The sequence below is a fragment of the Pseudomonas putida genome (genome assembly GCF_002906855.1).
Lineage (GTDB): Bacteria > Pseudomonadota > Gammaproteobacteria > Pseudomonadales > Pseudomonadaceae > Aquipseudomonas > Aquipseudomonas putida_N.
Genome location: NZ_MINI01000038.1, coordinates 1,471,500 through 1,528,214, shown reverse-complemented (window position 1 = coordinate 1,528,214; position 56,715 = coordinate 1,471,500). Strand labels below are relative to the sequence as shown.

50 protein-coding genes (2 of these 50 running past the window's edge) are annotated in these 56,715 nt (G+C 62.6%); 24 read left to right on the top strand and 26 right to left on the bottom strand.

All coding sequences use genetic code 11. The features are described 5' to 3' along the window. On the bottom strand, nt 1-1,035 hold the 5' portion of the coding sequence (locus tag BGP85_RS19700) for an ATP-binding protein (protein WP_103449484.1). Its footprint begins 567 nt before the window's first position; the window shows 1,035 of its 1,602 coding nt (coding positions 1-1,035); its start codon is at nt 1,033-1,035; its stop codon lies beyond the left edge, outside the window. After that, nucleotides 1,032-1,730 (bottom strand): response regulator transcription factor, encoded by a 699-nt coding sequence (locus BGP85_RS19695; RefSeq protein WP_103449483.1) that lies wholly within the window; start codon nt 1,728-1,730, stop codon nt 1,032-1,034. The genes BGP85_RS19700 and BGP85_RS19695 overlap by 4 nt, the downstream gene beginning before the upstream one ends. A gap of 658 nt (nt 1,731-2,388) precedes the next feature. Between BGP85_RS19695 and BGP85_RS19690 the strand changes: the two genes are divergently transcribed. The 3 genes from BGP85_RS19690 to BGP85_RS29640 all read left to right on the top strand — a co-directional run bounded on the left by BGP85_RS19690 (nt 2,389) and on the right by BGP85_RS29640 (nt 7,638). Then, nucleotides 2,389-5,268: a ribonucleoside-diphosphate reductase subunit alpha gene (locus BGP85_RS19690; RefSeq protein WP_103449482.1), complete on the top strand. Its 2,880-nt coding sequence runs from the start codon at nt 2,389-2,391 to the stop codon at nt 5,266-5,268. A 677-nt stretch (nt 5,269-5,945) separates the two neighbouring features. Then, nucleotides 5,946-7,196: a ribonucleotide-diphosphate reductase subunit beta gene (locus tag BGP85_RS19685; RefSeq protein ID WP_027918055.1), complete on the top strand. Its 1,251-nt coding sequence runs from the start codon at nt 5,946-5,948 to the stop codon at nt 7,194-7,196. Nucleotides 7,197-7,383: 187 nt separating this feature from the next. Continuing rightward, nucleotides 7,384-7,638, top strand: coding sequence for a hypothetical protein (locus tag BGP85_RS29640; protein WP_146048992.1), 255 nt, complete (start codon nt 7,384-7,386; stop codon nt 7,636-7,638). Between the two features lie 232 nt (nt 7,639-7,870). Here the strand turns inward: BGP85_RS29640 and BGP85_RS19680 are convergent, their stop codons facing one another. The 3 genes from BGP85_RS19680 to BGP85_RS19670 form a co-directional block, all read right to left on the bottom strand. Beyond that, the gene (locus tag BGP85_RS19680) at nt 7,871-8,125 is read right to left on the bottom strand and encodes a type II toxin-antitoxin system RelE family toxin (RefSeq protein WP_103449481.1); all 255 of its coding nucleotides are present in this window, start codon (nt 8,123-8,125) and stop codon (nt 7,871-7,873) included. Further along, nucleotides 8,115-8,354, bottom strand: coding sequence for a type II toxin-antitoxin system RelB/DinJ family antitoxin (locus BGP85_RS19675; protein ID WP_103449480.1), 240 nt, complete (start codon nt 8,352-8,354; stop codon nt 8,115-8,117). Before BGP85_RS19675 ends, BGP85_RS19680 begins: the two co-directional genes overlap by 11 nt. Nucleotides 8,355-8,795: 441 nt before the next feature. Continuing rightward, the gene (locus BGP85_RS19670; RefSeq protein WP_103449479.1) at nt 8,796-11,177 is read right to left on the bottom strand and encodes a glucose/quinate/shikimate family membrane-bound PQQ-dependent dehydrogenase; all 2,382 of its coding nucleotides are present in this window, start codon (nt 11,175-11,177) and stop codon (nt 8,796-8,798) included. Between the two features lie 311 nt (nt 11,178-11,488). On the opposite strand from BGP85_RS19670, the gene BGP85_RS19665 reads away from it, so the two are divergent. From BGP85_RS19665 to BGP85_RS19630, 8 genes are all read left to right on the top strand, one after another. Next, entirely contained in the window at nt 11,489-12,733 is a 1,245-nt protein-coding gene (locus tag BGP85_RS19665; protein ID WP_103449478.1) for an OprD family porin, read from the top strand. Nucleotides 12,734-12,852: 119 nt separating this feature from the next. After that, nucleotides 12,853-13,659, top strand: a complete 807-nt coding sequence (locus BGP85_RS19660; protein ID WP_103449477.1) for an NAD-dependent epimerase/dehydratase family protein — start codon at nt 12,853-12,855, stop codon at nt 13,657-13,659. A 25-nt stretch (nt 13,660-13,684) separates the two neighbouring features. After that, nucleotides 13,685-14,560: a glucurono-1,5-lactonase gene (locus BGP85_RS19655; RefSeq protein ID WP_103449476.1), complete on the top strand. Its 876-nt coding sequence runs from the start codon at nt 13,685-13,687 to the stop codon at nt 14,558-14,560. Between the two features lie 74 nt (nt 14,561-14,634). Continuing rightward, nucleotides 14,635-15,606 carry a TRAP transporter substrate-binding protein gene (locus tag BGP85_RS19650; RefSeq protein WP_103449475.1) on the top strand — a complete coding sequence of 324 codons (972 nt, stop codon included), beginning with the start codon at nt 14,635-14,637 and terminating at the stop codon, nt 15,604-15,606. A gap of 67 nt (nt 15,607-15,673) precedes the next feature. Next, nucleotides 15,674-16,201 (top strand): TRAP transporter small permease, encoded by a 528-nt coding sequence (locus BGP85_RS19645; protein ID WP_103449474.1) that lies wholly within the window; start codon nt 15,674-15,676, stop codon nt 16,199-16,201. Continuing rightward, a complete protein-coding gene (locus BGP85_RS19640; RefSeq protein WP_103449473.1) occupies nt 16,202-17,482 on the top strand; it encodes a TRAP transporter large permease in 1,281 nt (426 codons plus the stop codon). Between the two features lie 160 nt (nt 17,483-17,642). Next, nucleotides 17,643-18,563, top strand: a complete 921-nt coding sequence (locus tag BGP85_RS19635; protein WP_103449472.1) for an EamA family transporter — start codon at nt 17,643-17,645, stop codon at nt 18,561-18,563. Continuing rightward, on the top strand, nt 18,563-19,432 hold the full coding sequence (locus tag BGP85_RS19630) for an aldose 1-epimerase (RefSeq protein ID WP_103449471.1): 870 nt from the start codon (nt 18,563-18,565) through the stop codon (nt 19,430-19,432). Before BGP85_RS19635 ends, BGP85_RS19630 begins: the two co-directional genes overlap by 1 nt. Here BGP85_RS19630 and BGP85_RS19625 read toward each other — a convergent pair. From BGP85_RS19625 to BGP85_RS19600, 6 genes are all read right to left on the bottom strand, one after another. Beyond that, complete coding sequence (locus tag BGP85_RS19625) at nt 19,407-20,708, bottom strand: MFS transporter (protein WP_103449470.1); 1,302 nt, start codon at nt 20,706-20,708, stop codon at nt 19,407-19,409. The two genes, BGP85_RS19630 and BGP85_RS19625, sit on opposite strands and share 26 nt — an antisense overlap. 195 nt (nt 20,709-20,903) lie before the next feature. After that, nucleotides 20,904-21,800 (bottom strand): LysR family transcriptional regulator, encoded by an 897-nt coding sequence (locus BGP85_RS19620; RefSeq protein WP_103449469.1) that lies wholly within the window; start codon nt 21,798-21,800, stop codon nt 20,904-20,906. A gap of 61 nt (nt 21,801-21,861) precedes the next feature. Next, a complete protein-coding gene (locus tag BGP85_RS19615) occupies nt 21,862-23,877 on the bottom strand; it encodes a pyridoxamine 5'-phosphate oxidase family protein (protein WP_103449468.1) in 2,016 nt (671 codons plus the stop codon). 28 nt (nt 23,878-23,905) lie between these two features. Next, nucleotides 23,906-24,577, bottom strand: a complete 672-nt coding sequence (locus tag BGP85_RS19610) for a glutathione S-transferase family protein (protein WP_103449467.1) — start codon at nt 24,575-24,577, stop codon at nt 23,906-23,908. A 76-nt stretch (nt 24,578-24,653) separates the two neighbouring features. Then, entirely contained in the window at nt 24,654-25,208 is a 555-nt protein-coding gene (locus BGP85_RS19605; protein ID WP_103449466.1) for a UPF0149 family protein, read from the bottom strand. Between the two features lie 126 nt (nt 25,209-25,334). Further along, nucleotides 25,335-26,978: an acetolactate synthase large subunit gene (locus BGP85_RS19600; protein ID WP_103449465.1), complete on the bottom strand. Its 1,644-nt coding sequence runs from the start codon at nt 26,976-26,978 to the stop codon at nt 25,335-25,337. Nucleotides 26,979-27,672: 694 nt separating this feature from the next. Here BGP85_RS19600 and BGP85_RS19595 point away from each other — a divergent pair. Beyond that, a complete protein-coding gene (locus tag BGP85_RS19595) occupies nt 27,673-28,554 on the top strand; it encodes a formate/nitrite transporter family protein (RefSeq protein ID WP_103449464.1) in 882 nt (293 codons plus the stop codon). Nucleotides 28,555-28,556: 2 nt separating this feature from the next. Here BGP85_RS19595 and BGP85_RS19590 read toward each other — a convergent pair whose 3' ends face one another. Continuing rightward, the gene (locus BGP85_RS19590) at nt 28,557-29,651 is read right to left on the bottom strand and encodes an MBL fold metallo-hydrolase (RefSeq protein WP_103449463.1); all 1,095 of its coding nucleotides are present in this window, start codon (nt 29,649-29,651) and stop codon (nt 28,557-28,559) included. A 130-nt stretch (nt 29,652-29,781) separates the two neighbouring features. On the opposite strand from BGP85_RS19590, the gene BGP85_RS19585 reads away from it, so the two are divergent. Next, a complete protein-coding gene (locus BGP85_RS19585; RefSeq protein WP_103449888.1) occupies nt 29,782-30,855 on the top strand; it encodes a diguanylate cyclase in 1,074 nt (357 codons plus the stop codon). Nucleotides 30,856-30,910: 55 nt separating this feature from the next. Next, nucleotides 30,911-33,499, top strand: coding sequence for a bifunctional diguanylate cyclase/phosphodiesterase (locus BGP85_RS19580; RefSeq protein ID WP_103449462.1), 2,589 nt, complete (start codon nt 30,911-30,913; stop codon nt 33,497-33,499). Here the strand turns inward: BGP85_RS19580 and BGP85_RS19575 are convergent. Both BGP85_RS19575 and BGP85_RS19570 read right to left on the bottom strand, forming a co-directional pair. Then, nucleotides 33,488-33,808 carry a DUF2025 family protein gene (locus BGP85_RS19575; protein WP_103449461.1) on the bottom strand — a complete coding sequence of 107 codons (321 nt, stop codon included), beginning with the start codon at nt 33,806-33,808 and terminating at the stop codon, nt 33,488-33,490. The genes BGP85_RS19580 and BGP85_RS19575 overlap by 12 nt on opposite strands. A gap of 87 nt (nt 33,809-33,895) precedes the next feature. Further along, the gene (locus BGP85_RS19570; RefSeq protein ID WP_103449460.1) at nt 33,896-34,852 is read right to left on the bottom strand and encodes a LysR family transcriptional regulator; all 957 of its coding nucleotides are present in this window, start codon (nt 34,850-34,852) and stop codon (nt 33,896-33,898) included. Between the two features lie 112 nt (nt 34,853-34,964). Between BGP85_RS19570 and BGP85_RS19565 the strand changes: the two genes are divergently transcribed. Beyond that, on the top strand, nt 34,965-35,723 hold the full coding sequence (locus BGP85_RS19565) for an SDR family NAD(P)-dependent oxidoreductase (protein WP_103449459.1): 759 nt from the start codon (nt 34,965-34,967) through the stop codon (nt 35,721-35,723). 39 nt (nt 35,724-35,762) lie between these two features. On the opposite strand, the gene BGP85_RS19560 is transcribed toward BGP85_RS19565, so the two are convergent. The 7 genes from BGP85_RS19560 to BGP85_RS19540 all read right to left on the bottom strand — a co-directional run bounded on the left by BGP85_RS19560 (nt 35,763) and on the right by BGP85_RS19540 (nt 40,614). Then, entirely contained in the window at nt 35,763-36,632 is an 870-nt protein-coding gene (locus tag BGP85_RS19560; protein WP_103449458.1) for an efflux RND transporter periplasmic adaptor subunit, read from the bottom strand. 11 nt (nt 36,633-36,643) lie between these two features. After that, complete coding sequence (locus tag BGP85_RS19555; RefSeq protein WP_103449457.1) at nt 36,644-36,850, bottom strand: DUF1656 domain-containing protein; 207 nt, start codon at nt 36,848-36,850, stop codon at nt 36,644-36,646. Beyond that, nucleotides 36,837-38,825 (bottom strand): FUSC family protein, encoded by a 1,989-nt coding sequence (locus tag BGP85_RS19550; protein WP_103449456.1) that lies wholly within the window; start codon nt 38,823-38,825, stop codon nt 36,837-36,839. The genes BGP85_RS19555 and BGP85_RS19550 overlap by 14 nt, the downstream gene beginning before the upstream one ends. Nucleotides 38,826-38,994: 169 nt before the next feature. Continuing rightward, the gene (gene ccoM / locus BGP85_RS29460) at nt 38,995-39,111 is read right to left on the bottom strand and encodes a cytochrome c oxidase subunit CcoM (protein ID WP_275898203.1); all 117 of its coding nucleotides are present in this window, start codon (nt 39,109-39,111) and stop codon (nt 38,995-38,997) included. 135 nt (nt 39,112-39,246) lie between these two features. Next, on the bottom strand, nt 39,247-39,408 hold the full coding sequence (locus tag BGP85_RS28945; RefSeq protein WP_181004542.1) for a hypothetical protein: 162 nt from the start codon (nt 39,406-39,408) through the stop codon (nt 39,247-39,249). Nucleotides 39,409-39,475: 67 nt separating this feature from the next. Beyond that, entirely contained in the window at nt 39,476-39,808 is a 333-nt protein-coding gene (locus tag BGP85_RS19545; RefSeq protein ID WP_103449455.1) for an aspartate-semialdehyde dehydrogenase, read from the bottom strand. Nucleotides 39,809-39,915: 107 nt separating this feature from the next. Continuing rightward, nucleotides 39,916-40,614 carry a M949_RS01915 family surface polysaccharide biosynthesis protein gene (locus BGP85_RS19540; RefSeq protein ID WP_103449454.1) on the bottom strand — a complete coding sequence of 233 codons (699 nt, stop codon included), beginning with the start codon at nt 40,612-40,614 and terminating at the stop codon, nt 39,916-39,918. 134 nt (nt 40,615-40,748) lie between these two features. Here BGP85_RS19540 and rapA point away from each other — a divergent pair, with 134 nt between their 5' ends. After that, nucleotides 40,749-43,595, top strand: coding sequence for an RNA polymerase-associated protein RapA (gene rapA / locus BGP85_RS19535; protein ID WP_103449453.1), 2,847 nt, complete (start codon nt 40,749-40,751; stop codon nt 43,593-43,595). A gap of 198 nt (nt 43,596-43,793) precedes the next feature. Continuing rightward, nucleotides 43,794-46,058 (top strand): putative bifunctional diguanylate cyclase/phosphodiesterase, encoded by a 2,265-nt coding sequence (locus tag BGP85_RS19530; RefSeq protein WP_103449452.1) that lies wholly within the window; start codon nt 43,794-43,796, stop codon nt 46,056-46,058. Here the strand turns inward: BGP85_RS19530 and BGP85_RS19525 are convergent. After that, on the bottom strand, nt 45,958-46,845 hold the full coding sequence (locus BGP85_RS19525) for an NAD(P)-dependent oxidoreductase (RefSeq protein ID WP_103449451.1): 888 nt from the start codon (nt 46,843-46,845) through the stop codon (nt 45,958-45,960). The two genes, BGP85_RS19530 and BGP85_RS19525, sit on opposite strands and share 101 nt — an antisense overlap. A 254-nt stretch (nt 46,846-47,099) precedes the next feature. After that, nucleotides 47,100-47,405: a DUF2288 domain-containing protein gene (locus BGP85_RS19520; RefSeq protein ID WP_103449450.1), complete on the bottom strand. Its 306-nt coding sequence runs from the start codon at nt 47,403-47,405 to the stop codon at nt 47,100-47,102. A 360-nt stretch (nt 47,406-47,765) separates the two neighbouring features. Here BGP85_RS19520 and BGP85_RS19510 point away from each other — a divergent pair, with 360 nt between their 5' ends. The 7 genes from BGP85_RS19510 to BGP85_RS19480 all read left to right on the top strand — a co-directional run bounded on the left by BGP85_RS19510 (nt 47,766) and on the right by BGP85_RS19480 (nt 55,184). Continuing rightward, on the top strand, nt 47,766-48,881 hold the full coding sequence (locus tag BGP85_RS19510) for a branched-chain amino acid ABC transporter substrate-binding protein (RefSeq protein WP_103449448.1): 1,116 nt from the start codon (nt 47,766-47,768) through the stop codon (nt 48,879-48,881). Between the two features lie 186 nt (nt 48,882-49,067). Further along, nucleotides 49,068-49,991 (top strand): high-affinity branched-chain amino acid ABC transporter permease LivH, encoded by a 924-nt coding sequence (gene livH, locus BGP85_RS19505; RefSeq protein ID WP_054886946.1) that lies wholly within the window; start codon nt 49,068-49,070, stop codon nt 49,989-49,991. Beyond that, entirely contained in the window at nt 49,988-51,244 is a 1,257-nt protein-coding gene (locus tag BGP85_RS19500; RefSeq protein WP_103449447.1) for a high-affinity branched-chain amino acid ABC transporter permease LivM, read from the top strand. Before livH ends, BGP85_RS19500 begins: the two co-directional genes overlap by 4 nt. Next, nucleotides 51,241-52,008 carry a high-affinity branched-chain amino acid ABC transporter ATP-binding protein LivG gene (gene livG, locus BGP85_RS19495; protein WP_008097486.1) on the top strand — a complete coding sequence of 256 codons (768 nt, stop codon included), beginning with the start codon at nt 51,241-51,243 and terminating at the stop codon, nt 52,006-52,008. Before BGP85_RS19500 ends, livG begins: the two co-directional genes overlap by 4 nt. Next, nucleotides 52,009-52,710: an ABC transporter ATP-binding protein gene (locus BGP85_RS19490; RefSeq protein WP_003254879.1), complete on the top strand. Its 702-nt coding sequence runs from the start codon at nt 52,009-52,011 to the stop codon at nt 52,708-52,710. Between the two features lie 88 nt (nt 52,711-52,798). After that, a complete protein-coding gene (locus tag BGP85_RS19485) occupies nt 52,799-53,473 on the top strand; it encodes a COG3650 family protein (RefSeq protein ID WP_103449446.1) in 675 nt (224 codons plus the stop codon). Between the two features lie 103 nt (nt 53,474-53,576). After that, nucleotides 53,577-55,184, top strand: a complete 1,608-nt coding sequence (locus BGP85_RS19480) for an NAD(P)/FAD-dependent oxidoreductase (RefSeq protein WP_103449445.1) — start codon at nt 53,577-53,579, stop codon at nt 55,182-55,184. An 87-nt stretch (nt 55,185-55,271) separates the two neighbouring features. Here the strand turns inward: BGP85_RS19480 and BGP85_RS19475 are convergent, their stop codons facing one another. The 3 genes from BGP85_RS19475 to BGP85_RS19465 form a co-directional block, all read right to left on the bottom strand. Then, nucleotides 55,272-55,736 (bottom strand): outer membrane lipoprotein, encoded by a 465-nt coding sequence (locus BGP85_RS19475; protein ID WP_054885828.1) that lies wholly within the window; start codon nt 55,734-55,736, stop codon nt 55,272-55,274. Nucleotides 55,737-55,958: 222 nt separating this feature from the next. Continuing rightward, the gene (gene pdxH / locus BGP85_RS19470; RefSeq protein WP_103449444.1) at nt 55,959-56,606 is read right to left on the bottom strand and encodes a pyridoxamine 5'-phosphate oxidase; all 648 of its coding nucleotides are present in this window, start codon (nt 56,604-56,606) and stop codon (nt 55,959-55,961) included. A gap of 19 nt (nt 56,607-56,625) precedes the next feature. Beyond that, nucleotides 56,626-56,715, bottom strand: the end of a protein-coding gene (locus tag BGP85_RS19465; RefSeq protein ID WP_103449443.1) for an OmpA family protein. Its footprint extends 888 nt past the window's final position; the window shows 90 of its 978 coding nt (coding positions 889-978); the start codon falls outside the window, past its right edge — the gene reads right to left on this strand; the stop codon is at nt 56,626-56,628.

Here is a 56,715-nt window from a genome sequence, read left to right as displayed (position 1 = left end):
CTTGGCGCGTGCCTGCTCGGTGGGCGCGCTTTCGATCATCTCCAGGCCAAAGCGCAAGCGTGCCACTGGCGTGCGCAGTTCGTGGGACACCGCGCGCACCAGCTCGCGTTGCATGTTAAGCGAACGCTGCAGGTGCTCGGCCATGCCATTGAACGCAGCGGCCAGGCGCCCCACCGAATCGGCATCACCGGCCGGCACGCGGGTGTCCAGGCTGCCCTGGGCGATGCGCGTGGCGGCGATTTCCATGCCTGACACGCGCCGTTCCAGCTGGCGCACCAGCAGATACACCACCAGGCCGATCAGGCACAGGCCAAGGAAGGCGATCAGGATCAACAACTGTGGCGGATAAGGGTTGAGCTGATACAGCGGGCCGATCTCCAGCACCAGTGGAGAGCCTGGCAGGCCGGCGAACACGCGGATGGAATCGCCATCGCGGCCCAGCGCCATCACCGTGTCCCCCTCCTCCACCCGGCGCCGCTGATCATCGTCCAGGCCGACCCGCTCGATGCGTTGCAAGGCGACGCCAAAGCCGAAGCCCTTGCTTTGGTTGATTTCTGCCAGGCGCTGTTGCTGCTCGGTCACCGGGTAGCGCACCAGCTCATCGGCCAGCAGGTAAAGCGTGGCACGCGCCAGCTGCTCGCTGACCTGCTTGACCTGGGCCACCAGCAACAAGTCCTCCTGGCCGACCTTGCGCAGCACCTGGGCAGCGTGCGGCCCGGTCTTCTCCACCACCACCAGGCCACGGTACAGGCGGGCGCGCTGGCCACCATCCAAAGTGCGCGCCGTCATCGGCTGCAGTTCGAGTGGCACGCCCAGCAACCGCCCCCACATCAGCAGCGAGCGCTTGCGCTCGGTTTCATTCTGCTGCGCCAGGTTGTCGGCCATCAGGCTGAACGTACCCTGGGCCAACCGCTCGCGGTGCTGGGCCGCGCGCACTTCGTTGACCAGATGCAGGCTGAGCACGCCGAGCAACGCCACCAGCACCAGCACCGCAAGCATCCCGCCGTAGATGCGCAGGAAGATCGAACGGTTCATGGGGCATCGCCGACGAACAGGTAACCCTTGCTGCGCAGCGTCTTGATCAGCCGCGGGTGGATCGGGTCGTCGCCGATCTTGGGGCGAATCCTGGAAATGCGCACATCGATGGAGCGGTCCTGGCCGTCGTAGCCGACCCCGCGCAAGGCAGTGAAGATCTGCTCGCGCGTCAGCACCCGCCCGGCGTTGCTGGCCAGCAGCCAGAGCAGGTCGAATTCAGCACCGGTGAGGTCGATCTGCTGCGCGTCGAGCCAGGCTTCACGCAGGCGGTTGTCGATGCGCAGCGGCCCGAAGGCCAGGTCGTGGCGTTTGTTGTCGGGGCCTTCGCTGCGCCGCAGCAGGGCCTGGATCCGCGCCAGCAGCAAGCGCGGCCGCACCGGCTTGCACACATAGTCGTCGGCCCCAAGGTCCAGGCCCTGGACCTGATCGAGTTCGTCGCTACGGGCCGTCAGCATCAGAATCGGGCCGGGATACTGGCCACGCACGCGGCGGCAGATGCTCAGGCCGTCTTCACCGGGGAGCATCAGATCGAGAATCACCAGGTCCGGCTGGCTGTCGACAATGCGGCGCGCGGCGCGGGCGCCATCGCCCTCCACGGCGACCTCGTAGCCGTTGGCCTGCAAGTATTCGGCAGTGAGCTCGGCCAGGCGCTGGTCGTCTTCGACGATGAGGATGCGGTTGCTGGGTTGGTCCATGGCCCCTGCCTTTGAATTGTTGTTTTACTGTCGGTACCGGCCTTTAACCAAAAGGCAACATCACCCCCGGATACTACGTGCCGCCCGTCGGCACTGCCAACCCGCCCGACGGCAGCCTCGACTGAACCGATTTTTGTGGTAGGGTTCGCGCCCGAAAAATTCTGCCTGGGGGCAGCGACCGAGAGAAAAATAGTGCACGCCACTTGGCACTAGGCCTACAGCGATTACCCACTATTCACTCACAAAGTACGCACAAGTTATCCACAGGCGGTCGCCTTGCAAAGACCCCTGTACCGCATTATCTTGTATCCCCAGCACAGCAAACCACTAGATGTTGGGTTTCAGTCACCATCGCCAAGCATGAGTCAGCAGAAAAATTCAAGCGGTTTTTCTGGCAGAACTCGTCGTGGTTTCATCGATCCAACCGCTCCTAGCGGATACTGAACAGCCTGCTCTGGCTCACCCCAGGGCATTTGACTTCGGCCAGGGAGCGGCAAGGTTCTTGCCCCCATTTCCTGATCTGTCCCGAAGTCGGTACGCCCGAGCGGGTGGATGCGCGTGCATGACGCATCCTCGCCAAGGCCATCGAGCAAGTGGACGGAACGGTGGGCGCCCCAAAGGCGCCTGAACACTATAGAAACTGTGGAGACACCCACCCATGCAAACCGACACAACTCGCGAGAACCCGCAGGCCAAGGCGCCGCAGGCCGCCGATTCCAACCAGGATCTGGCCGCCACCGCCCCAGGCCAACTGCGCGTGATCAAGCGCAACGGCACTGTCGTCCCCTACACCGACGACAAGATCACCGTGGCCATCACCAAGGCGTTCCTCGCAGTTGAAGGCGGCACCGCCGCTGCCTCGTCGCGCATCCACGACACCGTCGCGCGCCTGACCGAGCAGGTCACTGCCACGTTCAAGCGTCGCATGCCATCGGGTGGCACCATCCACATCGAAGAAATCCAGGACCAGGTCGAACTGGCCCTGATGCGTGCCGGCGAGCAGAAAGTCGCCCGTGACTACGTGATCTACCGCGACCAGCGCGCCAAGGAGCGTGCCACCCGCGCCCACACCGACGCCGTGGTCGAGCCGCACCCAAGCATCCGCATCACCCTGGCCGACGGCAGCCTGGCGCCGCTGGACATGGCGCGCCTGAACACCATCATCAGCGAAGCCTGCGAAGGCCTGGCCGAAGTCGATGGCGACCTGATCCAGCGCGAAACCCTGAAGAACCTGTACGACGGCGTGGCCATCAAGGACGTCAACACCGCCCTGGTGATGACCGCCCGTACCCTGGTCGAGCGTGAGCCGAACTACTCGTTCGTCACCGCCCGCCTGCTGATGGACACCCTGCGTGCCGAAGGCCTGGGCTTCCTCAACGTCGCCGACAGCGCCACCCACCACGAGATGGCCGACCTGTACGCCAAGGCCCTGCCGGCCTATGTCGCCAAAGGTATCGAGTTCGAGCTGCTGAACCCGGCACTGGCCGACTTCGACCTGGAAAAACTGGGCAAGGCGATCAACCACGAGCGCGACCAGCAGTTCACCTACCTGGGCCTGCAGACCCTGTACGACCGCTACTTCATCCACAAGGATGGCGTGCGCTTCGAGCTGCCACAGGTGTTCTTCATGCGTGTGGCTATGGGCCTGGCGCTGGAAGAAAAAGACAAAGAAGCCCGTGCGATCGAGTTCTACAACCTGCTCTCGTCGTTCGACTACATGGCTTCGACTCCGACTCTGTTCAACGCCGGTACCCTGCGTCCACAGCTGTCGAGCTGCTACCTGACCACCGTACCGGACGACCTGTCGGGCATCTACCACGCGATCCACGACAACGCCATGCTGTCGAAATTCGCCGGTGGCCTGGGCAACGACTGGACCCCTGTGCGTGCACTGGGCTCCTACATCAAGGGCACCAACGGTAAATCCCAGGGCGTCGTGCCGTTCCTGAAAGTGGTCAACGACACCGCCGTCGCCGTGAACCAGGGTGGCAAGCGCAAAGGCGCCGTGTGTGCCTACCTGGAAACCTGGCACCTGGACATCGAAGAATTCATCGAGCTGCGCAAGAACACCGGTGATGACCGTCGTCGTACCCACGACATGAACACCGCCAACTGGATCCCTGACCTGTTCATGAAGCGCGTCTTCGATGACGGCAAGTGGACCCTGTTCTCGCCATCGGAAGTGCCTGATCTGCACGACCTGACCGGCAAGGCCTTCGAAGAGCGCTACGAGTACTACGAAGCCCTGACCGAGTACAACAAGATCAAGGTGTTCAAGACCATCCAGGCCAAAGACCTGTGGCGCAAGATGCTGTCGATGCTGTTCGAGACCGGCCACCCGTGGCTGACCTTCAAGGACCCGTGCAACCTGCGTTCGCCGCAGCAGCACGTGGGCGTGGTGCACAGCTCGAACCTGTGCACCGAGATCACCCTGAACACCAACAAGGACGAGATCGCGGTCTGCAACCTGGGCTCGATCAACCTGCCGAACCACATCGTCGACGGCAAGCTGGACACCGCCAAGCTGCAACGCACCGTGAACACCGCCGTGCGCATGCTCGACAACGTGATCGACATCAACTACTACTCGGTGCCGCAAGCGCGTAACTCGAACTTCAAGCACCGTCCGGTCGGCCTGGGCATCATGGGCTTCCAGGACGCGCTGTACCTGCAGCACATCCCGTACGGCTCCGACGCTGCCGTCGAGTTCGCCGACAAGTCGATGGAAGCGGTCAGCTACTACGCGATCCAGGCCTCCTGCGACCTGGCCGACGAACGTGGCGCCTACGAGACCTTCCAGGGTTCGCTGTGGTCCAAGGGCATCCTGCCGCTGGATTCGCAACAGATCCTGATCGAGGCCCGTGGCCAGAAGTACATCGACGTCAACCTGGAAGAGTCGCTGGACTGGGCGCCGGTCCGTGCCCGCGTGCAGAAAGGCATTCGTAACTCGAACATCATGGCCATCGCGCCAACCGCGACCATCGCCAACATCACCGGCGTGTCGCAGTCGATCGAGCCGACCTACCAGAACCTGTACGTGAAATCGAACCTGTCGGGCGAGTTCACCGTGATCAACCCGTACCTGGTCCGCGACCTGAAGGCCCGCGGCCTGTGGGACTCGGTCATGATCAACGACCTGAAGTACTACGACGGTTCGGTGCAGCAGATCGAGCGTATCCCGCAAGAACTGAAAGACCTGTACGCCACTGCGTTCGAAGTCGAAACCAAGTGGATCGTCGACGCCGCCTCGCGTCGCCAGAAGTGGATCGACCAGGCTCAGTCGCTGAACCTGTACATCGCCGGCGCCTCGGGCAAGAAGCTGGACGTGACCTACCGCATGGCCTGGTACCGTGGTCTGAAGACCACCTACTACCTCCGTGCCCTGGCCGCGACCAGCACCGAGAAGTCGACCATCAACACCGGCAAGCTCAACGCCGTTTCCAGCGGCGGCGACAGCGCCCCGATCCAGGCAGCCGGCCCAGCGCCAGTGCCAAAGGCCTGCGCGATCGACGAGCCTGACTGCGAAGCCTGCCAGTAAGGCTTGAATGCCGCGAGGGGCGCCCACGGGTGCCCCTTGCGGCATTTTTGTATCCGCGTCCCCGAGAAACCTTGCCCTTTGCCCAGCGCTCGCGCAGCTGGGTAAAAAAACAGGACCTCTCAAAAAAGGACGCAAGCCCATGGCGCGGAAAAAAGTGGCATCTCGCAAGATCGGTCGCAATGCTGAAACCGGCCGTTTCACCACGGTCGAACAAGCGCGCAAGCACCCCAAGACACACATTGTCGAAACACTGCGCTCGACTCGCTAGCTGCGAATTGGCGCGCACCCTCATGAGCGCGCCAACACCACATGATGTATGAAATAAATTAAAAGGCACAATATGTAGTGCCTTTTGCTTTTTACCGCTACACTCCCTCCTCATAGCAAACGATGTAAACCCGGTGAACGGACGCATGCATTTTCGGTCGGAAAAGTTACCTTCGCCCGCAAGACACGCGCCCCGATCCAAGGCGAATTCCGGTATACTTCGCCCCCTCTGAAAAGGGCACCCATTCAAGTCCCTGGCCCCTCCCCGAGGCCTGGCCAGGCACGAACCAGATGTAACGAGAGTCAGCCTCTCGAGCTGTCCATTCGCCGTAACGGCCTTGCGTCAGGCATCACATTCTTAAAATCCAACCGGTTGCCCCAGGGCAACCCTCAAGCAGGAGCCAATCACCATGCTGAGCTGGGACGAATTCGACAAGGAAGACGGCGAAGTAGCCGCCAAAGGCAACACCCCTGCGCAGGCCACTGCCGCCGCCACCCTCGACAAGCTCGACAGCGCCGGCGGTGCCGCCGCCCTGGAAGCCCGTGCTGCCACCGCTGCCGACTCCGACGCAGTGAAGCGCGCCAAGGCCGCCCTCGACGCCCTCGACATCGCCGAAGGCCTGGCCGAGCTGGAAGGCTCCTCGGCCCGTGTCGCCGTTGACGAAAAGCGCATGATCAACTGCCGCGCCGACCTCAACCAACTGGTACCGTTCAAGTACGACTGGGCCTGGCAGAAGTACCTCGACGGCTGCGCCAACCACTGGATGCCGCAAGAGGTCAACATGACCGCCGACATCGCCCTGTGGAAGAGCATGGACGGCCTGACCGAAGACGAGCGCCGCATCGTCATGCGCAACCTCGGCTTCTTCTCCACCGCCGACTCCCTGGTTGCCAACAACCTGGCCCTGGCCGTGTACCGCCTGATCACCAACCCGGAATGCCGCCAGTACATCCTGCGCCAGGCCTTCGAAGAGGCGATCCACACCCACGCCTACCAGTACTGCATCGAGTCGCTGGGCATGGATGAAGGCGAGATCTTCAACATGTACCACGAGATCCCGTCGGTCGCGAAGAAAGCCGCCTGGGGCCTGAAATACACGCGCGCCATCTCCGACCCGGAATTCAACACCGGTACTGTCGAGACCGACAAAGAGCTGCTGCGCAACCTGATCGCCTACTACTGCGTACTGGAAGGCATCTTCTTCTACTGCGGCTTCACCCAGATCCTGTCGATGGGCCGCCGCAACAAGATGACCGGCGTCGCCGAGCAGTTCCAGTACATCCTGCGCGACGAGTCGATGCACCTGAACTTCGGTATCGACGTGATCAACCAGATCAAGATCGAGAACCCGCATCTGTGGGACGCGGCGATGAAGGAAGAAGCGACCCAGATGATCCTGCAAGGGACCCAGCTGGAGATCGAATACGCCCGCGACACCATGCCACGCGGCGTGCTGGGCATGAACGCAGCCATGATGGAGGACTACCTCAAGTTCATCGCCAACCGTCGCCTGACCCAGATTGGCCTGAAGGAAGAGTACCCAGGGACTACCAACCCGTTCCCTTGGATGAGCGAGATCATGGACTTGAAGAAGGAGAAGAACTTCTTCGAGACGCGTGTGATTGAGTATCAGACCGGTGGGGCGCTGAGCTGGGACTGATCTCAATACCGATATAAAATCATCTAACCCCGCAATAGCGGGGTTTTTTAGCAGCGTTAAACTTGAAGTACAGCTAAAGCAATAAGGACCGAGAGCTTCGCAAGTGGTTTGAGAAAGACTTCTCCAATGCGCACTTAAGAAGAATAAGAGTCGTGACTGGAAGCATAAGGGCGTTTCCAATCTCGACATATCAATTGATTTTCCAATTACTGCAATTGCAGGCCGCAACGGCTCAGGAAAATCGACTGTACTCGCCCTGGCTTGTTGCGCATTCCACAATCTAAAAACCGGATTCAAAACATCCAACCGAAAACAAACTTATTACACATATGCTGATTTTTCATTCAGCACATTGAAGAGGTGTCTCCCGAAGGCATCACTATCGGATACGACATTACCCACAACAACTGGAACTTATCAAACGGAAACAAAGAAAAAATAAGAATCGGCCCGCAAGTTCGTCTCAAGACAAGCCGTCCGCGAGGCGCTTTCACAGCTGGTTCAGGCTGGTAAACTGGAGCGGATCGTACGAGGCATATATATGCGGCCGAAGCTGAGCCCATTGCAGGCAAGGTGAGACCGAGCCCCACGACGGTGATGTGCCTGCTTGGATGCGAAAGGTTGTCTGCGAAGCAAGCATCAGACAGGGAGAACAGCACGCCGAATGAAGATCACTAAAGTCGCTGGGCCGCCTTCCGATAAACCTCATCGCGCTCTCGGCGATCAACGGCCACCACAAACTCCAAGCGGTAGCCACTGCTGCGAAGCTTTATCTTGTAGCAATCGGGCAGCGAGCTGAGCCGATTAGCCTCCACCCGCGGGTTCAGCAGAACCTCGGCCAGCTTCTTCTTGAACTGCTGACGAACCGTATCACCGAGCTTCTTCCACTCTTTCATCGCACGTGAATCGAAGTCGAGGCTATAGGTCATCCAGCTGCACCCTCACGCGCTGCGGGGAGGCAAGTCGCTCTCTCACAATCGCGATCAGGTCTTCGTCTTCCTCAGTCATCAGCACGGGTCGAAAAGGTAGCTTGCCTCGTTCGGCCACGTATTGCAGTGCCTGGCGCATGAGCTCGGACGGGGTTACGCCTAGCCGCTCTAGTTCCTGATAGGCGCGGGCTTTGAGTTCGTCATCGACGCGGATATTGATGGACGCCATGGGATGGCCCTCTTGGTAAAGACATTCGTCATTACAATGCGCTTATCTTTGCCATTGCGCAACTGCTGTCCGTCTTTCAGAAATCCACGAATGACGGGACTGCATGGCACCGGCTCCGCCGGTGTTCGCGGGGCAAGCCCGCTCCCACAGGGATCGCGCGCCGTTTTTTAGAAATGAGCAAGACAGAATCTCCCACACTGCTCGGCGCTAGGGCCGAGGTTGTACATGGCTAAAGACAACGAAAAAAGGCGCCATCGGCGCCTTCATCGTAGTAGTGAAACAGATTCGGACACCACTTCGGCTCTCGCCTCGGCCCGCCTTGCGCGAGCACCCTTTGCGACATGACTTGTTGCAATTTGTTCAGCGGTAAACGTGAATGATGCGAAAAGGGCCGCAAAGCGGCCCTTTTCGCGGCGCAAGGCCGCTCCCACAAAAAACGCGTTATTCAGGCAAGGCAAACGCCATCACGTAGTCCCCTTGCTTGGTGCCCAGCGAGCCATGCCCGCCAGCCATCACCAGCACATACTGGCGCCCGTCCTTGCCGGTGTAGGTCATCGGCGTGGTCTGCGCGCCTGCCGGCAGGCGCCCTTCCCAGAGCACCTTGCCGTCGCGCACGTCATAGGCACGCAGGTACTGGTCGAGGGTGCCACTGAGGAACGCCAGGCCACTGGCGGTCATGAAGGTCCCGCCCAGGCTCGGCACACCCATGGTCAGCGGGATCGGGACCGGCGAGCTGTCCCGCACGGTGCCGTTCTTGTGCTTCCAGATCACCTTGTGCGTGGTCAGGTCCACGGCTGCCACGTAGCCCCAGGACGGCGCCTGGCACGGCAGCCCCATCGGCGACAGGAAGGCGCCCATGATCACCCCGTATGGCGCGCCCTTGTTCGGCTGGATACCTTCGGTTTCGCTCTTGCGCGCAGGCTGGCTGGCGATCTTGGAAGCTGGAATCAGCTGGGACTTGAAGGCCATGTAGCTGGGGTTGACGAAGGCGATCTGGCGCACCGGGTCGACGGAAATGCCACCCCAGTCGAACACGCCGAAGTTGCCCGGGTACACCAGCGAGCCCTGCAGCGACGGTGGGGTGAAGATGCCGTCATAACGCATCGAACGGAAGTCGATGCGGCAGAGCATCTGGTCGAACGGCGTCACGCCCCACATGTCGCGCTCGTGCAAGGTCGGCGGCATGAAGTTGAGCTCGGACATCGGCTGGGTCGCAGAGGTATGGTCGCCTTCCACTGCCCCCTGGGGAACGGGCGTTTCGTGGATCGGCACCAGCGGCTGGCCGTTGCTGCGATCGAGCACGTAGATGCTGCCCTGCTTGGTCGAAGCCATGACCGCAGGTTTAACCCCGTCGGCAGTCTTGATGTCGATCAGGCTCGGCTGGCCGCCGACGTCCATGTCCCACAGGTCATGGTGGGTGAACTGGTAGTTCCAGCGCACCTTGCCGGTGGCGATGTCCAAGGCCACCAGGCCGGCACTGAACTTCTCGGCTTCCGGCGTGCGGTTACCCCCCCACTGGTCGGGCATCTGGTTGCCCATGGGCAGGTACAGCAGGCCAAGTTTTTCGTCGGCGCTGATCACCGACCACACATTCGGCGAGTTGCGCGTGTAGAACTGGCCGTCAGCGATCGGCGCGGTGGCATCGGGCTTGCCGCTGTCCCAGTTCCACACCAGCTGGCCGGTGATGGCGTCATAGGCGCGCACCACACCGGACGGCTCGTCGGTGGAGACGTTGTCGGTGACGTGGCCGCCGAGGATCAGCAGGCCCCCGGCCACGGTGGGTGGTGAGGTGGAATAGTAGCCACCGGCGGTAAAGGTGCCGATGTTGCGAGTCAGGTCGACCTGGCCGTTGTCGCCGAAGCCTTCGCACTGCTTGCCGGTATCGGCATCCAGGGCGATCAGGCGGGTGTCGGCGGTGGGCACGTAGACCCGCTTGGCGCAGGCTTGACCTTCGGCAGGGCTCGCTTGCGACTTGGCGGTGTCGAAATAGGCCACGCCGCGACACGTCATGTGCGCCCAGCCCTTGAAGTTGGCTGCGTTCTGGGTGCTGAGCTTGGGATCGAAGCGCCACAGTTCCTTGCCGCTGTCCGGGTCCAAGGCGATCACCTGGCTGTGCGGGGTGCACACGTAGAGCTTGCCGTTGACCTTGAGCGGGGTGTTTTCCGCGGTGGTTTCGCCCGGGTCATTGGGGCCGGGAATGTCGCCGGTGCGGTAGGTCCAGGCCAGCTTGAGCTTGCCGACGTTCTCCGGGGTGATCTGCTTGAGTGGCGAGTAACGGTCGCCGAATTCCGTACGGCCGTAAGACTGCCAGTCACCGTCGGGCATTGTCGGTGCGGTGTTCGTGGTGCCAGCGGTGTCGCGATCGAGATGACCGACGATGGTGTTGGGGTTGGTGAACTGGCTGGCCAGGGCCATCAGCCCCGCCGCCACCACGCCCACGCCCAGCACCCCGGTCCCTAGCGGATACGGCTCACCGAGGGTCAGCGGCCTGCGCAACCAGGGCAACAGCAGCACCAGGCCCAGGACGAACCAGAGGGCCAGGCGCGGCACCAGCTGCCACCAGTCCAGGCCCACTTCCATCAGTGACCACAGGGTGGTCAGCAGCAGCACGATGCCATACACGCTCAACGCCTCGCGGCGCACGGCCAGCAGCAGGCCAGCGGTGATCAGGATGCCGATGCCGGCCAAGAGGTAATACAGCGAGCCGCCGAGGCCCATCAGCTTGATGCCGCCGGCCACCAGGGCCAGGCCCATCAGCAGAAAGAGCACGCCTAGCAGCCTGGGCAGCAAGGGTGAGGGTTGCGAAGCACGGGTAGTGCTCATGGGTGAATTCTCCGTTTCATTGGACTGAATCGATTAGCCATTCAGGAACGAAGAATAGTATTACGAAATGATTCTGCGACTAACCGTCGCAGCAAAATGAGTCCATTGCCGCAAATGTAACAATATTTGCCCACGTCATAGTATGACTCATGTTTTTTCAAGACCTTGATCTAGAGCGCTCGGAGGCGATGTTTCACTTGACGCCTCTGGCTGATTGCGATTTTCAGCGTTGACAGTGTATTTCCCGCTTGATAAAAAACGCCGCAGTTGTACGACAACACATAACAAAAACAACATAGCGGACGAACTCCATGTCGAAAATTTGCCACAAGGCTCTCCCCTTCGCGCTGTTCGGTGCCGGCCTGCTTACCGGTGCACCGGGCGTCAGCCAAGCCGAAGGTTTCGTCGATGACAGCAAGGCCGTACTGGGCCTGCGCAACTTCTACATCAACCGCAATTTCACCAACCCCAGCAACCCGCAGAGCAAGGCCGAAGAGTGGACCCAGAGCTTCATTCTCGATGCCCGCTCCGGCTTCACCCAGGGGCCGGTGGGGTTTGGCGTGGATGTGCTGGGGCTATGGTCGGTGAAACTCGACGGTGGTGGCGGCACCTATGGCACCGCGCTGCTGCCGCGCCATGACGATGGGCGGCCGGCAGATGACTACGGTCGCCTCGCCGTGGCGGGCAAGGCACGTATTTCCAAGACCGAACTGAAGATTGGCGAATGGATGCCGGTGCTGCCGATCCTGCGCTCGGACGATGGCCGCTCGCTGCCGCAGACCTTCCGCGGCGGCCAGGTGACCTCCAACGAAATTGCCGGGCTGACCCTCTACGGTGGCCAGTTCCGTGGCAACAGCCCGCGCAACGACGCAAGCATGGAAGACATGAGTTACGGCGGCGGCGTGTCGGACCGCTTCAACTTTGTCGGCGGCGAATACAAGTTCAACCAGGACCGCACCCTGGTCGGGCTGTGGAACGCGGTGCTCAAGGATGTTTACGAGCAGCAGTACCTGCAACTGAGCCACAGCCAGCCGCTGGGCGACTGGACCCTCGGCGCCAACCTGGGCTACTTCCACGGTGGCGAGGACGGCTCGGAACGCGCCGGCAAGCTGGACAACAAGACCTACTCGGGCATGTTCTCGGCCAAGTACGGCGGCAACACCTTCTGGGTCGGGCTGCAGAAGGTCGATGGCGATACCTGGATGCGGGTCAACGGCACCAGCGGCGGAACCCTGGCCAACGACAGCTACAACTCCAGTTTCGACAATGCCGAAGAGCGCTCGTGGCAGGTGCGCCATGACTTCAACTTCGTGACGCTCGGGGTACCGGGGCTGACCTTGATGAACCGCTATATCAGTGGCCGCGATGTGCATTCCGGGGTGGTGACCGACGGCAAGGAGTGGGTGCGCGAGTCGGAACTGGCCTATGTGATCCAGAGCGGGCCGTTCAAGGATCTGAGCGTGAAGTGGCGCAACTCGACCATTCGCCGCGATTACAGCAGCAACGAGTTCGATGAGAACCGGTTGATCTTCAACTATCCCCTGTCGTTGCTGTAACGCTCCCACAGGGATCGCGCCAGCTTTTAAAAATCGAGCAGCATTGACAACCCCGGAAACCGCTGCCGATAATCAGCAAAGTCATACGACAACTTACAACAATCACAAGTAGAGCCGCCATGACCACCACCCCCTTCAAGCGCCTGCTGCTCACCGGAGCCGCAGGCGGCCTGGGCAAGGTGCTTCGCCAACGCCTCAATGGCTGCGCCGAAGTCCTGCGCCTTTCCGACATCGCGCCGATGGCTCCCGCCACCGGCCCCCATGAAGAAATCATCCCTTGCGACCTGGCCGACAAGGCTGCGGTCCATGCCCTGGTCGAAGGCGTCGACGCCATCGTCCACTTCGGTGGCGTGTCCACCGAGCATTCTTTCGAAGAGATCCTCGGCCCCAACATCTGCGGCGTCTTCCACATCTACGAAGCCGCACGCAAGCACGGGGTAAGGCGCATCATCTTCGCCAGCTCCAACCATGTGATCGGTTTCTACCGCCAGGATCAGACAATCGACGCCCATGCCCTGCGCCGGCCCGACAGCTACTACGGCTTGTCCAAGTGCTATGGCGAGGATGTCGCCAGCTTCTACTTCGACCGCTACGGCATCGAGACCGTCAGCATCCGTATCGGCTCCTCGTTCGACGAGCCACAGAACCCACGCATGCTCAGCACCTGGCTGAGCTACGACGACCTCACCCAGCTGATCGAGCGCGGCCTGTTCACCGCCGATGTCGGCCACACCGTGGTCTACGGCGCTTCCGACAACCGTACCGTCTGGTGGGACAACCGCCATGCCGCGCACCTGGGCTACCAGCCCAAGGACAGTTCGGAAGTATTCCGCGCCGCGGTAGAGGCCAAACCTGCGCCTGCAGCCGACGACCCGAGCATGGTCTACCAGGGTGGCGCCTTCGTCGCTGCCGGCCCATTCAACTGAGACTGCCCTGCCAAGAGGCTCCAGCATGCACTGCGAACTGATCGTCGACGCCCGCAACGGCACCGGTGAAAGCCCGGTGTGGCACCCCAGCGAACAAGCCCTGTACTGGGTCGACATCCCGGCCCGCCAGCTGCACCGCTGGCAGGACGGCGCCCATCAGGTCTGGCAAGGCGACGAGATGCTCGCCTGCATCGCCCGTACCGAGCAGGGTTGGGTCGCCGGCATGCAGAGCGGCATCTTCCAGCTGCAGGCCCAGGCCGACGGCAGCCTCGACAGCCGCCTGTTCGCCGCAGTCGAACACCCGCAACACGGCATGCGCTTCAACGATGGCCGCTGCGACCGCCAGGGCCGTTTCTGGGCCGGCAGCATGCTCATGGACATGCAGCAAGGTGCCCACGTCGGCGCGCTGTACCGGGTCGATGGCGAAGGCCAGTTGCGCCAGCAGCTCAAGGACATGATCGTGCCCAACGGCTTGGCCTTCAGCCCGGACGGCGCACGCATGTACCTGTCCGACTCGCACCCCAACGTGCAGAAGATCTGGACTTTCGATTACGACATCGACAGCGGCACGCCGCACAACCAACGGCTGTTCGTCGACATGCGCGCCTTCCCCGGCCGCCCCGACGGCGCCGCCATCGACGCAGACGGCTGCTACTGGATCTGCGGCAACGACGCCGGGCAGATCCACCGATTCACCCCCGACGGTCGCCTCGACCGCTCGCTCAGCGTGCCGGTGAAGAAGCCGGCGATGTGCGCCTTCGGCGGCGCCAACCTCGACACCTTGTTTGTCACCTCGATCCGCCCTGCAGGCAACGACCTCAGCGATCAGCCCCTGGCCGGTGGTGTGTTCGCCCTGCGCCCCGGCGTCCAGGGCCTGGAGGAACCTGCCTGGCGCGGCTGACCACGGCTCACGCAACATCGCAGCATCCAACACTCACGCGCGAAACCAGATAATAAAAACCACGGAGTTTCACCATGACCTTCAAACGCAAGCTGCTTCTTGCCGCACTCCCGTTCGCTTTCAGCCTGTCGCTGCCGGCCTCGGCACTCGACATCAAGTTTGCCGAGATCCACCCGGCCGGTTACCCGACCGTGGTCGCCGAACAGAACATGGGCAAGAAGCTCGAACAGGCCAGCAATGGCGAAATCACCTTCAAGATGTTCCCTGGCGGCGTGCTCGGCTCGGAGAAGGAAGTGATCGAGCAGGCACAGATCGGTGCGGTGCAGATGACCCGCGTCAGCCTCGGCATCGTCGGCCCGGTGGTGCCGGACGTGAACGTGTTCAACATGCCGTTCGTGTTCCGCGACCATGAGCACATGCGCAAGATCATCGACGGCGATATCGGCCAGGAAATCCTCGACAAGATCACCAATTCCGAATTCAACCTGGTCGCGCTGGCGTGGATGGATGGCGGCTCGCGCAGCCTCTACACCAAGAAACCGGTGCGCAGCCTTGAAGACCTCAAGGGTATGAAGATCCGCGTGCAGGGCAACCCGCTGTTCATCGACATGATGAATGCCATGGGCGGCAACGGCATCGCCATGGACACCGGCGAGATCTTCAGCGCCCTGCAGACCGGAGTGATCGACGGCGCCGAGAACAACCCGCCGACCCTGCTCGAACACAACCACTACCAGAGCGCCAAGTACTTCACCCTGACCAATCACCTGATCTTGCCGGAGCCAGTGGTGATGTCCAAGACCACCTGGAACAAGCTTTCGTCCGAGCAGCAGGCCCTGGTAAAGAAAGTCGCCCGCGAAGCGCAGATGGAAGAACGCGCACTGTGGGACGCCAAGTCCGCCGCCAGCGAAGAGAAGCTCAAGGCAGCCGGAGTCGAGTTCATCACCGTCGACACCAAGCCGTTCTACGACGCCACCGCCCCGGTGCGCGAGAAGTACGGTGCGCAGTACGCCGACCTGATGAAGCGTATCGACGCAGTCCAGTAATCCCGGCCCTCCTCGCAAATGACCTCGGCAGTGCGATACCCGTCGCCCTGCCGCTTTGGTGATGCCTATGAAAATGCTTTTCCTGAGCGTCAACGACACGCTCTACCGCGCCTGCATCTGGGTTGCCGGCCTGTCGGTGCTGAGCATGTCGCTGATCATTCCCTGGGGCATCTTTGCCCGCTACGTGCTCGGCACCGGCGCCAGCTGGCCGGAGCCGGTCGCGATCCTGCTGATGGTGCTGTTCACCTTCATCGGCGCCGCTGCCAGTTACCGCGCCGGCGCGCACATGGCGGTGGCGATGGTCACCGACCGCCTGCCAGCACCGCTGCGCCGCCTGGTGGCGGTGTTCACCCAGCTGTTGATGGTTGGCGTCTGTGTGTTCATGACCTGGTACGGCTTCAAGCTGTGCATTACCACCTGGAACCAGTACATGGCCTCGCTGCCCAGCGTTCGGGTGGGCATGAGCTATGCGCCGATCCCGATCGGCGGCGTGCTGACGCTGATCTTCGTGCTGGAGAAACTCCTGCTAGGCGATCAGAGCCAGCGCAAGGTGGTGCAGTACGACCTGGTGGAAGAAAACGAGGGGGCGGCGTAAATGGATGCGTTCATTCTGTTGGGCAGTTTCGTCGCGCTGATCCTGTTGGGCATGCCGGTGGCGTACGCCTTGGGCCTGTCGGCGCTGATTGGCGCCTGGTACATCGACATCCCGCTGCAGGCGATGATGATCCAGGTAGCAAGTGGGGTTAACAAGTTCTCGCTGCTGGCCATTCCGTTCTTCGTACTGGCCGGCGCGATCATGGCGGAGGGCGGCATGTCGCGGCGCCTGGTGGCATTCGCCGGGGTGCTGGTGGGCTTCGTGCGCGGCGGGCTGTCGCTGGTGAACATCACCGCGTCGACCTTCTTCGGCGCCATCTCCGGCTCGTCGGTGGCCGATACCGCGTCGGTAGGCTCGGTGCTGATCCCGGAAATGGAACGCAAGGGCTACCCGCGCGAGTTCTCCACTGCCGTGACCGTCAGCGGCTCGGTGCAGGCGCTGCTGACCCCGCCCAGCCACAACTCGGTGCTGTACTCGCTGGCAGCGGGTGGCACGGTGTCGATCGCGTCGCTGTTCATGGCCGGGGTGATGCCCGGGCTGCTACTGAGCGCGGTGATGATGGGCCTGTGCCTGATCTTCGCCAAGAAGCGCAACTACCCCAAGGGCGAGGTGATTCCGCTGCGCGAGGCGCTGAAGATCGCCGGTGAAGCGCTGTGGGGCCTGATGGCTATGGTGATCATCCTCGGCGGCATTCTGTCGGGCGTGTTCACGGCGACCGAATCGGCGGCTGTGGCGGTGGTGTGGTCGTTCTTCGTGACCATGTTCATCTACCGCGACTACAAGTGGCGCGACCTGCCCAAGCTGATGCACCGCACGGTACGGACCATCTCGATCGTGATGATCCTGATCGCCTTCGCCGCCAGCTTCGGCTACGTGATGACCCTGATGCAGATCCCGTCGAAGATCACCACCGCCTTCCTGACCCTATCGGACAACCGCTATGTGATCCTGATGTGCATCAACTTCATGCTCCTGCTGCTGGGCACGGTGATGGACATGGCGCCACTGATCCTGATCCTCACGCCGATCCTGCTGCCGGTGATCACCGGTATCGGCGTGGACCCAGTGCATTTCGGCATGATCATGCTGGTCAACCTGGGGATCGGGCTGATCACACCGCCGGTGGGTGCGGTGCTGTTCGTCGGGTCAGCGATTGGCAAGGTCAGCATCGAAGCCACGGTGAAGGCGCTGCTGCCGTTCTACGTGGCGCTGTTCCTGGTGCTGATGGCGGTGACCTACATTCCGGCCATCTCACTATGGCTGCCGAGCGTCGTCCTGTAATTCTGGTATTGGGGCTGCTTTGCAGCCCATTCGCGGGACAAGCCCGCTCCTACAGGCATCACACAAACCTGGGCATTGTGCGATCCCTGTAGGAGCGGGCTTGTACCGCGAATGGGTCGCGAAGCGGCCCCAGGTTCTTCCCTGCAAACGGATCCTGCACATGGCTGCCCCCTCTTCTGCTACAACCCTCTTCCCGCGCAAACTGGCCATTGCCCTGTTGGCCCTGCTGGCCTGCTCGTTCGCCGGCAACCACATCGCCGCACGCATCGCCTTCGACGACGACACCGGCGTGCTGCTGGCCATTCTCTGCCGCTCGGGAATCACGTTCCTGGTGCTGGCCAGCCTGGTGCTGTGGCAGCGCCAACCGCTGCGCCTGCCTTCCGGCACACGGCGCTGGCAGCTGCTACTGGGCCTGCTGATCGCGACCCAGAGCCTGTGCCTGTATTCGGCAGTGGCACGCATTCCGGTGGCCCTGGCGCTGCTGGTGGGCAATACCTTCCCCATGCTCCTGGCGCTGCTGACCTGGGCACTGGGCGGTACCCGCCCGAGCGGGCGCACGGTGTTGTTCATGGGGCTGATCCTGTGCGGCCTGGTGCTGGCGCTGGATGTTCCGGCACGCTTGGCCGACGGTGGCGATGCCAACCCGCACTGGACCTTGGGGGTGGGCCTGGCGTTCTGCGCCGCCTGCGTGTTCGCCTGCGCCCTGTGGATCACCGACCACAAGCTGGCCGCCGTGCGCGGCCCGGTGCGCAGCCTGCTGACCTTGCTGATCGTGTTCACCAGCATGCTGGTCGCCGGCATCAGCGGTGTGATGCCGGCCGGCTTGTCGTTGCCGGGCAGCGCCAGCGGCTGGATAGCGCTGGCCAGCCTGGTGGCATTGTATGGCGTTGCCTTCACCTTGCTATTCGTCTGCGTACCCAAGCTGAACATGGCGCAGAACGCACCGGTAATGAACGTCGAGCCCATCGCTACGTTGCTGCTGGGCTGGGCGTTGCTCGGCCAGCAACTCAGTAGCATGCAATTGATTGGCGGTGCCGTGGTGGTGTGCGGCATCGTCCTGTTGACCTACCGGAGGCCTTGATGAGCGTCCCCCTGTTGCACCTGCAAGACCGACTTACCCGCCTGAGCATCGCCCCCGACCTGGGTGCCAGCCTGGTCAACTGGCAAGCCAGCGCCAATGGGCAAGCGTTGCTGCGCCCCGCCGACGAAGCCGCCCTGGCCAGCGGCAGCCCGCGGCGCCTGGGCTGCTACCCGTTGGCGCCGTGGTCCAACCGCATCGCCGAGGGCGGCTTCCAGCGCCCTGATGGCTGGCTGGCCCTGGCTCCGAACACCGGGCATGACCCCTACCCGATCCACGGCAGTGCCTGGCAGCAACCCTGGCAGGTTGAGCAGCACAGCGAACACCACGCCCGCCTGAGGCTCGACAGCACAATACCGTTTGCCTACCGGGCAACGCTGGATGTGCACCTGCACGAGGGCTGCCTGAGCCTCGACCTGCAGGTGACGCATCTGGATTCGCCGGCCACCTGGTATGGACTGGGGCTGCATCCTTACTTCCCGCGCCATCCCGATACGCGATTGCATGCTCAAGCGCGCACCGTGTGGCTGGCGGAGAATGGCCCGTTGCCGTCACGGCAAGCCGAGATACCTGATCACTGGAATTTCACCTGCGCACGTAGATTGCCAAAAACGGTGGTCGACCATGCCTTCAGCGAATGGCCCGGCAACTGCGTGATCGAGCAACCGGGCGCGGGGTATCGGCTGGTGTGCAGCGCCAGCGGCGCTGAGCATTTTCTATTGTTCTGCCCGCATGAGCAGCCGTTCTTCTGTTTCGAGCCGGTCAGCCACCCGATCAATGCACATCATCTGCCGGGAAGACCGGGCCTGAGACTGTTGCAGAAAGGCGAAGCAACCAGCCTGGGATTCAGGATGCAGTATCAGGCATTGTGACTACCTGATAATGGGGCTGCTTTGCAGCCCCATTCACCTCGCGTGCGACCTTCCACACCAGCACCGCCGCCACGATATCGAACGCCGCCAGCACCACGAACAGCGGGCTGTAGCCAATCTGCGTGACCAGAATGCCAAACACCAGGGTAAACACCGCCGCCCCCAGATAACCACACATGCCGCCCATGCCGGTCGCGGTCGCCACCTGGTCCTTGCTGAAGGAATCCGAGGTGATCGAGTACAGCGCCCCCGATAAAGTCTGGTGGGCAAAGCCGCCTATGCACAGTAGCAGGATCGCCGTGTACGGGCTTTCGACCAGGCCGATGCAGGCCGGGCCGATCATGCAGCTGGCGCCGAACACCAGCACCATCTTGCGCGAGGTGAACAGCGAAACCTTGAAGTAACGATGGAACATCGGGCTCAGGTAACCACCGAGCACGCAGCCGATGTCGGCAGCGAGGAACGGCAACCAGGCGAACATCGCCACTTCCTTGATGTTCATGTGCCGCTCGGTCATCAGGTACAGCGGAATCCAGGCGTTGAAGGTCTGCCAGGCCGGCTCGGAGAGGATGCGTGCCGAAGCGATGGCGTAGAAGTTGCGGGTCTTGAAGATGCGCCTCCAAGCCCCCTTCTCGCGCTTCTCGGCCTTGAAGTGAGCTTCCTGGCCGGACAGGATGTAGTCACGTTCCTCGTTACTCAGGCGCTTCTGATCACGCGGGTGCTTGTACAGCAGCATCCACAGCAAGGTCCACAGCACACCGGACACGCCGACGATGACAAACGCCAGCTGCCAGCCACTGTGCAGGATCGCCCAGACCACCAGCGGTGGCGCCAGCAATGCCCCCAGCGACGAACCGATGTTGAACCAGCCAATGGCGACCGAGCGTTCTTTGGCTGGGAACCATTCAGTGGTGGCCTTGACCCCGGCCGGCAAGCCGGCGGCCTCGGTCATGCCCAGCAACCCGCGCAGGAACGCCATGCTCTGCCAACCGCTGGCCAGGGCGGCCCCCGCACAGGCCAGCGACCAGGCCAGGGCGAACACGGCAAAGCCCAGTTTGGTGCCGACGAAATCAATGAGCCAGCCAGCGATCGGCTGCATGAGCGCATAGCACATCTGCCAGGTCGCGACGATCTTGGCGTATTGCTCGGTGGTGATGGAGAGGTCGGTCATCAGCGTGGGGGCTGCCACCGAGAGGGTGTTGCGGGCGAGGTAGTTGACGACGAGCCCGGCCGTGACAAGGCTGACCATCCACCAACGGATGCCTTTGATCTTCATTGTTCACCTGAATCTTGTTTTTAGAGTGACGGGTGATCTGCCTCACGCGCCGGCAGGGCGAAATGAGACAAATTGTTTCAGGTGAAGAGTGCCATGTCATAGGTCGTCGTACAACAGCAAATGTTATTGGTCAGCAAAATGGGAGGAAATCATTGAGAATGAAGAAAACCCAGTTTTGTTGTACGATCTCAACGATCAATCCAATTGCCGAGCCCGCAGGTCCCGCGCCAGCATGTCGATGAACGATCGCACTTTGGCCGAGCCGTACTTGCTCTCGCGGTGCAAGACATGGATCGGCCAGGGGGCCTCCTCGTATTCGGCAAGAATGACCTGCAACTGGCCGCTGGCCAGTTCATCGACTATCTGATACGACAGCAGCCGGGCGATGCCCAACCCGCTCACTGCCGCAGCGATCGCACCATCGTTGCTGGTGACCGTCAGCCGCGGTTTCATGCGCACCAGGGTCGGTTCGTCGGCCAGGCCGAAGCGCCAGCCGGCGCGCGGCGAGAGGTTGGTGGTGGCGATCACTGCATGGTCCGGCAAGTCCGAAGGATGCTGCGGCTCGCCCACGCGTGCGAGGTAGTCGGGCGATGCGCACAGCATCCGCCGCACCCGGCCCACACGCAGCGCCTTGAGGCCGGAGTCGGGCAGCGGCCCGATGCGCACGGCCACGTCCATGCCCTCCTCGACCATGTTCACCACGCGGTCGAGAAAGTACGCCGACACATCGACCTCGGGGTATTGCTGCAAGTAACGCACGATGCAAGGCATGACGAACTTCTTGCCGAACAGGATCGGCGCGGTGATCGCCAGCTCACCTTTGGGCGTGGCGTTGATACCGGCCGCGGCTTCATTGGCTTCATGGATGCTTGCGAGGATATGCCGGGTGTCTTCCAGGTAGCGGCTGCCCGCCTCGGTCAGGCGCACGCTACGGGTGGTACGCAACAGCAGCTTGACCCCGATCTGCTCTTCGAGGGCGCTGACGGCACGGGTGACAGCGGCAGGTGAGATGTCCAGGCGACGGGCGGCCGCGGCGAAGCTTTCCAGCTCGCCGACAGCGACGAACACCTTCATCAGGTGGATCTGGTCCATGCGGGTTCCTGGGCAATGGGGGTCCGGGGATTATCGGCTATTTGCGTTACCGGTGCCGGCTTCATAGGTCCAGCACCAACGCTTGGGCCGGCACCGCACAACAGATCAGTGCAGTGCCCTCCTCTGGCATCTCGGCAGGTGGATTCGGGTAATGCACCTGCCCACTCACCACCTTGGTCTTGCACGTCCCGCAAGAACCACCCCGGCAGCTGAACTCCGGCGACAGCCCGCGTGCCTCGGCCAGCTCTAGCAAGGTGCCAGCCCCAGGCGCCCAACGCGCCTCCTTGGCAGAGCCGGCAAAGTACACTGGCACCGGCTCGCTGGCAGCCGCTGGCTGTTGCAGCGTGGGCCGGTTGTCGTCGCCATGCCGCCGCAGCGTTGATGGCCCGAAGGCTTCGGCATGAATGCGGGCATCCGGCACATGCACGCTGCGCAGTCCCTCATACAAGTCCTGGGTGAAGCTGGCCGGCCCACACAGGTAGAAGTCGTAATCATCCAGCGCCAGCGTTGCCTTCACCTGCTCGATGCCCAGGCGCCCGCTGTGCTCGTAGTCACGCCCTTGTACGGCTTCGGCCTCAGGCTGGCTCAACGAACGATGCACGCTCAAGGCTGTACCGGCTCGCTGACGCAATTGGGCCAGTTCCTGCTGGAATGGCAGATCATTCAGGCTGCGGGCCCCGTGGAACAGATGGATGCGGCGCCCCTGCCCGTTCGCCAACAACTCGCGCAACATGGCGATGAGCGGTGTAATGCCCACGCCTGCACCGATCAGCACGACAGGCCTGTCGCTGGCGCTATCCAGGGTGAAGCTGCCCATGGGCAGACGCACCTCCAGCCTGTCCCCTGCCCTGACACGCTCATGCAGATAGCGCGACGCCGGGCCCTGTGCCTTGACGCTGATCCGCAGGTAGCCGTCGGACGGCGCGCAGGACAGGCTGTAGGTGCGTATCAGCGGTGCATCGGTACCCAGCGGGATACGCACGGGAATGTGCTGGCCGGGCAAGAACGCCACCGATTGGTCCGCAGCGAAATAGAACGAGCGGATGTCGCGACTCTCCTGCTCCACACGCGCCACCCGCCAGGCGAGCCACTGGCGCTGCCGTTCACGCTGCTGGAGCCGCAGCTGCGCCTCGGCCCAGGTGCCGGTCATCAGGCTGGTTGGCGCATATTCCTGAAAGGCCCAGCGCAAACTCACCGCCGCACGGCGCAGTACCACGTGCTCGATGTCCAGCGTCCACAGCCGCTCGGCGCCCTCGAATGCCGTGATCAGCGGGCTGTCGAGTATCACCTCGGTGCGCCCGGTCACCTGCAGTACATCACCGCTGCTGAAATCGACGAACAACAGCCCGGCTCGCGGATTCTCCAGCAGGTTGCCGAGGGTGTTGAAATGCAGGTTGCCGGCATAGTCGGGAAGGGTCAGGCGATTGCCTTCGACCCTGACGAAGCCGGGGCGCCCGCCACGGTGCGAGACGTCCACCGAACGCATGCCGTCGGGGTGATCGATATAACTGGCGACGAACAACGTGTCCGCGTTCGTGATCATCTGGACGGCCGTGGCATCCAGCCCTTGCGCATCGATTCTACCTTGCGCCGGTTCATCGACGCGCGTGTATTCGCGCAGCTGGATGTACTGCGGGCAATTGCCGAACGACTGCTCCACCTGCACGTCCAGCCGCCCATCAGCGGCCTGAGCGATCAGACCGTTGATGCGGTTGCGCCGGCGTGTGTGCAACTCGATGCCGAGCAGGCCGATGGCCCCGCCAGTTGCCAGCCCAGGCGTTGCCGGGTCATCGCTGGCCGGGTGGATATCGATCAGCAGTTGCCGAGGGTCGGGCGAGCTGACGAAGCCTTCCGGGCCTTCGAGCAGCGTCGCCCACGGCCTGCCGCCCTGATCCACAGCGCCGGCGACGATAAATGGCAACTGCTGGTAGAACGTGCGGTGCTGGTCGGGCATGTGGTCACGAATGACTTTCTGCCCGAACACGTCCATGCGCTCCGACACACCTGCATGCTCCTGCAGGCGCTTCTCGCCGGCATGCCAGGGCGAGGAGGTGCGATGATCGGGGAGTTGCGCCATGGCGGCATTCCTCGCGTGGGATGGCGGCTCAGACGGTGGTCTGCAGGCCGACGGCAGTACGTGGCATGGCGACGAAGCCAGGCAACGCTTCGATCCGCGCCAGCCAGGCACGCACGTTGGGGTAAGGTTCCAGCGAGACATTGCCCTCGGGGGCGTGGGCGATGTACGAGTAGTTGGCGACATCGGCGATGGTCGGTTCAATGCCGACGAGGAACGCCGACTTGGCCAGCTCAGCGTCCATCACCTTGAGCAAGGTGTGCGCGCGAGCGATGACTTCGTCGGTGTTGAACGAAGCGCCGAACACCGTCACCAGGCGAGCCGCTGCAGGGCCGAAGGCCAATGGGCCGGCGGCAACCGACAACCAGCGCTGGACGCGGGCGGCCTTTACCGGGTCATGGGGGAGCCACTTGCCCGCCTTGTCGTAGGTGCTCGCCAGGTAGACGAGAATTGCATTGGAATCGGCGATCACGATGCCGTTGTCATCGATCACCGGTACCTGGCCGAACGGATTGAGGGCGAGGAACTCCGGCTGCTTGTGCGCGCCTTTGGCCAGGTCGACGAATACCAGTTCGGTGGGCAGCTTCAGCAACGACAGCATCAGCTCAATGCGGTGGGCGTGGCCGGACTTGGGAAAGTTGTAGAGTGTGATCACGGGCTGGGCTCCAGGGTTGGCACCGGGGTGGTGCCAGCTGGAGCCCATCCTGCCCTGATTCGGCTGGCAGCAGAATCAGTGCAAGGAACAAACCATAATTTCGACTGGCGAAATAATCGGGTGATCAGTGCCGCGACTGCTTCTGATAGCGATACAGGCCCCGCGCAGCCTCGACCACATGCGGTACACAAGCCTGCAACTCAGCGAAGCTCATGGCATCGAGCAACTCGAAGTTGTCTTCCAGCCCATGCAGTGAAATCGCCTTGAGCAGTTGATCCTGCTCGGGCGGCAACTCGCCCCAAGCCGCTACCTGAGTGCCGCGCATGTAGCCGAAGCACCACTCTTCCATGATGATCGCCGGCCCTTCTTCGGCCTCGCTTTCTTCGAACAGCGGTTGGAAGCCTTCGAGGTTCTCCGCCAATTGCTCGGCAACCTGGTAGGCATAGCGCAGCATCAAGGCGGTGTAAGCCTCCTCATGGGCGGGTTTCTTGAACTTCGGTACCTTGCCGCCCGCGACGGTGGGCAGCCATTGCTCTGGCAGCACGTCGACCGGGGAACTGGCCAGGGCGGTGAAAAAACCATTGAGCTCGGCCAGGTTGAGCACCGAATAGTCGTTGCCGTAGGTGATCAGCAGGTCTTCGAGGCGGGCGAGTTCTTTTTCGCTGAGGGCGGGAAGCATGTGTGGGTGTCCTGGGGTGAAGATTTGCGTGCACCCTAGCACATGGGGGATTGCGTCTGCAGAAAGCATTCGCGGGGCAAGTCGGGTGCGGCGACCCGACTTGCCCCGCGATCAGGCAGCTAAGCCTTATACCGCCAACGCGCGCTCACGCAGCTCGCTGTTGAGGATGCGGTCGTTCTCGCTGTAGTCGACCGGGCAGTCGATCACGTGCACGCCTGGGGTCTTGATGCAGTGCTCGAGCAGCGGCAGGAAGGCTTCGGCGCTCTCCACGCGGTGGCCATTGGCACCGTAGGCTTCGGCGTACTTGACGAAGTCCGGGTTGCCGTAGTCCAGGCCGAAATCGGTGAAGCCCATGTTGGCCTGCTTCCAGCGGATCATGCCGTAGCCGTCGTCACGCAGGATCACCACGGTGATGTGCATGCCCAGACGAACTGCAGTTTCCAGCTCCTGGCTGTTCATCATGAAACCGCCGTCGCCGCATACCGAGATGACCGGGCGATCCGGGTACACCAGATGCGAAGCCATTGCCGATGGCAGGCCAGCACCCATGGTCGCCAGGGCGTTGTCGAGCAGCACGGTGTTCGGCTTGTGCGCTTTGTAGTTACGGGCGAACCAGATCTTGTAGATGCCGTTGTCCAGGGCCACGATGCCTTCGGACGGCAATGCGCGACGGATGTCGGCGACCAAGCGCTGCGGGTAGACCGGGAAGCGGTTGTCGTCGGCCCCTTCGGCGATCTGTACTTCGTTGGCTTCACGGATCGCCATCAGGCGGGTGAAGTCCCAATGCGCGGTGTCGTTCAGCGCTTCGCTGATCTGCCACACGGCGTTGGCGATGTCACCGATCACTTCGACCTGCGGGAAGTACACGGCATCGACTTCAGCGGAGCGGAAGCTGATGTGGATGACTTCGGTGCCGCCACGGACCATGAAGAACGGTGGCTTCTCGATCACGTCGTGGCCGATGTTGATGATCAGGTCCGCCGCTTCGATGGCACGGTGGACGAAGTCACCGGAGGACAGCGCCGCGTTACCCAGGAAGCGCGGGTGACGCTCGTCGACCACACCTTTACCCATCTGCGTGGTGATGAACGGGATGCCGGTCTTGTCGATCAGCTGCTTGAGGACCTTGGCGGTCATCTTGCGGTTGGCGCCGGCGCCGATCACCAGGATCGGGCTGCGGGCCTTCTGCAGTTTCTCGACGGCAGCTTCGATGGCCACGTGCTCGGCCAGCGGGCGACGGTGCAGGCTGCGCGGGATCGGCAGGGCGTCGGTCTGCTCGGCGGCGATGTCTTCCGGCAGCTCAAGGTGCACTGCACCCGGCTTTTCTTCTTCAGCCAGGCGGAACGCTTCGCGCATACGCGCCGGGATGTTGTCGGCCGAGGCGAACTGGTGGGTGTACTTGGTGATGGGGTCCATCATGCCGCACACGTCGATGATCTGGAAGCGGCCCTGCTTGGACTTCTTGATCGGCTTCTGGCCGGTGATCATCATCATCGGCATGCCGCCCAGGTAGGCGTAGGCACTGGCGGTTACCAGGTTGGTTGCACCAGGGCCCAGGGTCGACAGGCTGACGCCGGTCTTGCCGGTCAGGCGGCCATAGGTGGCGGCCATGAAGCCCGCGGACTGCTCGTGGCGGGTCAGTACCAGCTTGATCTTCGACTTGCGCAGGGATTCCAGCAGGTCGAGGTTTTCCTCACCAGGAATGCCGAACACATACTCGACACCTTCGTTTTCCAGGCATTGCACAACGACATCGGCGGCCTTGGCCATCTTGCTTGTAACCTCAAGTGATCGGACAGTGGAAGTCCAGAAATGCGCAGCACGGTACGCTGGCATCGCTCGGTTCGGGGGCCAGGATTGCCCCGAACTTAAGTCTTGACGCAGCTTAAGCGTAAATAAGTCACGTTAATTTGCGAGAAATATTGTCGCACCGTACAAACGGTGCAGATAGGAGGATACAGACAAAAGACATTTGGCTGCAGCGCCAAAGCGCCGCAGGGCGGGAAAGCCAGAGGGCAGAAAAGACAAAACCCCTACCTGCATGCGCAGATAGGGGTTTTGCGAAATGAATCTTGACGATGACCTACTCTCACATGGGGAAACCCCACACTACCATCGGCGTACTCACAAGCACCCACACGAATTGCTTGATTCGATTTGTTAAAGAGCGTTTGGTTAAGAGCTTTTCGTCTCAACCGAGGCGCGCATTCTACGCTTTCCTCACTTGCTGTCAAGCGTTATTTTGAAGTTCTTTCGAAGCTGCTTTCTTTCAAAAGCGTTCAACTTCAACAACTTACCGCTTGCCTCGTTGCGTTCAACGCTGCGAGGAGGCGAATAATACGCGCTTTGAAATCAGAGTCAACACCTTGATCTGAAAAACTTTCGATCTTCATCTGCGGCCACCTGGCAACTAAATGCATGAAGCGCCGCTCTGTAGAGAAACAACCTGTGGAGCGTGACGGCCATGAGCGATGCGCAGAGCGAAAAGACCCCTGGCCTGTCGGCGGACGAAGAAAAGGAAGTCAGCCATAACCAGCCGCCGCGGGCTGCGGTGTTGCACGAAATCATTCGTTACCAGGGCGATCAGGAACTGGAGCGCACGCTCGCGGCACTGTGGTGGTCTGCCCTTGCCGCCGGCCTGACCATGGGCCTGTCATTAATGGCCATGGGGCTGTTCTATGCCCGACTGCCTGAAGGTGAAAGCGCCCAGGTCATCGCCAGCATCGGCTACAGCGCCGGTTTTCTCGCGGTGATCCTGGCACGTCAGCAACTGTTCACCGAAAACACCCTCACCGCCGTGCTGCCGGTCATGACCAGGCCAACTCTGGCCAACCTCGGGCGCTTGCTGCGGCTATGGAGCGTGGTGCTGCTCGGCAACCTCGCGGGCACCTTGCTGGTGGCCTGGGTAATGCTCGAACTGCCGATCTTCGACAGCAAGACCGACGTGGCCTTCCTCGAAGTCGGGCGCAAGGTAATGAAGAACGACATCAGCCAGATGTTCGCCAAAGGCATCGTGTCGGGCTGGATGATCGCCACCATGGTCTGGATGATCCCGTCCATGGAACAGGCCAAGATCTGGATCATCTTGATGATCACCTACCTGATGGCGCTGGGCGACTTCACCCATATCGTCGTTGGCTCGGTGGAAGTTTCCTACCTGGTATGGGCCGGCGACGAAACCTGGAGCAGCTTCTGGCTGGCGTTCGCCTTGCCGACCCTGGCTGGCAACATCATCGGTGGCAGCTTCATCTTCGCCCTGATCAGCCATGCCCAGGTGCGCAGCGACAGCGGCAAGCCGCCATCGCAACTATTAAAGGATAAAGAAGGTCAGCAACGCCGGGACTGAACTCAGCGCGCCGCCAATGCCCGTTCGGCCGCCCTGCCCCGCTCTCGCGCCGGGTGCGGCAGCCACCAGTTCTGCCCCTCGTGCGGTGAGTCGATACTGACCCGCTCGCCCATCTGTGGGGTACTCAGCCGCACCTGGGCTGCAGCTGCCAGGGCGACGATGCGTTCGAACGGCTCCTGCCAGCCATGGATGGACAGGTCGAAGGTGCCATTATGGATTGGCAGCATCCAGCGCCCGCGCAAATCCAGGTGTGCCTGCAGGCTCTGTTCCGGTTGCATATGCACGTTGGGCCAGGCCACGTTGTAGGCACCGGTCTCGATCAACGTCAGGTCGAACGGCCCGAAGCGTTCGCCGATTTCAGCAAAGCCGGCGAAGTAACCGGTATCACCGCTGAAGAACAGGCGCGTCTGGTCATCTATCAGCACCCAGGAAGCCCACAAGGTTCGGTTGCTGTCGAACAGCCCACGCCCGGAGAAGTGTTGCGCGGGCGTGGCGATGAAACGCACACCCTCGACTTCGGTTTCCTGCCACCAGTCCAGTTGCACGACCTTTGCAGCAGGCACCCCCCACTCGATCAGCAGGTCACCCACCCCGAGCGGCGCCAGGAAGCGCTCGGCACGTGGGGCCAGTCGGCGTATCGCCTGCTCATCGAGGTGGTCGAAATGGTCGTGGGAGAGAATTACCGCCGTCAGCGGCGGCAACTCATCCAGCCCTAGCGGTGGTGCATGAAAGCGCAGCGGCCCGGCCCATTGCACCGGCGAGGCGCGTTCGGCGAAGACCGGGTCGGTAAGGAAGTAGCGACCGCGCAGCTTGAGCAATACTGTGGAATGGCCCAGGCGCCAGAGGCTGTGGTCCGGCGCATCAAGCACCTGCTGGCGGGTCATGGGCTGCACGCTGATCGCGGCCGCCGGCCGGGTTTCCGGCGGCTTGCGCAGGAACAGGTACTTGAGGCCGATGCGCAGCTTCTTCAGCACGCCATCCTGGGGCAGGCTGGCCTGGTTGTGAAAACGTCCGTCCCGCTGCGGCGCCGATTGGTCGCCAGGATTCGCCATGGGAGCCATGAGCAGCAACACTCCAAGCAAGAGGAAAGGCTTCATGTTACCCCACTGGGATCACATCAACCGTGAATTGGCTTGTAAGGTCATTTTTCGTCGATGAAACACTGTTCAACAATATTCACGTGAGTTATGCGATAAACGGCACCCCAGCAGAAGAACAACGACCATGATGGACAATCGCAGCGGCAAGGGACTTTCTTTCGTCAAGCGCATCTACCTGCCTCGTGTCATCGGCCTGGGGATCGGCCTGTTCAGCGTAGCCGCTGCCGTGGCGCCGCTGTCGCCGCCAACCTGGGTCTGGGTGCTGCTGCTGTTCAATGGCCTGCTCTGGCCACATGTCGCCTATCAGTGGGCATCGCGTTCAGCGGCCCCTTATCAGGCAGAACAGCGCAACATGCTGCTGGACTCGCTGCTGGGCGGCTTCTGGACCGCGGCCATGCACTTCAACCCGCTGCCGACCGTGACCGTGCTGTCGATGATGACCATGAACAACGTGGCCGCGGGCGGCAAGCGCCTGATCGTTCGCGGGATCATGGCTCAACTGGCCGGCATGTTGCTGGCCAGCACGCTGCTGGGCACCGGGCTGCAGTTGAACGCCACGGCGCTGCAGATCTACGCCTGCCTGCCAATGCTGACCCTGTACCCGTTGGCCCTGGGCTGGGTCTGTTACCGCCTGGCGATCAAGCTGGGCGAGCACAAGCGCCGCCTCAGCGCCCTGAGCCTCACCGACAGCTTGACCGGCCTGCTCAACCACGGCGCCTGGAAAGATCTGCTGCTACTCAGGTTCCAGGCCTGCCGGCAACAACAGTCACCCGCCGTGATCGCGCTGATCGACATCGATCACTTCAAGACCATCAACGACACCTTCGGCCACGTGGTCGGCGATTGCGTACTGCGCCAGTTTAGCGAGGAGCTCAAGCGCAACCTGCGCGAGTCCGACCAGGCCGGGCGCTATGGTGGCGATGAGTTCTGCGTGATCCTCCCCGCCACCAGCGAGGCTCAGGCCTGCCAGGCCATGGAGCGCCTGCGCGAACAGGTCGCCAGCTACCGCAACCCGCAGCTGCCGCACCTGCGCATCAGCCTGAGCATTGGCCTGGCGGCGTTCAATGCCGACCTCCAGTCTCCCGAGCACTGGCTGGAGCAGGCCGACAAGGCGCTGTACAGCGCCAAGCGCCGCGGTCGCGACCAGGTCAATTTCGCGCAGGGCGAGGCCACCCCGCTCAGGCTGGCCTATCCTGACTGAACCTCCTTGCTGATTGGCCGGCGGGGGACTGCAGTCAACAAGGAGTTGTTCGCGCATGGCCAGGACCGCCAGCCCCCTCCCCCGTCTCCAAGTCCGTCATCTGATTGGCGGCATCTGCGCAGTTTTCGGCCTCGCCTGCCTGGTCACGCTGGGTGCCTTGTTCAATATCGCCGCCACGCTCGACCAACAGGAGCAGCAACGCAGCGCGTTCCATGCCACCCAGACGCTGGAACAACGGTTGCTGGCCTCCAGGCAGTTTCTTTCCAGCTACGCGGTGTGGGACGCCGCCTTCGAACACCTGGCTGGCAAGGTCGACTGGCAGTGGGCCTATGAACAAAAGAATGTCGGCGAGTCGCTGTACAGCGCCAGCGGCTACGAAGGGGTATTCGTGGTGGAAGATCAACGCACCACCTATGCGCTTTTCAAGGGGGCACCGACCCAGGCAGATGCTGGCAGTTTCATCGATGCCCCCCTGGCAGAGGTCATCGACGCGGCGCGTGGGGCCGCCAGCGCCCGCAAGCAGATTACCCGCTTCGTCATGTTCAACAACTGGCCAGCAGTGCTCAGCGCTGCCGCCGTGCGCCCGGACCGGGATGTTTCCGCCCAGGAGGTGAGCCAGGCACCGGTCATGCTGTTCGTCGACCAGCTTACCGAAGCCAAGCTCGAGGGCCTGGGCGCGGGTGCAGGCCTTGCACACATGCACATCGAAAAGAACGGCGAGCACGACCGCCCCCAGCAACAAATTGCCCTGGGCAATACTGGCTACCACCTGACCTGGACCAGCCCGCAGCCTGGGCGACAACTGTTATGGGCCGTGCTGCCGCCCTTGATCTGCGCATTACTGATACTGGCCTTGGTCATGCTTTATCTGTTTCGCCATGCGCTGCGCAGCTCCCGCGCCATCGACCTCAGCCTTGAGCGCCTGCAGGAGAGCAACCAGGCGCTGGAAGCCAGTGAACAGCGTTTTCGCGCGGTCGCCGAGGCTGCGTCCGACTGGATCTGGGAGACCGACCGCCAGCAACGGCTGACCTATCTGTCACAGCGATTCGTCAAGGTCACCGGCGACCCGGTCGAGGTCTGGCTGGGCCAGCCGCTCAACCAGTTGCTCAGCTGTGAAACCACGCCCCTTTCTCCTTGGCTGGACGCCCAGGCCGAGGCCGATTCGGAGCAACCGGCCAACCTGCGCTGTGCCTACCTCGACCACAATGGCCTGAGCCGCTACTGCCGGATTTCAGCCCGGGCAATCCGCTTCGATGGCAAGCTCGCCGGCTTTCGGGGCACGGCCAGCGATATCACCGACGAAGTCGAGGCCCATGCGCGCATCCAGCACCTGTCGCTGCACGACCCGCTGACCGGCCTGGCCAACCGCAACAAGCTGGCCCGGCACCTGGAACAGACATTGCTGCGCGGCAGCGACTCGCCGCCGCTGACCCTGCTGCTGCTCGATCTCGACAATTTCAAGCCCATCAACGACTCCCTTGGCCACGCGGCAGGCGATGCAGTCCTGCAAGAGGTCGCCGCGCGCCTGCGTGACACCACGCGTGACGTTGACCTGGTGGCGCGTCTGGGTGGTGACGAATTCGTACTGGTGCTCACCGGCATGGATAACCGCAGCGAGATCGACAAGCTGTGCCGGCGGCTCATCGAATTGCTGCAACAGCCCATTGCCTTCGAAAACCATCAGTTGCATATCGGCGCCAGCGTCGGCATCGCCCAAACCCGCAATCAAGGTTTCGATGCTGGCGAACTGATCCGTTGCGCGGACATCGCCCTGTATCAGGCCAAGGCCGATGGCAAAGGCACCTGGCGCTACTTCAGCGACGAGATGAACCAGCAGATCCAGTATCGCCGCCAATTGGAAAATGACTTGCGCCACGCCCTGAACAGCAACGAATTCGTTCTCCATTACCAGCCACGCTACCGCCTGAGCGACTTGCGCATCGTTTCGGTCGAAGCCCTGCTGCGCTGGCAACATCCGCAAGAAGGCCTGCTTGCCCCGGACACCTTCATCCCGCTGGCCGAGCAAAGCGAGCTGATCGTCACCCTGGGACGCTGGGTGTTGCGTGAAGCCTGCCGCAGTGCGCTCGACTGGCCGGAACACCTGCTGGTGTCGGTAAACCTGTCACCGGCGCAGTTCTTGCGCAGCGACGTGGTTGCCGACATTCGCGAGATCCTTCTGGATACGCGCTTCCCCGCCCAGCGGCTGGAGCTGGAGATAACCGAGAACGTGATGCTCAACGATATAGAAGGCGCCCTGGCTACCATGCTTGCGCTGAAGGAACTGGGCGTGCGGCTGAACATGGACGACTTCGGCACAGGCTACTCGTCGCTGGGTTACCTGCGGACCTATCCGTTCGACAGCATCAAGATCGACAAACGCTTCATCGCCGGCCTTGCCAATGCCACTGGCAACGACCGGGCGGTCGTGCAGGCCATCATCAACCTGGGTGAGGCCATGGGCCTTACCGTGACCGCCGAGGGCGTGGAAACCGAACAACAGTTGCAAACCCTGGCCAGGGACAATTGTCATGAAGTGCAGGGCTATTACCTGAGCCGGCCACTGGACAGAGCCGGCTTCGAGCAATTGTTGCAACACAAGCCGGGTTGCTCTGCCGATGCCACTTTAAGCGGCTCAGCGCAGTGAACGCTCGGCGACGATTTCCGGCAGATCGCTGCGTTGCAGGTAGATGCGCAATGGCTCGCCGATGTTCAGCCGGTCATCCACATGCTGCTCCAGCAACAGCGCCAGACGCTCCCGGCACAGTGCCATGCGCGCACCCTGTTGTGGCCGCCAGACGAATTCGTTGCAGGGGGTGATGCTGTCATCCGCCACGTCCATGCCGAATGCGTCCTCGGAAAACCGCACGATATGGACGCCGCGCTTGCCATGAAAGCCGACAAAACCATTGAGCTGGTCGGCAGCGCTGCAGATGTCCTGGGAAGTGATGGCCATGACGTAACCTCGCAAATGAACGGAAGTGACGCACGCCAGGCAGGCAACGGTCGCCTCTGATGGGCGACGCGCAGTGGGCAGCCTAGCTCATGTACTCATCGTTGCGCCAAGGTTTTCGTCGTCTGGCATGAGATCGACTGGCATGGCGTCGACCTGCGACGCCAGCAGCCCGCCCAACCAGCCCATGAAGGCCTGGACCCTGCGTGGCACATGCCGTTGCCGGGCATACAGCAAGGACACCGGCATGGCCTGTGCCTGCCAGCCGTGCATCACCTCCACCAGCTCGCCGCTTGCCAGGTGATGCGCCACACCCACTGCTGGCACCTGGATCAAGCCAAGGCCGGCCAGGCATGCCGCCGAATAGGCCTCGGCATTGTTGACCGTGACCGCGCCGGCCATGGGCTGAAAGCATACCTGGCCGGCCTGCATGTACTCAAAGCCCGCGCTGCGCGCCCCCAGGTTGCGGACGTAGTGGACCAGGCTGTGCTCCGCCAGATCATCCAGGCTCTGTGGCACGCCGCAACGGGCAAGGTAGGCGGGGCTGGCGCAATTGCGCATGCTCAACTGGCCGACAGGCCGCGCTACGACATCCAGGTCACTCAGCGCACCGATGCGCATGACACAGTCGAAGCCTTCACGCAGCAGATCAACTTGTCGATCAGTGCAACTGATCTCCACCTCCAGCCTGGGAAACCGCGACAAGAATTGCGGCAAGGCCGGAATGATCACACGGCGGGCCATCATGGTTGGCATGTCGACCCGCAAGCAGCCGGCCAGCTCGGCATCGTCCGCGCGGAACAGGCTCTCGATCTCGTCCATGCCCGACAGCAGGTCCTTGCTACGCTCATACAGCAATGAACCGTCCTGGGTCGCCTGGACGCGCCGCGTGGTGCGGTTGAACAGGCGCGTGCCAAGCAATTGCTCCAACGCCCTCACCTGCTCCGACACCGTCGAGCGCGGCAGGCCCAGGCTGTCTGCCGCCAGTGTGAAACTGCTCAACTCGCTGACGCGTACGAAGGTGCGCAGCAGTTCCAGCTTGTTCATACCCACCCCGACTGTTCGAAACACGCGAACAGTATTTCCGATTCTGCTGGATTTAACAGCCGCATCACGATCAATAACCTGTCCGTCATCCACCACCCACGAGGGATACGACATGACTCGCAAGATCGCTCTGATCACTGGCGCCAGCCGTGGCCTGGGCCGCAATGCCGCTGAACATCTGGCTGCACGCGGTATCGACATCATCGGCACCTACCACAGCAGGGCCGACGAGGCGCAGCAGGTGGCCAAGGCTCTCGAAGCGGCTGGTGCCAAGGCTGCCATGCTGCAACTGGATGTCGGCGACAGCAGCAGCTTCGCCAGCTTTGCCGAACGCCTGGGCACGACCTTGCAACAACACTTCGGCCGTGAGCGCTTCGATTTCCTGGTTAACAATGCCGGTATCGGCTTGAATGTGCCGTTCAGCGAAACCACCGAGACGCAGTTCGACCAGTTGCTGAACATACAGCTCAAGGGGCCGTTCTTCCTCACTCAGCGGCTGCTGCCGTTGCTCGTCGATGGCGGGCGCATCGTTAACATCTCGTCCGGACTGGCGCGTTTCGCACTGCCTGGGTATGCCGCCTATGCGGCCATGAAGGGGGCGATGGAGGTCTTGACCCGATATCAGGCCAAGGAGCTCGGGTCACGCGGCATCCGCGTCAACATCCTCGCACCGGGGGCGATCGAGACTGATTTTGGTGGTGGGGTGGTGCGCGACAACCAGCAGGTCAATGACTTCATTGCCGGCAATACGGCATTGGGGCGGGTCGGGTTGCCCGATGATATCGGCGCCGCCATCGCACTGTTGCTCGAAGAGGGCAATGGCTGGATTACCGGGCAGCGGCTGGAGGTGTCTGGCGGGATGTTCCTTTAAGTCAGAGATTCTGGGGCCGCTTTGCGGCCCCAATGGCCATCACTGTTCCATCTGATCCTCATGCACCTGAACGCTGGCGGTCATCCCAGCGCTCAGGTGCACGCCTTCGGGAATCTGGTCGAGCCTGATCCGCACCGGGATCCGCTGCGCCAGCCGCACCCAGTTGAAGGTCGGCTCCACTACTGGCAGCAACTGGCTGTCTGGGTTGCTGTTGCTGTCGGTGATGCCGCGGCTGATGCTTTCCACATGGCCCTGCATCGCGTCGCCTGCGCCCATCAGCCAGACCTTCACCTCATCGCCAACCCGGATGCGCGGCAACTTGGTTTCCTCGAAATAGGCCTGGATGTAGAACGTCGAATCATCCACCAGGGCCATCACCGATTGACCGGTATTCACATAGTTGCCCTGGGCCAGGCGCAGGTTGGTGATATGCCCGCTACGCGGCGCCCGCACTTCGCTGCGCGCCAGGTTGATCTTCGCCACCTGCAACTGTGCTTCGGCCTCATGCAATTCGCCGCGGGCGACGGCGGCGTTGATCTGGGCATTCTCGCGCAGCTCGGCACTGATCGCCTCCGGGCCCAAGGCTGTGCGCCGCGCTGCTTCACGCTCACGCAGGTGCAATTGCTGGGCGCGGGTTTCAGCCACCGCGCTGGCTTGGTCGAACGCGGCCTGGAAACGCTCGCGATCAATGCTCATCAGCAAGTCGCCAGCCTTGACCTGCTGGTTGTCCTGCACCTTCAGCTCACGCACCCAGCCAGACACGTCCGGGGCGATCACCACCACATCGGCGCGTACCCGGGCATCACGCGTCCATGGCGTGAGCATGTAGTACTGCCAGAGCTTGAAGCCGGCCAGAACGGCAATGGCGACCACGCACAGGGTCACCAGGGTACGGACGACAGCACGCATTGAATCACTCCTTACAAAGGCCCCAGCAGACGAACCACCAGGAACAGCACACAAACGAACAACGCCGTGTCGAACAGCGCTTCATGCCAGATCCAGCGCCCCAGCGGCGTGGCGTGCACCACCAGGCGCAGCACGCCGGTCAGCGCCAGCGCCATCAGAACATAAATCAGGAACGGGCTGAGCAGCACACCGCCCAGCTCCCACTCACGCAAGCCCATGGGCATCCTCCTGCGAACGGCACCATTTCCCCCAGCTTTTCTGCAACTGCAATACCGCGCCCTGGGCAAGGCGCAACGGGTCGCTGGCCGGCGCCCGCTGCAAGGCGGCGATGAACTGCTCGCTGGCCGCATCCAGACGCTGCCCGCGCCCCGCTGCCGGGCCTTTGGCCAGTACCGCCTCGACCTGCTGCAGGTACTCGCGCTCGGCGCCAGCCAATGGCACTTGGGCCACCGCCAGGCACATGCGCAGGTGCACCAGCTCGTCACCGATATCCAGCCCATGCAGGCCGTCATCCCAGCGCTTGCGCTCAGTGGCCGGCAACTCACTGGCATGCCGGGCCAGTTGCATCAGGCGGTCGGCCATGCGCCCGCCAAACCAGCTGTCGGCACCGCGCAAATCGCGCCGGGTCAAGCGCACCAGGTCGCTCTGGGTCGCGGCGCGCAGGCGCCGGCCAAGCCAGGCCGGGTGACGGAACACCAGCAGGCGGAACGCCAACACGGCGGCGCCCACCCCCATCAACATGGCCAGGGCGCTGTTGAGCATGTTCGCCACACCAAACGTCATGGCATTGAGCGGCGAGACCAGCACGATGAAATGCAGGCAATAAGAGGTCGCCGTGGCGCCGGTACGCGGATGGGCCATACCAAGCGCCCCGAAGAACAGCGGCACACCCATGCCCAGGCAGAGCATGGCGAAGCTGCTCCATTGCGGCAGGATGATCTGCCCTACCAGGAAAGCGAGCGGGATCGCCAGGAAGATCCCGCGCAAGAAACTCAGGCCGATCTGCGCGCCGTTCTCGCGGCTGGCGAACAGGCTGCAGACCACGCAGGTCAGCACCAGGCCACCCGGCGCCGACGGCCAGGCAGTAGCCAGCCAGAAGCTGCTCATCACCAGGAAGGCCAAGGCACTGCGTGAACCGAACAACAACGCCAGCGACCAGTCGCGGTGCACCGCCAGGCCCTGGGCGACATCCTTCGGCGCCCTGCCCGCCTCGACATCGTCCAGGGCCTGGGTGGCGGCCATGGCGAAGTCCAGCAGCAAGGCCATGCGCGCCAGGCAGAAATGCTCGGCAGAGCTGATCTGCTCGTCATGCGCGGCATCCCAGATGCGCTGGCGCAACACCAGCAGGCTCGGCTGATCGGGGCTGACCAGCAGTGCTCGCAGTTCTTCAAGCCAAGGACCGAGGCGCCCGGCTTCGTGCGCGTCCAGTTGCCGCCACTGCCGACGGACAGAGCGTGAAATGCGCAGCAGCACCATGAGTTTCTGGCTCAGCCCGCGAATGGCCTTGGCCCTCAGCCGCCCGCGCGGCCCCTCGAACCAGGCGTGCTCGCGCTGGGTATCGATGGCGACGATGCGGCCGAGGCTGTCCAGCAACCCTTTGCGCGCTTCATCCTCGCCACCAAGCATGGCGCTTGCCGCCTGCAAGCCGTTCTGCCAGGCCTGACGGGCCTGCCCGGCGAGCTGCTGCTCGACCCGCATCGGCCAGATCAGGGCGCTGCTGGCGGTGGCGCAGAAGATCCCCAGGCAGATCTCGGTACAACGCGCTACCGCCTGGTCGAACACCTGCAAGGGATGACTGATGGCGGGCAAAGCAATGATGGCTGCGGTGTAGCCGGCCAGTACGAACGAATAGGCCCAGGCACTGCGTAACTGCGTGGAGGCCGCCGTGCACAGGGCCAGCCACAACGCCAAGGTGATCAGGAACAGCCATGGCGTCTGCGCGAACAGGCCGATGAACACCACCGACATGACCGTGCCGACCAAAGTCCCGGCCAGACGCGCCAGACCCTTTTGCACCACCATCCCCGACAACGGCTGGGCGACGATGAATGCGGTCATCAACGCCCAGGACGGTTGCTCCAGCCCCCAACGCATGGCCAGCCACAGCGCCAGGCCCGCTCCAAGCAGGGTCTTGATGGCGAACTTGATGGCGAGGCTGCTGGGTGCGAACAGGGCCTGGAGGGTGATGGGCACGAATCGGACCTTGCGAGGGGATGGTTATATGAACGATAGACAATGGGGAAAGGATACTGCCGGGACGATTAATTAGCTAGCTAATCATCTTTATCGACAAAAAACGCGGACAAAAAAATAGGCGACCGAAGTCGCCCAAAATGCCTTGCGTGCTCGTGGTTCCGGAAGGTCAGCGCGGCTTGCGCTTTTGCGAGTCCTTCCAGATGAAAATGCCCAGACCGGCAAAGAATGCAAACATCAACCCGACCGTTACCACGCCCGCGATAACCACATTGTCGAAAAACATGCTGGCCTCCCGATTCGTTTGCCGTTGTCCGATGGATGCAAGGTAACGAATACGGGGGCGGGGAAAATTGATCAGGGTCAATGCTGCCCGGGACCGGGCACGCGAGGCGGGTGCAGGGTTGACCTGCGTCAAGTTTCAGCGCTTCTTGGGCTTGCCCTTGGGCTTCTTTTTCTTCGCGGGGGCAAGCGGCATGGCCTGCTCGAACGCCTGGCGCACTTCGTTCAGGCGTTTTTCCTTGAGGTCATGGATGCGCTTGGCGCGCTCGGCATCGAAGTCGATGAGGTTGTCTTGGCTCATGGGTGGGCTCGACGATCTACAGAGACTTGCATCATGAAGCCAGGCGCCGGTCGTGACCAGCCCCGCGTCAGACTTCGATATCGACCAGCAGGCCCTGACGCTGGTGCTCGCCCATCAGCGGCGCCACCGGCACGGTATTGTCGGCGTTGACTTCATCACCCGGCACCGCGTTGTAACGCTCCTCATCGCCCTTGCTGTTGCGCCGTTGCTGCTGCCGGCGTTGCTCTTCACGCAGCAGCAAGGCCTGCTCCTGCGGGTCGCGCTGCTGCTTGAGGTCGATGGCGCTTTCGTTGGACGACGGCTGCACGGGCACCACCGGCTTGATGTCGGGTGTCTGCTTGACCGGATCCTGTTGCGAGGTCACGGGGGCGGCACTGAGCGGGATGATCGGCGGCAGCATGGAAGTTCTCCTGTGCCCACTGTATCGGCCATCCGTTAGCCAGCTTGAGCGTAAAAGGTGAGAATGCGCGGCCATTCACGGCCGCGCCATGCCAGTATAGACAGCCGTTACTCGGCCTCATCCTCAGGGTCGTCGTCGCTGGCCGGCGGGCTGGCTTCGCTCCAGGGCCGCTTGTAGACCTGTTGCCAGACCGAATCCATGTGCTCACGCAGCACCTGTGGCGCGTTCTTCAGCGAAGCGCTGTCTTCACGTTCGCCGCCAACCGGCTCCTCACCTGCCGGGGTGATCAGCGACTGACCGGTGATGGTGTAGGCGCTCTGCCCCTCGCGCATCTCGATGGCGATGTCGTGCGGGTCGATGCCGCCACCACAGAAGGCATGGCTGGCCACTGTCACTTCAGCGACACCGTCCTTGTTCAGGTCAGTGACATCACTGACATCGGTGTAGAAGTCGACATCCAGGTCCAGCCCCGGGCAGGTGGTTTCCTGCTCGATCTGCCAGCGCGGCTTGAACGCGTCGCTCTCGGAGGTACGACCGTACAGGGTGGCCTTGAGTACCACCTTGTCGACCTCCTGCTCGGACTCGGCATCGACCGCCTGGCCATCGCTGCGGCTGAGCACCAGCAGCCCCTCGCCGTCGCGGTCGCGGAAGTGCACGCTCTTGATCGGCGTCTGCACGCCCAGCACTTCGAGCTGCTCGACCGGGATCGCAGGCAAGGTTTCGAAATTTTTCTGTTCACAGGCAGCCAGCAGCAACAAGCTGCCCAGGGCCAGGGAAGTGTGCAACCAGCGGTGCTTGAGCGGCATATCGGTGCGTAGCCCTCGTCAGCAAGACGGTGTTTTCTGCGATGAAACAGCTAGACTCATGGACTTCTGGTCTATGGTCCGCCCGGCCTATCCGTTAACATAGCCGGCTTTTTCATCGCGGGAGTTCAGGCAGTATGGCGCAGCAGTATCAACCGGGGCAACGCTGGATCAGCGACAGTGAAGCGGAGCTTGGCCTGGGTACCATCCTGGCGCAGGATGGCCGCCTGTTGACCGTGCTCTACCCGGCCACTGGCGACACCCGCCAGTATTCCCTGCGCAATGCGCCGCTGACCCGCGTGCGTTTCTCGCCGGGTGACCAGATCACCCACTTCGAAGGCTGGAAGCTGACCGTACGCGAGGTCGAGGACATCGACGGGCTGATGGTCTACCACGGCCTGGATGGCCAGAACCAGGCGCGCACCCTGCCGGAAACCCAGCTGTCGAACTTCATCCAGTTCCGCCTGGCCAGCGACCGCCTGTTCGCCGGGCAGATCGACCCGCTGTCGTGGTTCAGCCTGCGTTACAACACCCTGCACCACACCAGCAAGCAGATGCAGTCGTCGCTATGGGGCCTGGGCGGTTGCCGCGCGCAACCGATCGCCCACCAGTTGCACATTGCCCGCGAAGTCGCCGACCGCAGCGCCCCACGCGTTCTGCTGGCCGACGAAGTAGGCCTGGGCAAGACCATCGAGGCCGGCCTGGTGATTCACCGCCAGCTGCTGTCCGGCCGCGCCAGCCGCGTGCTGATCCTGGTTCCGGAGAACCTCCAGCACCAATGGCTGGTGGAAATGCGCCGGCGCTTCAACCTGCAGGTCGCCCTGTTCGACGCCGAGCGCTTCATCGAAAGCGACGCCAGCAACCCGTTCGAGGATGCCCAGCTGGCGCTGGTCGCCCTGGAGTGGCTGGTCGATGACGAAAAGGCCCAGGACGCACTGTTCGCCGCTGGCTGGGACCTGATGGTGGTCGACGAGGCGCACCACCTGGTGTGGCACGAAGAGCAGGCCAGCACCGAATACAGCCTGGTCGAGCAACTGGCCCAGGTCATCCCAGGCGTGCTGCTGCTGACCGCTACCCCCGAACAGCTTGGCCAGGACAGCCACTTCGCCCGCCTGCGCCTGCTCGACCCCAACCGTTTCCATGACCTCGCGGCGTTCCGCGCCGAGAGCGAAAACTACCGCCCGGTGGCCGAAGCCGTGCAGGAGCTGCTTGAAGAAGGCCGCCTGTCACCCAAGGCCCATGCCACCATTCAAGGCTTCCTCGGCGCCGAAGGCGAAGCCCTGCTGGCCGCAGTCAACGATGGCGACACCCAGGCCAGTGCCCGCCTGATCCGCGAACTGCTCGACCGCCACGGCACCGGCCGCGTGCTGTTCCGCAACACCCGTGCGGCCGTCCAGGGTTTCCCCGAGCGCCAGCTGCATCCATATCCGCTGGCCAACCCGGCGCCCTACCAGGACCTGCCTGCCGGCGAACACGCCGAGCTGTACCCGGAAGTGGCCTTCCAGGCCCAAGGCGAGGTCAGCGATGACGAACGCTGGTGGCGCTTCGACCCACGGGTCGACTGGCTGATCGACACGCTGAAGATGCTCAAGCGCACCAAGGTCCTGGTGATCTGCGCCCACGCTGAAACCGCCATGGACCTGGAAGACGCCTTGCGCGTGCGCTCCGGCATCCCGGCGACGGTGTTCCACGAAGGCATGAGCATCCTCGAGCGTGACCGCGCTGCGGCCTACTTCGCTGACGAGGAATTCGGCGCCCAGGTGCTGATCTGCTCCGAGATCGGCAGTGAAGGCCGTAACTTCCAGTTCGCCCATCACCTGGTGATGTTCGACCTGCCGGCCCACCCGGACCTGCTCGAACAGCGCATCGGCCGTCTCGACCGTATCGGCCAGAAGCACACCATCGAACTGCACATTCCGTATCTGCAGGACAGCCCGCAGGAGCGCCTGTTCCAGTGGTACCACGATGGCCTGAACGCCTTCCTCAATACCTGCCCGACCGGTAACGCCCTTCAGCACCAGTTCGGCCCGCGCCTGCTGCCGATGCTCGAAGGCGGCGATGCCAAGGCCTGGACCGCACTGGTCAGCGAGGCCCGTGGCGAGCGCGAGCGCCTGGAGGCAGAACTGCACAGCGGCCGTGACCGCCTGCTGGAGCTCAACTCTGGTGGTGCCGGCGAGGGCCAGGCGCTGGTCGAGGCGATCCTTGAGCAAGACGACCAGTTCGCCCTGCCGATCTACATGGAAACCCTGTTCGACGCCTTCGGCATCGACAGCGAAGACCACTCGGAAAACGCCCTGATCCTCAAGCCGAGCGAGAAGATGCTCGACGCCAGCTTCCCGCTGGGCGACGACGAAGGCGTGACCATCACCTACGACCGCGCCCAGGCGCTGTCGCGTGAAGACATGCAGTTCCTCACCTGGGAACACCCGATGGTGCAGGGCGGCATGGACCTGGTGCTGTCCGGTTCGATGGGCAACACCGCAGTCGCGCTGATCAAGAACAAGGCGCTCAAACCGGGCACCGTGCTGCTCGAGCTGCTGTTCGTCAGCGAGGTGGTGGCGCCGCGCAGCCTGCAACTGGGCCGTTACCTGCCGCCAGCGGCACTGCGCTGCCTGCTCGATGCCAACGGCAACGACCTGGCTTCGCGGGTAGCGTTCGAAACCCTCAACGACCAGCTCGAAAGCGTGCCGCGGGCCAGCGCCAACAAGTTCGTGCAGGCCCAGCGTGATGTGCTGGCCCAACGCATCAGTGGTGGTGAAGCCAAGGTCATGCCGGTCCACGTCGAGCGCGTGGCCGAAGCCCAGCGCCGCCTGGTCGCCGAGGCCGATGAAGAGCTGGCACGCCTGACCGCGCTGCAGGCCGTCAACCCGAGCGTGCGTGACAGCGAGATCGATGCGCTGCGCAAGCAGCGTGAGCAAGGCCTGGCGATGCTCGACAAGGCCGCGCTGCGCCTCGAGGCGATACGTGTGCTGGTCGCCGGCTGACCGTCCTGCCACCTGACTGGGGGGCGCTTTGGCGCCCCCCAGTTCGTTATGCCGACTGGCTATCGACTTCAGAGCCAAATCATTGAAGCCAAAGTGCCACTAGTCAGGAAGGTTCAACCACCTGTTTCTATACTGCCCCAGAACAGTCTCCACAGCGCTTGAACGGAGACGAGTGAAAACTCGAGCAAAGGGCTAGCAATGGACTGGCTGGGACTGCAACTGTTCACCGAACTGCCGGTAACCGGGCGCATCGTCATCGACTGCCGCCACGAACCGTTACTGGTGCTGATCGCGTTTGCCGTGGCCAGCGCAGCGTGCTTCGCCACCCTCGACATGGCCGAGCGCCAATCCCACACCGAGCTGCGCGCTGCCCAGCGACAATGGCGTGTGCTCGGCGCCTGCTGCCTGGCCGGCGGCATATGGGCCATGCACTTCATCAGCATGCTCGCCTTTCAGGCCCCAGTGGAGAAGCATTACGACGTGTCGCTGACCGGCCTGTCCCTCTTGATCGCATTACTGGTGGCGTGGCTGGCGATGAACAGCCTGGACCGCAGCGAAATGCGCCCGCAGCACTACCTGCAAAGCGCGCTGCTTATCGGCCTGGGCATCGTCATCATGCATTTCGTCGGCATGGCCGCGCTGCAGACCGGTGCCCAGCAGTATTACCAGACCGGCCTGCTGCTAAGCAGCGCCGTCATCGCCCTGCTCACCAGCCTTGTCGCGTTGTTGCTGGCCCGCTACTTCCGTAACGGCAGCGGTACCCTGCACCAGACCATGAAGTATGGCGCCAGCCTGATCATGGCCAGCGGCATCGTGGCCACCCACTTCACCGCCATGTCGGCCATGACCCTGGTAATCCCCGCCGACACCGCCTTGCTCCTGCCCTCGGGCGACAACAGCCTGCAGCTGGGGCTGACCATCGCCTTCATCACCTTGCTGATCAGCGGCAGCAGCATCAGCGCCGCCCTGGCCGACAAGAAGCTGCAGAGCAAGGAAGACGACCTGCGCCGCTACGGCGTGCTGCTCAGCCAACTGGACCAGGCCCGCGAGTCACTGCAACAGGCCGCCCACTACGACGCCCTGACCAACCTGGTCAACCGACGTGGTTTCAACCAGATCTTCGCCGAACGCCTGGCAGAGCAGGATCCCAATGAAGACCGCCTGGCCGTGATGTTCCTCGACATCGACCACTTCAAGCGGATCAACGACAGCCTCGGCCACGATGCCGGCGACGAATTGCTCAAGGTGATCGCCAACCACATCACGGCCGCCACCCGCAGCCACGACTTGGTGGCCCGCTTCGGCGGTGACGAGTTCTGTGTGGTCACCAGCCTGAACAGCCACGACGAGGCGCGCCACCTGGCCCAGCGCATCATGCAACGGATGAAGGAGCCGATCGACCTGGGCGGCCGGCGCATGGTCATGACCACCAGCATCGGCATCAGCATCTACCCCGATGATGGCCTGACCACCGAAGAACTGCTCAAGCATGCCGACCTTGCCCTCTATCAATCCAAAGGCAGCGGGCGCAACAGCCTGCACTTTTTCAACAGCAGCCTGAAAAGCCGTGCCAGCCTGGCCTTGCAACTGGAAGAGGAGCTGCGCATTGCCCTGCTCGAAGAACGCGGCCTATGCGTGCATTACCAACCGATCTTCGACCTGCGCACCGGCCAGGTGGCCAAACTCGAAGCGCTGGTGCGCTGGCAGCACCCGCTGCACGGGCTGATGGGGCCTGACCGGTTCATCGGCATTGCCGAAGCCAACGGCCTGATCGTTGACCTCGACCTGTGGGTGCTGCGCCACGCCTGCCAGGACCTGGCCCGGCTTCAGCAGCATGGTTTTACCAGCCTGAAGGTCACGGTCAACTGCTCGGCGGTGACCCTGGGCCATGAAGCCCTGCCCAGCGAAGTGGAAGTGGCGCTGTTCCAGGCGGGCCTGGCGCCTCGACAGCTGGAACTGGAAGTCACCGAAAACGCTTTGATGGGTGACATCGAGCATACCGTCAGCCTGCTCAAGCGCATTCGCGGCCAAGGTGTCGGCCTGTCGATCGACGATTTCGGCACCGGCTATTCGTCGCTGGCCTACCTCAAACGCCTGCCTCTGGACGTGCTGAAGATCGACCGCTCATTCCTGCAGGATGTGCCCGGCAGCCTGAAAGATCGCGAGATCATCGAGGCCATCATCGCCATGGCCCACACCCTACACCTGGAAGTGGTCAGCGAAGGCGTCGAAACCGTCGAGCAACATGAGTTTCTGGTCAGCAAGGGCTGCGACTACCTGCAGGGCTACCTGCTCAGCCGCCCCGTGCCGCTGAGCGAACTACGCTCGCTGCTCGATCAGCTCGACCGCCAGGACAGCGTATTCAACCCTTGTTGCGATACAGCTCTACCAGGGTCGCCGGATCTTTTTGCAGATACCCCTGGCTACCGTGCAGGCGCATCAGCTGCGCGGCAAGGCCACTGAGTGGCGTTGCCGTACCCTGCTCGCGGGAAAGCTTGACGGCACCGTCGAGGTCCTTGAGCAAGGTGCGGACATGCCACTTGACCGGTTCGAAACGGCTTTCGGCCATCTGCGGCGCCAGGATCTGCAGCGGCTTCGAATCGGCAAAGCCACCGGCAAGGGCCTCGGCGATCAAGGTGGCGTCGACGCCTGACTGCTCGGCCAACGCCACTACTTCCGCAATCACCAGGGCATTGCAGGCCACGATCATCTGATTGCAAGCCTTGGTCACCTGCCCTGCCCCCACACCGCCCATGTGCGTGACCCGCTGGCCAAGCACCTGCAGCACCGGGCGCGCCCGGTGCAGGTCAGTGGCCTCGCCCCCCACCATGATCGCCAAGGTGCCCGCCTCGGCCCCTGGCGTGCCACCGGAAACCGGAGCGTCTAGCCAGGCCATGCCGCACAGGGCAGCCAACTCGGCAGCCATTTCCCGGGTGGCGGTCGGCTCCAGGCTGGAGAAGTCCACCAGCAACTGCCCGCTGCGCCCGCCCTCGGCGATGCCTTGCTCGCCAAACACCACTTCGCGCACCACTGCCGTGTCGGCCAGGCACAACAGCACCATGTCGCTGTCACGGCACAGCTCGGCCGGGTTCGCCGCCAACCGTGCACCTGCGGCCACCAACGTGGCGCATTTGTCCGGGCTGCGGTTCCAGACCGTCAGCGGATAACCCGCAGCCAACAGGCGCCGGCACATTGGCAGGCCCATCAGGCCAATCCCGGCGAATCCCAGCGAAGGCAGTGCAGTACTCATGAACGACTCCAGGCAGAAGATTAAAGAAGCGTGACAAGCGGGCGAGGCAATGCCGGCAAATGGCGCACTATGACCTCTGCCAAAACTTCTGCCAATGCGCGAAGGTCCGTAGATCCGCCCCATTACGCATGCCGTAAACTGTTACCGCAGCGCCGAATCAGCCCACCACTGTTACCAACTTCCACCTTACGTGAGCGTCAACAAGCACCGACATGGTGCGGCTGCGTATTTTTAAGCACTAAAAAAGCGCGCCGTTATTCCACTTGCTTGGCCTGAATCACGATGAACGGTGAAACCACCACGGCCCAGATCTCTGGATCGCGGCTTTGCAGCTCGAGCGCCTGCTCGGCGCTGACCGGGCCGACAGTGCCATCACTACGCCATTTGGCGAAGATCTCGCTGCGATTCTCGGCCATTGCCGCGGCGACCTCGATCAGGTCGAGCGTGGGGTCGACCCAAATCAGGTCACCCTTGGCCCAGAAACGCTCCAAAGCCTTCCACTCGATTGTCGCCGTCTCGCCGAGCAATTTGGCATAGAGGGTGCTTGTTTGATCAGTCATGGGTTTGTACCCGCAAATTCGGCCAATGAAAAAAGGCCGGCATTTTTGCAGAAAAACCCGGTTTCAAATATGTAATTTGGTCGATTGGCCCCGAAGTTATGGGGCGGGGCCCAGGATGCAGGCAAAGTGATGGCGCTTTTCTGTATCTTTGTGTCGATCATGCGACAACCCGCGGAACAGGCACTTTTTGCCCGCTTTTCAAGCGCGCAAACAGCGCTCTACACTGTACCGGTACAGTTCCGGGACATGTTCCGGGGGAAGGTGGGCATGCAGTGTGGCGTGGCCATGCCGCAAATCCCGCCCGGTCTGTAGCCCTGGCCGCCAGGACTATAAGAATTACAACAGAATGAGTGGAGCACTATGATCAAGATTTCCAAGCTGTTCGCCGCAATGGTACTGGCCGGGGTAGCCAGCCATTCGTTTGCCGCCGATACCATCAAGATCGGGATCGCGGGCCCTAAAACCGGCCCTGTGACCCAGTACGGCGACATGCAGTTCATCGGCGCCAAGCAGGCCATCAAGGATATCAACGCCAAGGGCGGCGTCGATGGCAAGATGCTCGAAGCCAAGGAATACGACGACGCCTGCGACCCTAAACAGGCCGTGGCAGTCGCCAACAAAGTGGTCAACGACGGCGTCAAGTTCGTCATCGGCCACCTGTGCTCCAGCTCCACCCAGCCAGCGTCCGACATCTACGAAGACGAAGGCGTGATCATGATCACCCCGGCCGCCACCTCGCCGGAAATCACCGCCCGTGGCTACAAGCTGATCTTCCGCACCATCGGCCTGGACAGCGCCCAGGGCCCGGCTGCCGGCAACTACATCGCCGACCACGTCAAGCCGAAAGTGGTTGCCGTTCTGCACGACAAGCAGCAGTACGGTGAAGGCATCGCCACCGCGGTCAAGCAGACCCTCGAGAAGAAAGGCACCAAGGTTGCCGTCTTCGAAGGCCTGAACGCCGGTGACAAGGACTTCTCCTCGATCATCCAGAAGCTCAAGCAGAACAACGTCGACTTCGTCTACTACGGCGGCTACCACCCAGAGCTGGGCCTGATCTTGCGCCAAGCCCAGGAAAAAGGCCTGAAAGCCAAGTTCATGGGCCCGGAAGGCGTGGGTAACGATTCCATCTCGCAGATCGCTCAGAACGCCTCCGAAGGCCTGCTGGTGACCCTGCCGAAGTCGTTCGACGCCGACCCTGAGAACAAGGCCATCGTCGACGCCATCAAGGCTGACGGCAAGGACCCGAGCGGCCCGTTCGTGTTCCCGGCCTACTCGGCTGTCGAGCTGATCGCCAAAGGCATCGAAGCGGCCAAGTCCGAAGACACCGACAAGGTGGCAGCCGCCATCCACGCCGGCTCCTTCAAGACCCCGACCGGCACCCTGTCCTACGACGAGAAAGGCGACCTGAAAGACTTCAAGTTCGTGGTCTACGAATGGCACTTCGGCAAGCCGAAGACCGAAGTCTCCCCTCAGTAACTGCGTGACTAATAGCTGACCGTAGAAGCCCACTGTGCGAGCAGTGGGCTTTGTTTTACGAGGTTCATGGGCCTGATCCCCGCGATCCGGGGGCCGACCCACCTGAAAATCTTAAAACCGTCACCCGCGGTTTCCTGGCCATACCCCTGCCAGCGAAATGCAAATCAGGTTTTTAGGAGCGCTGTAATGCCTGAGATCTACCATTTCTTCCAACAACTGGTTAATGGATTGACCATCGGCAGCACCTATGCCTTGATCGCCATCGGCTACACGATGGTGTACGGCATCATCGGCATGATCAACTTCGCCCACGGCGAGGTATACATGATCGGTTCCTACGTGGCCTTCATCGCTCTGGCGGGCCTGGCCATGATGGGTATCCATTCGCTGCCGATCCTGATGACCGTCGCCTTCGTCGCGACGATCTGCGTCACCAGTGCCTATGGCTACAGCATCGAACGGGTTGCCTACCGCCCCCTGCGCAACAGCAACCGTCTGATTCCGCTGATTTCAGCCATCGGTATGTCGATCTTCCTGCAGAACACGGTCTTGCTATCGCAAGACTCGAAGGACAAATCCATCCCCAACCTGATCCCCGGGAGCATCTCCTTCGGGCCGGGCGGTGCGGAGGAGGTCCTGGTTTCCTACATGCAGATCCTGGTGTTCGTGGTCACCCTGGTGGCCATGACCTGCCTGACCCTGTTCATCTCCCGTTCCCGCCTGGGCCGCGCCTGCCGCGCCTGCGCCGAGGACATCAAGATGGCCAACCTGCTGGGTATCAACACCAACAACATCATCGCCCTGACCTTCGTCATCGGTGCCGCCCTGGCGGCCGTGGCGGCCGTGCTGCTGAGCATGCAGTACGGGGTGATCAACCCCAACGCTGGTTTTCTGGTGGGCCTTAAGGCCTTCACCGCAGCGGTATTGGGCGGCATCGGCAGCATCCCGGGCGCCATGCTCGGCGGGCTGGTGCTGGGCGTGGCCGAAGCCTTCGGCGCCGACATCTTCGGCGACCAGTACAAGGACGTGGTGGCATTCGGCTTGTTGGTTCTTGTCCTGCTGTTCCGGCCGACCGGCATCCTGGGCCGCCCGGAGGTTGAAAAAGTATGAACAGAAATCTCAAACAGGCGTTCTTCAGCGCCTTGCTGGTATGGGCCGTGGCCTTCCCGGTGCTGGGCCTGAAACTGAGCATCGACGGCATCAGCCTGGCGGTGCACAGCCAAGGGTCGTTCACCATCAGTATCATCGCCGTGTGTTCGGTGCTGATGTTCCTGCGCGTGCTGTTCGACAAGCAGTGGAGCGCGGTGATGGGCCGTGGCTCGGATCGCAAGCTGATCCCGCCAGCCGTCAGCAACTACCTGACCCTGCCGAAAACCCAACGCTACGTGATCATCGGTCTGATCGTAGCGGCTTTGGTGTGGCCGTTCTTCGGCTCGCGCGGGGCGGTCGACATCGCCACGCTGATCCTGATCTACGTGCTGTTAGGCCTGGGCCTGAACATCGTGGTCGGTCTGGCCGGCCTGCTCGACCTCGGCTATGTCGGTTTCTACGCCGTCGGCGCCTACAGCTACGCGATGCTCTCGCACTACCTGGGCTGGAGCTTCTGGGTCTGCCTGCCGATCGCCGGCCTGATGTCGGCCACCTTCGGCTTCCTGCTCGGCTTCCCGGTGCTGCGCCTGCGCGGGGACTACCTGGCGATCGTGACCCTCGGCTTCGGCGAAATCATCCGCCTGTTCCTGCGCAATCTCACAGAATGGACTGGCGGCCCCAACGGCATCAGCAACATCCCCAAGCCGGAGTTCTTCGGCCTGACCTTCGAACGCAAGGCCGCCGAAGGGATGCAGACCTTCCACGAGTTCTTCGGGCTGGAATACAACTCGATCAACAAGGTCATCTTCCTTTACCTGGTCGCCCTGCTGCTGGCCCTGCTGGCACTGTTCGTGATCAACCGCCTGCTGCGCATGCCGATAGGCCGTGCCTGGGAAGCGCTGCGTGAGGACGAGATCGCCTGCCGTGCGCTGGGCCTGAACCCCACTGTGATCAAGCTCTCGGCATTCACCCTGGGTGCCTGCTTCGCCGGTTTCGCCGGCAGCTTCTTCGCCGCGCGCCAGGGCCTGGTGACGCCGGAGTCGTTCACCTTCATCGAGTCGGCGATCATCCTCGCCATCGTCGTGCTCGGCGGCATGGGCTCACAACTGGGCGTGATTCTCGCGGCCATCGTGATGATCCTGCTGCCAGAGCTGATGCGTGAGTTCAGCGAATACCGGATGCTGATGTTCGGTGCGCTGATGGTGTTGATGATGATCTGGCGTCCGCAAGGCCTGCTGCCTATGCAACGTCCCCACATGGAGCTGCGTCGATGAGCCGCGAAATTCTGCAAGTCAGCGGCCTGAGCATGCGCTTCGGCGGCTTGTTGGCGGTCAACGGCGTGGCCCTGACCGTCAAGGAAAAACAGGTGGTGGCGCTGATCGGCCCGAACGGCGCTGGCAAAACCACGGTGTTCAACTGCCTGACCGGCTTCTACAAGCCCAGCGGCGGTACAATCCTGCTCGACGGCCAGCCGATCCAGGGCCTGGCCGGTCACCAGATCGCCCGCAAAGGCGTGGTGCGTACCTTCCAGAACGTGCGTCTGTTCAAGGAAATGACCGCGCTGGAAAACCTGCTGATCGCCCAGCACCGTCACCTGAACACCAACTTCTTCGCCGGGCTGTTCAAGACCCCGAACTTCCGCCGCAGCGAGAAGGAGGCCATGGAGCGCGCCCAGTACTGGCTGGAGAAGGTCAACCTGACCGAATTCGCCAACCGTACCGCCGGCACCCTCGCCTACGGCCAGCAACGCCGCCTGGAAATCGCCCGCTGCATGATGACCCAGCCACGGATCATCATGCTCGACGAACCCGCCGCGGGCCTGAACCCGAAGGAAACCGAAGACCTCAAGGCACTGATCGCCTACCTGCGTGAGTCGCACAACGTCACCGTGCTGCTGATCGAGCACGACATGAAGCTGGTGATGAGCATCTCCGACCACATCGTCGTGATCAACCAGGGCACGCCCCTCGCCCACGGCACGCCGGAGGAGATCCGCGACAACCCTGATGTGATCAAAGCCTACCTGGGGGAAGCGTAAATGCTGAAGTTCGAGAACGTTTCCACCTTCTACGGCAAGATCCAGGCGCTGCACAGCGTCAATGTCGAGATCAACCAGGGTGAGATCGTCACCCTGATCGGTGCCAACGGCGCTGGCAAGTCGACCTTGCTGATGACTCTGTGCGGCTCGCCACAGGCGCACAGCGGCAGCATCAAGTACCTGGGTGAAGAACTGGTCGGCCAGCCGTCCTCGCACATCATGCGCAAGAGCATCGCGGTGGTGCCAGAAGGCCGCCGCGTGTTCGCCCGCCTGACCGTCGAGGAAAACCTGGCCATGGGCGGTTTCTTCACCGACAAGGGCGACTACCAGGAGCAACTGGACAAGGTCCTGCAGCTGTTCCCACGGCTGAAAGAGCGTTACATCCAGCGTGGCGGCACCATGTCCGGTGGCGAGCAGCAGATGCTGGCCATCGGCCGGGCGCTGATGAGCAAGCCCAAGCTGTTGCTGCTCGATGAGCCTTCGCTGGGCCTGGCGCCGATCATCATCCAGCAGATCTTCGACATCATCGAACAGCTGCGCCGTGATGGCGTGACGGTGTTCCTGGTGGAGCAGAACGCCAACCAGGCACTGAAGATCGCCGACCGGGCGTATGTGCTGGAGAACGGTCGGGTGGTGATGCAGGGCACCGGTGAGGCACTGCTGACCGACCCGAAGGTGCGCGACGCCTACTTGGGTGGTTGAATGAAAAAGGGCCTTCGGGCCCTTTTTTCTGCCCGCAGGACGTGTATCGTGGCCAGCTCTTTGGCAAAGATTCTCCGGAGCCCGCCCCATGCGCCTCACCCCTACCCTGCTGCTCACTGCCCTGCTGCCACTGTTCGCCGGCTGCCAGTTGCTGGCCGAGCAGCCCCGTGACCCGAACATCGGTACCACGCGCATGCAGGGCGAACTGAGTGCAGGCGGCGGCCGGCTGTTGTTCAAACCCTGTGGTGAAAGCCGCCACTTCGTGATCAATGACGTCGCCGGCACCGGCATCCTCCAGGAGTCCGTCAGCCTGGCCAAGGACGCCAATGCCAAATTGTTCGCCGACGTCCGTGGCCGCCTCACCGGTGCCAAACAGGCCGACAACGACGGCCAGCTGGAAGTCAGCCGCCTGTACCGCCTGGAGCCCTCCACCCGCGCCTGCGACGACCCCAACTTCAAGCAGCTGACCCTGCGCGCCAATGGCCACGAGCCGGACTGGGACATCAAGGCCAGCGGCAAGGGCATGGTGCTCAACCGCGTCGGCAAGGACCCACTACCGCTGCCGTTCCTCGAAGAAGAAGTGCCCGGCGGCGGCCTGACCCTGACCAGCGAAGCCAACGGCCAGCACGTTGAACTGTGGGTCGCCCCGCAACGCTGCGTCGACAACATGAGCGGCGCCGTGCGTCACCTGCGCGCCGAGCTGCGCATCGACGGCCAGACCCTGCGCGGCTGCGGTTACTACGGCGGTGCGCGCGACAACTGATCGCCGGGCGCTTTTATCCTGCCAGTCGGGGCGGCTAACAGCTTATACTTGGCGGTTTGTGTAAAGCCGCCGGCCGCCCATGGCCGGGATACTGGACCCTGCCATGCTACGAATCACCGAACTGAAGCTGCCCCTGGACCATCCCGACGAAGCCCTGCGTGAAGCCATCGTCCAGCGCCTGGGCATCCGCGACGAGCAACTGCTCAGCTTCAACCTGTTCAAGCGCAGCTACGATGCGCGCAAGAAGAACAGCGAGCTGCTGTTCATCTACACCATCGACCTGGAAGCCAGCAACGAAGCCGAGCTGCTCAGCAAGTTCGCCGACGATCACAACATCAGCGTGGCCCCCGACGTCACCTACAAGTTCGTCGGCCAGGCCCCGGCCGACCTGCAGCAACGCCCGATCGTGGTCGGCTTCGGCCCGTGCGGCATCTTCGCCGGCCTGCTGCTGGCACAAATGGGCTTCAAGCCGATCATCCTCGAGCGCGGCAAGGAAGTGCGCCAGCGCACCAAGGACACCTGGGGCCTGTGGCGTAAAAGCGTGCTCAACCCCGAGTCCAACGTGCAGTTCGGCGAAGGCGGCGCCGGGACCTTCTCCGACGGCAAGCTCTACAGCCAGATCAAAGACCCGAACCACCACGGCCGCAAGGTCCTGGAAGAGTTCGTCAAGGCCGGCGCGCCGGACGAAATCCTCTACATCAACAAGCCGCACATCGGTACCTTCCGCCTGACCGGCATGGTCGAGCAGATGCGCCAGGACATGATCGCCCTAGGCGCCGAAGTGCGCTTCCAGGAAAAGGTCACCGACCTGCTGATCGAAGACGGCCAACTGACCGGCGTGGTGCTGGAAAGCGGCGAACAGCTGCACTCGCGCCATGTGGTCCTGGCCCTGGGCCACAGCGCCCGCGACACCTTCCGCATGCTGCACGCCAAGGGCGTGTACATGGAAGCCAAGCCGTTCTCGGTGGGTTTCCGTATCGAGCACCCACAAACGCTGATCGACAAGGCTCGCCTGGGCAAGTACGCCGGCCACCCGAAACTTGGCGCTGCCGACTACAAACTGGTGTACCACGCCAAGAACGGCCGTTCGGTGTACAGCTTCTGCATGTGCCCGGGTGGCACCGTGGTCGCCGCCACCAGCGAGCCGGGCCGGGTGGTCACCAACGGCATGAGCCAGTACTCGCGTAACGAGCGCAACGCCAACTCCGGCATCGTCGTCGGCATCGACCCCGAGCGCGACTACCCGGGCGGCCCGCTGGCCGGCATCGAGCTGCAGGAGCGCCTGGAGGCCCACGCCTACGTCATGGGCGGCAGCAACTACCAGGCACCGGCGCAGCTGGTGGGCGACTTCGTCGCGGGCAAGCCATCCACCGCACTGGGCAGCGTCGAGCCATCGTACAAGCCAGGAGTGACCCTGGGTGACCTGGCGCCGAGCCTTCCGGACTTTGCCATCGAGGCAATCCGCGAAGCGCTGCCGGCGTTCGACCGCCAGATCAAAGGCTACAACCTGCATGATGCGGTGCTGACCGGCATCGAAACGCGCACCTCGTCGCCACTGCGCATTACCCGAGGTGCGGACTTCCAGAGCCTGAACATGAAGGGGCTGTTCCCGGCAGGCGAAGGTGCGGGGTATGCCGGTGGCATTCTTTCGGCGGGCGTGGATGGTATCCGCATTGCCGAAGCCGTGGCTCGCGACATCCTCGGCCTTTAAAGATACTGGCCGCGAAGAGGCCCGCGCAGGAAAACAAAAAACCCCGAACAGGCCTGGCCCGTTCGGGGTTTTTGTTTACCGCGACGATCAGTGCGAAACGCGGCTGGTACCGTCAACGGTCATGATGCGCACGCGGTCACCAACGCGGAAGATTTCGTTCTGCTGCACGGCCTGCACATACGCGCGCATGCTGCCATCGTCTTCACGCACAGTGATTTCCACACCCTGGGTACGGGTCAGGCCTTCCTCGGCAGCGGAACCTGCCAGGCCACCGGCCACGGCACCAATCACGGCGGTGACGATGCTGCCACGGCCACCGCCAATGGCGCTGCCGGCCACGCCACCGACGATGGCGCCAGCACCACCACCGATCGGAGTCTTGGTGCCTTCGATCTTGACCGGGCGCAGGGATTCGATGGTACCCATGCGCACGGTCTGCACGCGACGGGCCTCATCACGGGAATAGCTGTCGCCGGTCAGGCTCGAGGCACAGCCACCGAGCAGCAGCGACATGGTGGTGAAAGTCGCCACCAGCAAAGCGGATTTACGCATGGGTACAATCTCCAGAAAACAGGTGTCCATTAGACGCTGCGCGTTGACGGCTGTCACGGCGCCAGCACAAAAAAATTATTTCCATTCAGCCCCTGTACAGCCTTGTACCGACAGTAATGCGGGCGTTACAGCTCAGACCAAGGATAGCCACGGATTACTTCATCGTCTGTGAAGAAGTGTGGTTTGAGGAGGGAATGGGGCTGCCGGGCAGCCCCGGGGATGTCAGGGCGCCAGGCGCTCCCGCGCCCACTGCCCGTCGACCAGGCGGTAGTTCAGGCGGTCATGCAGCCGGCTGGCCCGCCCCTGCCAGAACTCGATCCGCTCAGGCAGCAAGCGATAGCCACCCCAATGTTCCGGGCAATGCGGCTGGGTATCGGAGAAGCGCGCTTCGGTGGCCTTGACCAGGCCTTCGAGCTCCTCACGATTGGCAATCACACGGCTCTGCGGCGAAGCCCAGGCCCCCAGGCGGCTGCCCAGCGGTCGCACCTGGTAGTAGTCATCCGACTCCTTGGCCGTGACCTTTTCCACCCGCCCTTCGATCCGCACCTGGCGCTCCAGTGCCGGCCAGAAGAAGGTCATGGCAGCGAACGGGTTGGCCAGCAGCTGCTGGCCCTTGGCGCTGTCATAGTTGGTAAAGAAGGTGAAACCACGGTCATCGAGGCCCTTGAGCAGCAACACACGACAGTGCGGGCGGCCCTCGCCATCGACCGTGGCGAGGGTCAGGGCGTTGGCCTCCACCGGTGGCTGCTCGGTCTTCACCGCGTCGGCAAACCACTGGTGGAACAGGGCGAACGGCTCACCCGGCGCCTGGGCTTCAGCCAGGCCATCACGGGTGTAGTCGCGGCGCATATCGGCCAGGGATTGAGTCATGGCTGCGTTTCCTTGACGATCAGTTGGTCTTCGCAGGGCTGTTGGCAGCTACTTTCTTGTCGGTGGTAGCGGCTTTCTTGGCGGCAGGCTTGGCTGGCGCGGCTTTTTT

What these genes read in the sequence shown, in the direction of transcription:
- BGP85_RS19545 (WP_103449455.1), bottom strand. Translation starts at nt 39,808, where the DNA reads ATGCTGCCGCCGATCATCCCGCTCAGTGCCGCCCCCGTGACCTCGCAA.
- pdxH (WP_103449444.1), bottom strand. Translation starts at nt 56,606, where the DNA reads ATGACTCAATCCCTGGCCGATATGCGCCGCGACTACACCCGTGATGGC.
- livH (WP_054886946.1), top strand. Translation starts at nt 49,068, where the DNA reads ATGCCTGAGATCTACCATTTCTTCCAACAACTGGTTAATGGATTGACC.
- BGP85_RS19485 (WP_103449446.1), top strand. Translation starts at nt 52,799, where the DNA reads ATGCGCCTCACCCCTACCCTGCTGCTCACTGCCCTGCTGCCACTGTTC.
- BGP85_RS19610 (WP_103449467.1), bottom strand. Translation starts at nt 24,577, where the DNA reads ATGGGCTCCAGCTGGCACCACCCCGGTGCCAACCCTGGAGCCCAGCCC.
- BGP85_RS19560 (WP_103449458.1), bottom strand. Translation starts at nt 36,632, where the DNA reads ATGCGTGCTGTCGTCCGTACCCTGGTGACCCTGTGCGTGGTCGCCATT.
- BGP85_RS19650 (WP_103449475.1), top strand. Translation starts at nt 14,635, where the DNA reads ATGACCTTCAAACGCAAGCTGCTTCTTGCCGCACTCCCGTTCGCTTTC.
- BGP85_RS19575 (WP_103449461.1), bottom strand. Translation starts at nt 33,808, where the DNA reads ATGGCCATCACTTCCCAGGACATCTGCAGCGCTGCCGACCAGCTCAAT.
- BGP85_RS19690 (WP_103449482.1), top strand. Translation starts at nt 2,389, where the DNA reads ATGCAAACCGACACAACTCGCGAGAACCCGCAGGCCAAGGCGCCGCAG.
- BGP85_RS19565 (WP_103449459.1), top strand. Translation starts at nt 34,965, where the DNA reads ATGACTCGCAAGATCGCTCTGATCACTGGCGCCAGCCGTGGCCTGGGC.
- BGP85_RS28945 (WP_181004542.1), bottom strand. Translation starts at nt 39,408, where the DNA reads ATGAGCCAAGACAACCTCATCGACTTCGATGCCGAGCGCGCCAAGCGC.
- BGP85_RS19590 (WP_103449463.1), bottom strand. Translation starts at nt 29,651, where the DNA reads ATGAAGCCTTTCCTCTTGCTTGGAGTGTTGCTGCTCATGGCTCCCATG.
- BGP85_RS19620 (WP_103449469.1), bottom strand. Translation starts at nt 21,800, where the DNA reads ATGGACCAGATCCACCTGATGAAGGTGTTCGTCGCTGTCGGCGAGCTG.
- BGP85_RS19660 (WP_103449477.1), top strand. Translation starts at nt 12,853, where the DNA reads ATGACCACCACCCCCTTCAAGCGCCTGCTGCTCACCGGAGCCGCAGGC.
- rapA (WP_103449453.1), top strand. Translation starts at nt 40,749, where the DNA reads ATGGCGCAGCAGTATCAACCGGGGCAACGCTGGATCAGCGACAGTGAA.
- BGP85_RS19685 (WP_027918055.1), top strand. Translation starts at nt 5,946, where the DNA reads ATGCTGAGCTGGGACGAATTCGACAAGGAAGACGGCGAAGTAGCCGCC.
- BGP85_RS19695 (WP_103449483.1), bottom strand. Translation starts at nt 1,730, where the DNA reads ATGGACCAACCCAGCAACCGCATCCTCATCGTCGAAGACGACCAGCGC.
- BGP85_RS19525 (WP_103449451.1), bottom strand. Translation starts at nt 46,845, where the DNA reads ATGAGTACTGCACTGCCTTCGCTGGGATTCGCCGGGATTGGCCTGATG.
- BGP85_RS19670 (WP_103449479.1), bottom strand. Translation starts at nt 11,177, where the DNA reads ATGAGCACTACCCGTGCTTCGCAACCCTCACCCTTGCTGCCCAGGCTG.
- BGP85_RS19585 (WP_103449888.1), top strand. Translation starts at nt 29,782, where the DNA reads ATGGACAATCGCAGCGGCAAGGGACTTTCTTTCGTCAAGCGCATCTAC.
- BGP85_RS19540 (WP_103449454.1), bottom strand. Translation starts at nt 40,614, where the DNA reads ATGCCGCTCAAGCACCGCTGGTTGCACACTTCCCTGGCCCTGGGCAGC.
- BGP85_RS19675 (WP_103449480.1), bottom strand. Translation starts at nt 8,354, where the DNA reads ATGGCGTCCATCAATATCCGCGTCGATGACGAACTCAAAGCCCGCGCC.
- BGP85_RS19480 (WP_103449445.1), top strand. Translation starts at nt 53,577, where the DNA reads ATGCTACGAATCACCGAACTGAAGCTGCCCCTGGACCATCCCGACGAA.
- BGP85_RS19490 (WP_003254879.1), top strand. Translation starts at nt 52,009, where the DNA reads ATGCTGAAGTTCGAGAACGTTTCCACCTTCTACGGCAAGATCCAGGCG.
- BGP85_RS19595 (WP_103449464.1), top strand. Translation starts at nt 27,673, where the DNA reads ATGAGCGATGCGCAGAGCGAAAAGACCCCTGGCCTGTCGGCGGACGAA.
- BGP85_RS19640 (WP_103449473.1), top strand. Translation starts at nt 16,202, where the DNA reads ATGGATGCGTTCATTCTGTTGGGCAGTTTCGTCGCGCTGATCCTGTTG.
- BGP85_RS19630 (WP_103449471.1), top strand. Translation starts at nt 18,563, where the DNA reads ATGAGCGTCCCCCTGTTGCACCTGCAAGACCGACTTACCCGCCTGAGC.
- BGP85_RS19605 (WP_103449466.1), bottom strand. Translation starts at nt 25,208, where the DNA reads ATGCTTCCCGCCCTCAGCGAAAAAGAACTCGCCCGCCTCGAAGACCTG.
- BGP85_RS19570 (WP_103449460.1), bottom strand. Translation starts at nt 34,852, where the DNA reads ATGAACAAGCTGGAACTGCTGCGCACCTTCGTACGCGTCAGCGAGTTG.
- BGP85_RS19580 (WP_103449462.1), top strand. Translation starts at nt 30,911, where the DNA reads ATGGCCAGGACCGCCAGCCCCCTCCCCCGTCTCCAAGTCCGTCATCTG.
- BGP85_RS19530 (WP_103449452.1), top strand. Translation starts at nt 43,794, where the DNA reads ATGGACTGGCTGGGACTGCAACTGTTCACCGAACTGCCGGTAACCGGG.
- ccoM (WP_275898203.1), bottom strand. Translation starts at nt 39,111, where the DNA reads ATGTTTTTCGACAATGTGGTTATCGCGGGCGTGGTAACGGTCGGGTTG.
- BGP85_RS19500 (WP_103449447.1), top strand. Translation starts at nt 49,988, where the DNA reads ATGAACAGAAATCTCAAACAGGCGTTCTTCAGCGCCTTGCTGGTATGG.
- BGP85_RS19655 (WP_103449476.1), top strand. Translation starts at nt 13,685, where the DNA reads ATGCACTGCGAACTGATCGTCGACGCCCGCAACGGCACCGGTGAAAGC.
- livG (WP_008097486.1), top strand. Translation starts at nt 51,241, where the DNA reads ATGAGCCGCGAAATTCTGCAAGTCAGCGGCCTGAGCATGCGCTTCGGC.
- BGP85_RS19680 (WP_103449481.1), bottom strand. Translation starts at nt 8,125, where the DNA reads ATGACCTATAGCCTCGACTTCGATTCACGTGCGATGAAAGAGTGGAAG.
- BGP85_RS19510 (WP_103449448.1), top strand. Translation starts at nt 47,766, where the DNA reads ATGATCAAGATTTCCAAGCTGTTCGCCGCAATGGTACTGGCCGGGGTA.
- BGP85_RS19665 (WP_103449478.1), top strand. Translation starts at nt 11,489, where the DNA reads ATGTCGAAAATTTGCCACAAGGCTCTCCCCTTCGCGCTGTTCGGTGCC.
- BGP85_RS19625 (WP_103449470.1), bottom strand. Translation starts at nt 20,708, where the DNA reads ATGAAGATCAAAGGCATCCGTTGGTGGATGGTCAGCCTTGTCACGGCC.
- BGP85_RS19520 (WP_103449450.1), bottom strand. Translation starts at nt 47,405, where the DNA reads ATGACTGATCAAACAAGCACCCTCTATGCCAAATTGCTCGGCGAGACG.
- BGP85_RS19475 (WP_054885828.1), bottom strand. Translation starts at nt 55,736, where the DNA reads ATGCGTAAATCCGCTTTGCTGGTGGCGACTTTCACCACCATGTCGCTG.
- BGP85_RS19555 (WP_103449457.1), bottom strand. Translation starts at nt 36,850, where the DNA reads ATGGGCTTGCGTGAGTGGGAGCTGGGCGGTGTGCTGCTCAGCCCGTTC.
- BGP85_RS19600 (WP_103449465.1), bottom strand. Translation starts at nt 26,978, where the DNA reads ATGGCCAAGGCCGCCGATGTCGTTGTGCAATGCCTGGAAAACGAAGGT.
- BGP85_RS19635 (WP_103449472.1), top strand. Translation starts at nt 17,643, where the DNA reads ATGGCTGCCCCCTCTTCTGCTACAACCCTCTTCCCGCGCAAACTGGCC.
- BGP85_RS19615 (WP_103449468.1), bottom strand. Translation starts at nt 23,877, where the DNA reads ATGGCGCAACTCCCCGATCATCGCACCTCCTCGCCCTGGCATGCCGGC.
- BGP85_RS19645 (WP_103449474.1), top strand. Translation starts at nt 15,674, where the DNA reads ATGAAAATGCTTTTCCTGAGCGTCAACGACACGCTCTACCGCGCCTGC.